Raw genomic sequence first — 56,836 nt, forward strand, 5'->3', positions numbered from 1 at the left:
GCACTACCGCCGCGGATGAACGCCTTGCGGCGGTCGATCAACCCACGTCCGGCCAGGTAATCTACCGCCGCGCAAGCATCGGCCACATCGCTTTCGCCCCAGCGCAGGTGCAGGGCCTGGCGGTATTCCCGGCCATAGCCGGTGCTGCCCCGGTAGTTGAGGTCGGCGACGGCGAAGCCGCGTTGGGTCCAGTACTGGATGCGCGGGTCGAGCACGGGATAACAGGCTGAGGTCGGGCCGCCATGGATGAACACCACCAGCGGTGCAGCCCCTTGCGAGCGGGCGGCCGGGTAGAAGAAACCATGGGCGCGGTGACCGTCACTGCCATAGTGGATCGACTGCGGCAGGCTGATATGCGTTGCCGGCAGCACGTCGGCACCACCGGCCAACACGCTGACCTCGTGGTTGCTGCGGGTAATGGCGATGACCGCTGGCGGGCTGATCGGCGAGGCGGCAATGGCGTACAGGTGTTCGCCATCCATGGCCAGGCTGCGAAAGCGCGTGTAGGCGCTGGCGAAGCGCTCCAGGCGGCCATCGGTAGTACGCAGCCCCAGTTGCCCGAAGCCGTCTTCGCACCAGCTGGCCAGATAGCTTTGCGGCCCCAGCGCCAGCCAGGTACTGGCGCCCAGTTGCCAGGGCGCCGCAGCGTGGTCCGCGGGCTCGGCAGGCAGGGCCTGCCAGCGGCCATCGATCTCACCCCAGGGCTGCCAGAAGCCTTTGCGGTCGGACAGGCAGTAGAGTCGGCCTGCGCTATCGAAGCGCGGCTGTTGCAGCGATTCGTCAGCGCCGGCCACACATTGCGCCGGCCCCCAGTGGCCACTTGCATCACGTGTGCGGCACATCAGCCGGGTGACGGTCCAGGGTTGTGCCGGGCGGTCCCATTCGACCCACGCCAGGCGCTGGCCGTCGGCACTCACCGTAGGCGAGGCATAGAAGTCGGCACCTTCGGCGAGCACCTCGCGGGTATGTTCACCCAGGGCGACCAGACGATGCTCGACCCGTTCGCCATGCTGTTCCTCGACCGCCAGCACCAGGCCGTCGTGCCATTGCACATCGCCGTAGCGACAGCTGGGATCATCGGTCAGGGCACGTGGTGCCATACCTTCCAGGGCCTGGGTATAGACCTGCTGGTCCTTTTCGTTGACGAACAGCAGCCCGTCACCACCCAGGCAAAAACTGCCGCCGCCGTATTCGTACACCCGGCTACGCGCGCTGAAACCATCGGGGGTCAGGCAGCGGGCCTGCTGGCGCTGCCAGTGCCAGATACGGCAGGCGCCATCGGCTGGGCGGAATTCATTCCAGAACAACCCCGCGGCGCTGACCTTGATTTCGGCAAAGTCGGTGCCGGCGGCAACCGCCTGGGCCGCGCTGAACTCAGCCGCGGGCGATGACACGGGAGTTTCGTTCATTGCGGAAGGTCATCTGTTCAATGGCGAGCTGGGCGCTTTCCGCCTCCTCGCGGGCTTTGAGGATGATGCCGTGGTCGGCCGACTTGGCGCACACCGGGTCGGCGTTGCTGGCATCGCCGGTGAGCATGAAGGCCTGGCAGCGGCAGCCGCCGAAGTCCTTTTCTTTCTCGTCGCAGGAGCGGCAGGGTTCGGGCATCCACTCATAGCCACGGAAGCGGTTGAAGCCGAACGAGTCGTACCAGATGTGGTGCAGGTCGTGGTCGCGCACGTTGGGGAACTGCACCGGCAGCTGGCGCGCGCCGTGGCAGGGCAAGGCGGTGCCGTCCGGGGTGATGGTCAGGAACAGACTGCCCCAGCCATTCATGCAGGCCTTGGGGCGCTCCTCGTAGTAGTCCGGGGTGACGAAGATCAGCTTGCACGGGTTGCCCTCGGCCTTGAGCTTGTCCCGGTATTCGTTGGTGATGCGTTCGGCCCGCTCAAGCTGTGCGCGGGTCGGCAGCAGGCCCAGGCGGTTGAGGTGGGCCCAGCCGTAGAACTGGCAGGTGGCGAGTTCGACGAAGTCGGCCTCCAGGGCGATGCACAGCTCGATGATGCGGTCGATCTTGTCGATGTTGTGCCGGTGGGTGACGAAGTTGAGCACCATCGGGTAGCCATGGGCCTTCACCGCACGGGCCATTTCCAGCTTCTGCGCAAAGGCCTTCTTCGAGCCGGCCAGCAGGTTGTTGACCTGTTCGTCGCTGGCCTGGAAGCTGATCTGGATATGGTCCAGGCCGGCCTTCTTGAAGTCGGCGATGCGCGCCTCGGTCAGGCCGATGCCCGAGGTGATCAGGTTGGTGTAGTAGCCCAGCCGGCGGGCCTCGCCGATCAGCTCGGCGAGGTCCTGGCGTACCAGCGGTTCGCCGCCGGAAAAGCCGATTTGCGCGGCACCCATTTCCCGGGCTTCGGCCATTACCTTGAACCACTGTGCGGTGCTCAGCTCCTGGCCCTGGGCGGCGAAGTCCAGCGGGTTGGAGCAGTACGGGCACTGCAGCGGGCAACGGTAGGTCAGCTCGGCCAACAGCCACAGTGGCAGGCCGACTGCGGGCGTGGGCGGTAACTCAGGCGAGGACGATCCAGTGTTCGGCACGGGCCACCTCCATGAACTGCTCGATGTCATCGGCCACTTCCGGGACACCGGGGAACTGTTGTTCGAGTTCGGTAATGATCGCGGCAACGTCACGTTGGCCGTCGATCAGGCCACCGATCAGGGCCGCGCTGTCGTTGAGCTTGATCATGCCCTCGGGGTACAGCAGCACATGGCCCTTTTGCGCCGGCTCGTACTGGAAGCGGTAGCCGGGGCGCCAGTTCGGCACTTGATTACGGTTGAAACTCATAGGGTGATCCCTTTGTGCCACACCTGTTCCTGGGTGACGGAGTGATAGGGCGGGCGGTTCAGCTCGTAGGCCATGCTCATGGCGTCGAGCATGCTCCAGAGAATATCCAGCTTGAACTGCAATATTTCCAGCATACGCTCCTGGCCCGCGCGGGTGGTGTAGTGCTGCAGGGTAATCGCCAGGCCGTGCTCCACGTCACGCCGGGCCTGGCCCAGGCGAGTGCGGAAGTACTCGTAGCCGGCCGGGTCGATCCACGGGTAGTGCTGCGGCCAGCTGTCCAGGCGCGACTGGTGGATTTGCGGGGCGAACAGCTCGGTCAGCGAACTGCTGGCCGCTTCCTGCCAGCTGGCGCGACGGGCGAAGTTGACGTAGGCGTCCACGGCAAAGCGCACACCGGGCAGTACCAGCTCCTGGGAGCGCAGTTGGTCCGGGTCCAGGCCCACGGCCTGGCCCAGGCGTAGCCAGGCTTCGATACCACCGTCCTCGCCGGGCGCGCCATCGTGGTCGAGCAGGCGCTGGATCCACTCGCGGCGCACTTCGCGGTCCGGGCAGTTGGCGAGGATCGCGGCATCCTTCATCGGGATGTTGACCTGGTAGTAGAAGCGGTTGGCCACCCAGCCCTGGATCTGTTCGCGGGTGGCGCGGCCCTGGTACATCGCCACGTGGTACGGGTGATGGATGTGGTAGTAGGCGCCCTTGGCGCGCAGGGCCTGCTCGAACTCGGCAGGGGACATTGGCAGTGCGTCGCTCATTCGGCTGGCTCCTGTAAAGCTGAGTCTCGGCTCAATCCCTGTGGGAGCGGGTTTACCCGCGAACACCGGCGAAGCCGGTGCCATACACTGTGTGGGATTCTTCGCGGGTGAACCCGCTCCCACAGGGGCTGTGTTGCTTGTGCGATCTGGCTGTTACAACTCGATACTCATGCCATCGAAGGCCACTTCCACGCCCCGGCGCAGCACTTCGGCACGCTCGGGCGAGTCTTCGTCGAGTATCGGGTTGGTGTTGTTGATGTGGATAAGTACCTTGCGCTGGCGCGGGAAGCCATCGAGCACTTCCAGCATGCCGCCGGGGCCGTTCTGCGCCAGGTGGCCCATCTCGCGACCGGTGCGGGTACCCACGCCACGGCGCTGCATTTCATCATCTTCCCACAGGGTACCGTCGACCAACAGGCAGTCGGCGCCATGCATCATCGTCAGCAGCTTCTCATCCACCTGGCCCAGGCCCGGGGCGTAGAACAGCTTGCCGCCGGTGCGGGTGTCCTCGACCAGCAGGCCAAGGTTGTCGCCCGGGTGCGGGTCGAAGCGGTGCGGCGAGTAGGGCGGCGCGGCGCTGCGCAGGGGGAACGGGGTGAAGCGCAGGTTGGGGCAGGCTTCGATGACGAAGCTGCCTTCCAGCTCGATGCGGTTCCATTGCAGGCCGCCGTTCCAGTGGCTGAGCATGTTGAACAGCGGGAAGCCGGTGGTCAGGTCCTGGTGGACCATGTCGGTGCACCACACCTGGTGCGGGCAGCCTTCGCGCAGGCTGAGCAGGCCGGTGGTGTGGTCGATCTGGCTGTCCAGCAGGATGATGGCGTTGATGCCGGTGTCGCGCAGGGCACGGGCCGGCTGCATCGGGGCAAAGGCCTGGAGTTGGGCGCGGATGTCGGGCGAGGCATTGCACAGCACCCAGTGCACGCCATCGTCGGACAGGGCGATGGAGGACTGGGTGCGCGGCGTGGCCCGCAAGGTGCCGTCACGCAAGCCCTTGCAGTTGACGCAGTTGCAGTTCCACTGGGGGAACCCGCCGCCGGCGGCGGAACCGAGAACCTGGATGTACATGGCCACTCTCTCTGCAGAAACCGTAGCGAAAAAACGAAAACGCCCCGGCAGGCCGAGGCGTTGAACCGTAAGCCGGGCTTAGCGGTTGGCGAAGTACATGGTGACTTCGAAGCCGATGCGCAGATCAGTGTATGCAGGTTTGGTCCACATGGAATTACTCCTTCCGGATGAGGGTTGGGTTTGTCAGCTAATACTAGGGTACCGCCATTGGCTGGAGGTTCCCATGATTCGGGATTGCGCTATCTTACAAGAAATAGGTGTACCGAAAGGTTAATTATTAGAAAAGTGCCCTTGCAGTTCGCGTAATAATCACTCGGTTGAGGTGATCCAGGAGCTATCTGGCGCGGCAGCGTTGGCCAGGCACAGCCACCTGGAGCCGGTATCGAGCAGGTGGATCAGCAGCTGGTCCAGGTCCGCCTGCCGCGTGGTCAGGATAGCCCTGCCTAGCGTTTCCAGCCCGCCAGGTTGTGTAGCCAGGCATGTCTGCCATGCCCATTCGGCGACTGCGTCGTTGGCCATCGCCGGCTCATCGAATTGCCCGGCCAGTGCCTGGCGAGCGCCTGGATCGAAGGTAATGCCCTGGCGTAGCAAGGTGAACAAGTGGTCGAGTATCTGCGCCTGGCTGGCGTGGGGCGACTGGACTCCGAACAGCAGGCCACCGACACCCTCGACCTGACGAAAGGTACTGAATACCGCATAGCCGAGTTGCAGTTCTACCCGCAGTCGTTGGTAGACCGGCCCTTGCAGCAATTGGGCGAGCAGGCGGCCAGCGGCTTCCATCGCCGCCGGCAAAGGGCAGAACAGCAGCAGGGCATGTTCACTGCCGGATACTTTGGCATGTTGCCAACGGTGGTTGGCCCAGGTAGGCAGAGGGCCAGGCGCCGAGCCTTGGCCAGGGCAGTGCTGCAACGCAGTGCCCAATGCGTTGAGGGCGTCATCGTCGAAGCCTGCAGCCAGGCCGTGCCAGCGTGTGTGCTGCCACAGGCTGTCGAGTTGCGTCTGTGTCAGGGGGCATTCCGGAACCGGTGCAGGCGTGGCGCCCAGCACGGCGTCGGGCAGTTGCTTGAGGAGGGCGCGGATGGGGATCAGAGCCGGTGGCTGCACCGAACAAGGCAGCCAGCTGCTTGCCGGGGGCTTGAGCATCAGTACCAAGGCCTGTTCCACAGTGCGCAAGACTGCTGCGGGCAGCCCGGCGCAGCGCAACTGCCAGTATTCGCCAGCGGCACTGAACTGCAGCTGCACCGATACGCGCTCGCAGCGCTCCTGCAGGGGGTGCAAGGCGCGTTCGAGCAGCGCATGCAGGCGCTGGCGCAAGGGTGAAGGGACATGCCAGCGCAGGTACAGCACCGCGTACTGACGGGCGCCAGGCAGCTGGTCGCTGACCTTCAGTGCCGCTGGCAGCGGCTGCTTCCTGACATCAGGTACATCCGCCAGTAGCAAGGGGTCGACAGTGGGCAGTTGCCAATGCCCATGCTCGCGGCCCGGCAGGCCATCCAGCAGGGCACGGAGGGCCTGCAAGCCTTGTGTATCCAGACCGGCGAACGGCTGGCCGGCGCTGTCCCGGCGGGCCAGCTCAAGCGCGCTGGCGCTGCGTTCGCGGCTTTGCTGCAGCAGTGCGAACTCGGCATTCAATTGCTCAGGTACGGCCTGGCGGATGAAGCCGAACCAACCTTGCAACAGGGCATCGGCTTCCTCTGGGCTGGCGTCTTCGCTGAGCTTCAGGTCGATGTGCCACAGCAACTGCCCGGCGAAGGCATACAGCACTTCGGCCTTGAAGCCTTGCAACCAGCCACGTTGGCGAAGCGCATCCAGCCAGGTGCCCGGGCGGTTATCGCTGAGGCAGGTGATCAGCAACTCAAGGGCCTGCTCGGCTCCTGCCGGGAGGTTTTCGTGGCTGAAGAGCAGGTGCGTGTCGGTCGCCGACAATGGCGGTGGCAGAGCTTGTGGAACCCGTTTACCCGTTGCGAACAGCTCGGCATGCTGCCGGCCCAGCAGTTCCAGTTCATCCAGCGATTGTGGGCCGCACAGGCTCAAGGTGACCTGGCCGCCTTGGTAGAAGCGCTGGTGAAAGCCATGGAGCGCTTGCTGGAAGGCGGGATCCTGCAAGGCCAGGGTGTGCCGGTTACCGGCATGAAAAGCGCTCAACGGATGGCCGGGCGCTGCGGATTGCAGCAAGGCGAACTGTTGCTGGGCCTGCGGATTGCGCGACCAGGCAATGAACTCGGCATGGATGACTTCGCGTTCGCGGCGTTGGCGCTCGATGCCCAGGTCTGGCTCGGCCAACATCTGGCACAGGCGCTCCAACCCCCCGGGCAGGGCGCGAGGTGGGACCTCGAAGAAAAAGTCGGTAGTGCGTTCGCGGGTGCTGGCATTGACCTGGCCGCCGAGGGCCTGCACGTAGCGCATCAGGCCGTCGTCCAGCGGGAAGCGCGGGGTGCCGAGGAAGAACAGGTGCTCCAGGAAGTGGGCCAGGCCGGGCCATTTGGTTGGCGCGTCGTGACTGCCTGCGTGCACCCGCAAGGCAGCGGCCGAGCGCTTCAGGCGTGGGGCGTGGCGCAGGGTCAGCTGCAGGCCGTTGGCGAGGGTGAGGTGGCGGGTGGCGTCAGGCATGGGGGCTCCGGTAACTGCTGTCCATGCTACCCCATTTGTTTGCAGGCCCGGCCTCTTCGCGGGCACGCCCGCTCCCACAGGTATGGCGCAGGTACGAAAGGCAGCGCAGACCCTGTGGGAGCGGGCGTGCCCGCGAAAGGGCCATCAGCCCTTACGCAGATGCAACTCCTGGCGCAAATCGGTGAGGTAAGGAAACGCCTCCCGCCCCTGCACCACCCGCTCATGCTCCAGCTCTGCCAGCAACTGGCACTCATCTCGTCCGGCCATGGCCAGCAGGCTGCCGTCCGGGCCGATGATGCTGCTCTGCCCGCAATACTGGATCTCGTCTTCCGAGCCACAATAGTTGGCATACACCAGGTAGCACTGGTTCTCCTGCGCCCGCGCCCTTACGGTCACCTGGCAGATGAAGTCGTAAGGGGTCATGTTCGCCGTCGGCACCAGGATCAGCTCGGCACCGTCCAGCGCCAGGCGTCGGGCGTTCTCCGGGAACTCGATGTCGTAGCAGATCAGCAGGCCGACCTTCCAGCCATCTAGCTCCACCACCGGGAAGTGATCGGAACCTGGACTGAACATCGAACGGTCCAGTTCACCGAACAGGTGGGTCTTGCGATAGTTGCTCAGGCTGCGGCCGTGCGCATCGATCAACTGCACACTGTTGTAGATCGCGCCATCATCGCCGCGCTCCGGGTAGCCGTAGACGATCGCGATGCGGTGCGCCTGGGCGATCTCCACCACCTCCATGGCCGCCGGGCCATCGTCGGCCTCGGCCAGGCGCTCGACCTGGGCCAGGCCGATGTTGTAGCCGGTCAGGAACATCTCCGGGCATACCAGCAAGCGGGCGCCGCGTTCGGCTGCCAGTTGCGCCTGGTGGCGCAACCGTTGCAGGTTGCCGGGCACGTCCAGTGGCTTTGGAGCGCCCTGGAACAGAGCGATGCGCATGTTGCCTCCTTGTCTCAGTCCGGCAGGGCGATCGGGCCGATTTCGTCGAACACGTCGCCTGGGCCGGGGTTGTCCGGGTGGGTGCGACCACCGAAGTGATTCATGATACCCCACACCGCATTCAGCGATGTCTGTACCGCGCCTTCCACCCAGGCCGGCGTCCACGACACGTCGTCACCGGCGATAAACATGCCGCGCTGCTCGGCAGGCATGTCCTGCTGCATGAAGTGCGCGTACATGCGCTGGTTGTAGCGGTAGTGGCCCGGCAGCGCGCCCTTGAAGGCGCCGAGGAAGTGCGGGTCGGCTTCCCAGGAAACAGTGATCGGGTCGCCGATGATGTGGCCGGCGATGTCGGTCTTCGGGTAGATCTTCTTCAGTGCGTCCAGGGCCAGCTGCACGCGTTTTTCCACCGGGTGCGGCAGCATTTTCAGCGCGTCGCTCATCCACGAGTACGACAGGCAGATCACCCCCGGCTTGTCGTTGCCGTTGTCGAACAGGTAGGTGCCGCGGGTGAGACGATCGGTGAGGGTCATGCTCATCAGATCGCGGCCGGTTTCCGGGTCCTTGTCCTTCCAGAACGGGCGGTCGACCATGACGAAGGTCTTCGACGACTGCATGTAGCGGGTGCGGTCCAGGGCCATCCACATCTTTTGCGAGAACAGCGATTCCTCACAGTCGATCTGGGTGGTCAGCAGCCAGGTCTGGCAGGTGGCGAGCACGGCGCTGTAGTGACGGGTGTCGCCCCAGTTGTCGGTGACTGCCAGGCGGCCATCGGCGGCGCGGGCGATGCGCTTGACCCCGGTGCGCGGCGCACCGCCATGCAGTGCGCTCAGGCTGGTGCCTTCCGGCCAATGCACGCAGCGCTCCGGTACATGGCGCCAGATGCCTTGCGGTACCTGCTCCACACCGCCGACCACCAGGTGCTGGTGGTCATCGCAGTTGGTCATCACCACGCGGAAGATTTCCAGCATCGAGTTGGGGAAGTCCGAGTCCCAGCCGCCGGTGCCGAAGCCGACCTGGCCGAACACTTCGCGGTGCTGGAAGCTCAGCTTGGCGAACGAGCGCGAGGTGGCGACGAAGTCGTAGAAGGTGCGGTCGTCCCACAGCGGTACCAGCTTGTTCCACAGCGCTTTCAGGCGCGGTACGTCACGGTCGCGGATGGCCTGCTGGATGTCGGCGAACTGAGCGCCGCTTTCCAGCGCGTCGGCCCAGGCATCGGCCACTTCGTGGAACAGCTTGGGCAGGTCGGTGGGTTTTTCGGCGTAATAGGTCTGGCCTTCCAGGTCGATCACCGTGCTGCCCGAGGCCGGGGTCAGCGGGTTGGGGAACGGCTTGGTCTCCAGGCCCAGCTTGTCCACGTAGTGGTAGAAGGCAGTGGACGACACCGGGAAGCGCATGCCACCCAGTTCGGCGATGATCCCGTCGGTGCCGTTGAAGGCTTGCGAGCGCAGCCGGCCACCCAGCTTGGAGGCTTCGTACACCACCGGCTTGAGGCCCAGCTTCATCAGCTCGTAGGCTGCCACCAGGCCGGCGATACCGGCGCCCACGATTGCCACTTCCTCACCATGGTGCTCGGGCGGGATGCTGCCCAGGCCTGCGGGGTGTTCCAGCCAGTCGTCGAAGGCGAAGGGGAAGTCCGGGCCGAAGATGGTGACGGGTTTTTTGCCGTCGGCGGGGTGGCGGTTTTTCTTGTTCATGGAGTGACCTTGCCAGAGAGGCTGCGCAGCGGGCGGAGCCTGAGTATAGGAGATGCCTGGTGGCCATTTTAGGGAGTGGGGTGTTCGTTATTAAGGTGCAGATTGTTGTCTGAATGTAGCTTGTGTCGTCGAAATGTATAAACCAGATAGCTTTATGACGAGCAGGAAGCCTACCAATCTCAAGCACAGCATCGGCCCCCTGTGGGAGCGGGCGAGCCCGCGAAGAAGCCCCCGCGGTGTATGGCACGGGCTGCGCCCGTGTTCGCGGGCACGCCCGCTCCCACAGGGTGTGATCAGACAGTTCCTACACCCATGCCATGAATTAAAGAATTACCCTACGCTCGCTATCGCCTCGGTCTGGCTGCGTGGGAAACGCCTCATCGTTAACTTCACTGGGTCGCCGCTGTTCGGGTGACTGGGTGTGAGAACCCATCCTCCAACTTCGCACCAAGGCTTATGTCATGGCAGCCGTGCGCGGGCAGGCTTTCGCCTGGCCGGATTTCCAAGTTGGCCGGTTCTCACCCCGTGCATGGCTGCCACCTATTTCCCGTGAGAAGGAGTTGGTAGGCGGTTTTCTCAAGACTCAATTTGGAAATTGCATCATGAAGAAGACAGATTCTGACCAACCCGAAAAACTGAAACCCACCGCAGAAAAACCCTTCTGCAACTGCGAAGCCAGCCACCCGCCGCTATTCGCCATACGCTCCGGCATCGACGCCGCAGACGCCCTGGTCCACGCCTGCCTGCTGGCCCGTGGTCTCAATCAGATCGCCACCGACTACGCCCAGCACCACGCCCCCGAGCGCAGCCGTGACATCGTCTGGTCGATGCAGCATTGCGCCGAAAGCCTTTCGGCAATTCTGGAAGGCCTGCTCGACGGCCAGGAAGCCTGACCGCCAGCCGAGTTCAGAGCGGCTGCCCGCGGTCCACCTTGCTGCTGAGAATGATCGACGTGGTGGTCTTCTCCACCCCGTCGACACTGCCGATCTGGTCGAGCAACTGGTCCAGTTGCTCGGGCGAATCCGTACGCAGCCAGGCCACATAGTCGAACTCGCCGCTCACTGCGCACAGTTGCTGCACCTGGCCCATGGCACTCAGGCGCCGCACCACTTCCTTGCCAGAGCGCGGCTGCACCTTGATCCCCACGTACGCCTGCAGCCCACCCCCCATCACCCGCTGGCCCAGGCGTACGCCATAGCCGGAGATGACCTTGTTCTTCTCCAGCCGCTCCAGGCGCGAGTTGACGGTGGTACGGGCGATGCCCAACTGGCGGGCGAGGGTGGCGACGCTTTCGCGGGCGTTGATCTGCAGCAGGGCGATCAGCTGGCGATCGATTTCATCCAGCGTGATGGAGCGGGAATCCGACATGGCGAGTCTCTACGGTTGGCCCGCTAGCCTAGCCAGCCAGTGCTGGCCAGGGCAAGGGCAGTCACAGCTGGCCGCTCCTACAGCTGCCGCGCCGGCATGTAAGCATCGGGCGCAATGGCAGAACTGCTCGATTGGTGCGGCAGGTCAAGGTGCGGTCCAGGGTGGAATAGGGGCTCACAAAATCTAACGATTTATCGCTGTCTGGATAGCCATGGCTGAGCAGAGAATGGCTCTCACGAACGTTGTGTTTCGGAGGACGAGGATGCCAGCCTACCACCTTGCATCAGCTCCCTCATTGCGCAATACTGCCGACAACAACTAACCCTCACGACCGGCGTGGCATGACCATCTGGTTGGAGGGGGAAAAAGCCGGCTTAAGCCGGTTTTTTCGTTTCTGGAGTGCAAAAGATGCAGAGAAAGCTTGATTCTGAGCCTCTGCGCACTCGTATCTATATCGACGGCTACAACTTCTACTACGGCTGCTTGCGCGGCACTCCGTACAAGTGGCTCGACCTGTTGCCTCTCTTTGAAAAGCACATCTTGCCTTCTGTACTGGTCACGGACAGCCATGGCCAGATCAGGGCATCGCGGCTCCTGGAATCCCCCTCGATCAAATATTTCACGGCAAAGATCATCGAGTCGGTCGCCCGTGCTGGCGATTCGGTATCGTCACAAGCTCGCTACCACACCGCTTTGCGCAAGCTGCATGACGGTCGAATAGAGCTCATCGAAGGTTATTACGCCGTCAATAAAATGAAGGTGAAGATCGTCGACCCTGAAGACCCGGACAAGGCTCCGCGTGAGTGCCAGGAAATCCAGGCCTGGAAGGTGGAGGAGAAACAGAGCGACGTGAATCTGGCCCTCCAGGCTTACCATGATTCGATCACGGGGCAGATTGACCATGCCGTCATCGTTACCAACGATACTGATATCGCGCCTGCACTTGAGATGATTCGTGCTCACACAGATGTGCGGATTGGCGTGGTTGTGCCGACGTCGGGGCAGAACCGCTCGGCGAATATCGACCTCATCAAGTTTGCGCACTGGAAGCGAGAGCACATCAATTCAGGCGAGCTTGCGGCCTGTCAGCTACCGAGAGTGATTCCAGGGAGGAAACCAACCATCAAGCCGGAGTCCTGGTATGGGCAACCTGAACTGCTACAGGAAATTCTGGACTTGGCCATTCCTGTACGCGGAAGCAGGGCGGCAGCGTTCAAGTGGATGGAGCAGCCCAATCAGTTCCTCTGTGGTGAGCGGCCGATAGAGCTGGTGGAAACTGCCGAAGGTGCGACACGGGTTCTTCAGTACATACACCGCTGGATAGCCCAGCAAGAGGAGTTGCCCGAGTCAGGAGAACATGACGACTGCTGACCCTGAAATGACAAAGGCCTACGTTCTGCAACGTAGGCCTTTGAGTTATCTGGTGGGCCCACACGGACTCGAACCGTGGACCAAAGGATTATGAGTCCTCTGCTCTAACCGACTGAGCTATAGGCCCTCAGTAAGTGGCCGGATTATAACGAGGGTTTCGCACCTGTGCCATCTGAAAGATCCGATAGTGCTATGCGAAGAAACGTCGCCGCGAACTCGTCCGGGGGCAGGGGCAGGCTGACGATGTAGCCCTGGATCTGCTCGCAGCCTTCAGCCGCCAGGAACCTTTGCTGAGCCTGGTTTTCCACGCCCTCGGCAATGATGGTCAGCTGCATGCTGCGGCCCAGGGCGATGATCGCGCGGGCGATGGCGGCGTCGTGGGGGTCGTCGGGCAGGCCGCGGATGAACGACTTGTCGATCTTGAGAATGTCCAGCGGCAGGCGCTTGAGGTAGCTCAGGGATGAATAACCGGTGCCGAAGTCATCGATGGCCAACTGCACGCCCAGTTTCTTCAGTTGGTACAGCACGGCCAGGGCTTCTTCTGCCTGGCTCATGATGAAGTTTTCGGTGATTTCCAGCTGCAGGTCGCCGGCCTTGAGTTGGTATTGCTTCAGCAGCTGTTCGATGCGCCGGGCCAGGTGCGGGTGACGCAGCTGGGCGCCGGCGAGGTTGATCGACAGCGGGCCGAAGGGTTGGTAGTGCTTCTTCCAGGCCTGCATCTGCCGGCAGGCCTGCTCCAGTACCCAGTCGCCGACCTGGAGGATGGTGCCGTTCTCTTCCGCCAAGTGGATGAAGTGTTCCGGCGGCACCTCACCAAAGGTCGGGTGGCTCCAGCGGATCAGCGCTTCGGCGCCGACCAGGCTCTGGGTCTTGAGGCTGAGCTTGGGCTGGAAGCACAGGCTCAGTTCGTTGCGTTCGATGGCGCGGCGCAGTTCGTGCTCCAGGGCAATGCGTTCGCTGGCCTGAGTGGTGAGGTCGAGGGTGTAGGCTTCGACGCGGTTGCGGCCCTTGGCCTTGGAGCGGTACATGGCGGCGTCGGCGTTGCGAATCAGTGTGGCAACGTCGGTGCCGTCTTGTGGATAAAGGCTGATGCCGATGCTGGCGCTGGTGAAGAACTCGTGCTCGCCGGCCTGGAACGGCGCGTTGAAGCAGGCCAGCAGCTTGTTGGCGATGGTGCTGGCGTCACTGGGCTTGTGCAGGCCGGGCAACAGGATGATGAACTCGTCGCCGCCCAGGCGGGCCACGGTGTCGACGTCGCGCACCTGCTCCTTCAGGCGCTGGGCGATGCCCTTGAGCAGCAGGTCGCCGACCGGGTGGCCGAGGCTGTCGTTGATGTGCTTGAAACGGTCAAGGTCCAGGAACAGTACCGCGCCCTTGCGGTTGGACACCTGCGAGCAGGTGAGCGCAGCCTGCAGGCGGTTCTCGAACAGGGCGCGATTGGGCAGGCCGGTCAGTGGGTCATGGTGGGCCTGGTAGTCGAGCTTGGCCTGGGCGTGCTTGAGGCTGGAGATGTCGGCAAACACGGCGACGAAGTGGGTAATTTCGCGCTCGCTGTTGCGCACGGCGCTGATGGTCAGCCAGCCGGGGTACAGCTCGCCATTCTTGCGCTTGTTGTAGATTTCGCCTTGCCAGTGGCCTTCATCGGTCAGCTGATGCCACATGGCGACATAGAACGCGCTGTCGTGCTGGCCGGAGGCGAGCAGGCGTGGGGTCTGGCCGAGGGCTTCGATCTCGCTGTAGCCGGTGATTTCGCTGAAGGCGCGGTTGACGGCACTGATGCGCTGGTCGATGTCGGTGATCAGCACGCCTTCGGCGGTGTTCTCGAATACGGTGGCGGCCAGCTGCAGCTTTTCCTGCATCAGGTGGCGTTCGGTGATGTCGCGGGCGATGGTCAGCATGCAGTCTTCGCCAGCAATTGGCAGCGGCCGTGCAGAGAGCTCGCAGAGGCGAATCTGCCCATCGCTGCGGCGCAAGTGGCACGTGAAGTCGCGCACGAAGCCATCGCGGTTGAGCTGTTCGACCAGGCGCTTGCGTTCGTTGAGGTCGACCCAGATGCCCAGGTCCAGCGAGGTCTGGTCGAGGGTCGGGCTGAGGTCATAGCCGGTGAGGCGGCAGAAGCCCTCGTTCACTTCGAGCAGCAAGCCGTCGCTCTGGCGCGACAGCAACAGGCCGTCGGGCGAGGCGTGGAAGGCCTTGGCGAATTTCTCTTCCGAGGTTTGCAGCTGCTCCTGGGTTTCCTTGAGCTGGCTGATGTCGCGTACCGCCACCACCAATGCGAGGTTGCCGTCGAGCTCGAAGGTTTCGGCCGAGGTCAGGCCGGTGAACAGCTGGCCGTTGCTGCGGCGGAAGCTCATTTCCAGGTTGCGGATACCGCCCTGATGCAGGCGTTCGAGCAGCCGCGGGCCGGTGCCTTCGACGCCCCACAGGTTGAGATCGGTGGCAGTGCGGCCGATGACCTGGCCCGGGGAGAGGCCGATCTGCTCTTCGAAGGCTTCGTTCACCTCCAGCAGGCAGCCGTCGCTGTGGCGGGCGATCAGCAGGATGTCGGGGCACTGCTGGAACACCGAGGCGAACTTCTGCTCGGACAGGCGCAGGGCGTCCTCGGTGCGCTTGGTCTCGCTGATGTCGATCATCAGCCCGCGCATCACTGGCTGGTGGCCATGCTCGATCATGCTGACGATGTTGCGCACCCACAATGGCTGGCCATCGGCCCGGATCACCCGGTAGTCGAGGCTGTGGTCGCGCCCGGCGGCAGTTTCGCTGTCGCAGTAGGCCTGGGCCCAGAGGGCATCCTCCGGGTGCAGGATGCTGCGCCAGAAGCCGGGCTTGAGCCAGTCGGCCAATGGGTAGCCGAGCAGGCCTTCGGCGTGGGGCGAGACGTAGCTGTAGGTGAAGTCGTTGGCGTCGGCCTCCCAGGCGATGGCGGACAGGCTCTCGACCAGGCTGCGATAGTGGTACTCGCTGCTGCGCAGCTCCTGTTCCAGGGCGATGCGCCGAGAAATTTCCGAACTGAGTCGGCGGTTGATGCGGATGACCACTGCCAGCACGGCCATCAATACCAGCACCGCGGGCAGGCCATACACCAGCAGGTCGGACCAGAACATCCGTTGGTCGACCACATAGCCCACCCAGCGTTGCTGGATCTGGCTGACTTCGCCACTGCTCATGTCGGCCATCACTTTGTCGAGAATGCCGACCAGTACCTTGTTGTCGCGCGGGGCGGCCATGGCCAGTTGGTAGCGGTAGGGCGTTTCGCCACTGACGTAGAGGCCGTCGAGCTTGAGCTGGCGCAGGCTCCAGATGCTTGAAGCGAGGTCACCGACCACCGCGTCCACTTCGTCGGTGGCCAGGGCCTGCAGGGTGGAGCTGACGTTGGGCAGGGCCACCAGGTTGAGGTCCGGGTGGTGGGTGCGCAGCAGTTCGTGCGGAGCGTAGTTTTCGACCACGGCAATCTTCAGGCCGTACAGGTCTTTCAGGTTGCGCGGCTGTGCGCCGCCTTTGTGGGCGAGGATGACGATGGGGAAGTCGAGGTACGGCCGGGTGAAGGCCAGGTAGCCTTGGCGTTCGGGGGTGGACATGATGCCGGGCAGCAGGTCGATGCGGCTTTCGCGGGCTTGCGCCAGTACCTCGGTCCAGCTGCTGGGTTCGACCGGTTTGAGCGTCACCCCCAGGCGTTGCTGGATCGTGGCGATGTAATCGGCGGCCAATCCCTGGTACCGGCCCTCCTGGTCGCGAAACTCGAACGGTGGCCAAGAGGCGTCTACACCCAGGCTCAGCTGCGGGTGGGCAGCCAACCAGGCTTTCTCCTCGTCTGTCAGGGTAAGGGCGCCGGCCGTTGTGTTCCACAAAATCAGGAGCAGCAACAGAATGGCCGGCATCGGGTGCATAGCGGCCTCGCATTCAGGGGGTCTGAAGTCGAGTGTAGACGGGCATTGCTGCCGGTGTGCGATGGATGGCGGGCTTTGTGTGGTTGCGGCCGGCAGGGGGAGGCGATGAGGCCAGAACAGGCAGTGGAAGGGGCGGAAAAGAAAAACCCCGGCCTGGGCCGGGGTTTTGTCATCACTCGTCGAGGAAGGAGCGCAGATGCTCGCTGCGAGTCGGGTGGCGCAGTTTGCGCAACGCCTTCGCTTCGATCTGACGGATCCGCTCACGGGTCACGTCGAACTGCTTGCCTACCTCTTCGAGGGTGTGGTCGGTGTTCATGTCGATACCGAAACGCATGCGCAGCACCTTGGCTTCGCGTGCGGTCAGGCCCGAGAGCACGTCACGGGTGGCTTCCTTGAGGCTTTCGACCGTGGCCACGTCGATCGGGGACTGCATGGTCGAGTCCTCGATGAAGTCGCCCAGGTGCGAATCTTCGTCGTCACCGATCGGGGTTTCCATGGAGATCGGCTCTTTGGCGATCTTCAGTACCTTGCGGATCTTGTCCTCAGGCATTTCCATGCGCTCGCCCAGCTCTTCCGGGGTCGGTTCGCGACCCATTTCCTGCAGCATCTGGCGGGAAATACGGTTGAGCTTGTTGATCGTCTCGATCATGTGCACCGGAATACGGATGGTGCGCGCCTGGTCGGCGATCGAACGGGTGATCGCCTGGCGAATCCACCAGGTAGCGTAGGTCGAGAACTTGTAACCGCGACGGTATTCGAACTTGTCCACCGCTTTCATCAAGCCGATGTTGCCTTCCTGAATCAGGTCGAGGAACTGCAGGCCACGGTTGGTGTACTTCTTGGCGATGGAGATCACCAGACGCAGGTTCGCCTCGACCATTTCTTTCTTGGCGCGGCGGGCCTTGGCTTCACCGATCGACATGCGACGGTTGATTTCCTTGATCTCGGCAACGGTCAGGCCGGTTTCGGTCTCAAGGTCGATCAGCTTCTGCTGGCAAGCGACGATGGCAGCGTCCTTTTCACCCAGGGCGGCAGCCCACTTGGTGTTGCGCTTGGCCAGGTCACCGCTCCAGGTCTGGTCGGTTTCGTTGCTCGGGAACATGCGCAGGAAGTCGGCACGCGGCATGCGGGCGTCACGCACGCACAGCTGCATGATGGCACGTTCCTGCTGGCGCAGACGGTTCAGGGAGTCACGAACACGCTCTACCAGTACCTCGAACTGCTTGGGTACCAGCTTGATCGGCATGAACAGGTCGGCCAGGGCCTGCAGGGCCTCGACGCTGTCCTTGTGGGTGCGACCGTTCTTCTTCAGGACCTTGTTGGTGGCCTGCAGCTGGTCGTTGACCGCACCGAAGCGCTGGCGGGCGACTTCCGGGTCCGGGCCGCTCTCGGCCTCTTCCTCGTCGTCACCGCTTTCGGACTCTTCCTCGTCGTCGTCGGACTCTTCCTTCGCGGCGGCGGCCTTGGTGCCCGGGATCGGCACTTCTTCGGTCGGCGCGGCGATATTGTCGTCAGGGTCGATGTAACCGCTGAGAACGTCCGACAGACGGCCACCTTCGGTGGTGACACGGTCATATTCGCCGAGAATGTAGTCGACAGTGCCCGGGAAGTGGGCGATGGCGCCCATGACTTCACGGATGCCTTCCTCGATACGCTTGGCGATTTCGATTTCGCCTTCGCGGGTCAGCAGCTCGACGGTACCCATTTCGCGCATGTACATGCGCACCGGGTCGGTCGTGCGGCCGATATCGGTTTCAACTGCCGCCAACGCAGCAGCGGCTTCTTCGGCCGCGGCTTCGTCGGTGTCGGCTTCCGCCAACAGAAGGGCATCCGCATCCGGAGCACTCTCGAATACGTTGATCCCCATGTCGTTGATCATGCGGATGATGTCTTCCACCTGTTCCGGATCTGAAATATCCTCAGGCAGGTGGTCGTTGACCTCCGCGTAAGTCAGGTAGCCCTGCTCACGACCGCGGGTGATCAACTCTTTGATACGAGACTGCTGTTGCGCTTTTCCGGACATAACACCCTATCCACTGAAGGTCTTGGCGGGCAAAAAACAAGCCGAGGATTATACCCGAGCATGGGCCTCACGCGCCAGATGAGGTCGGCGTTTGTGCGGGAACATTCCGGCTCAGCAGGGCGAGGAGCTGGGTTTTTTCCTCGCTGGTCAATTCGCTTTGACGTGATTTCCTGAGCAGTTGTTCCAGGCTGCGCTCGCGTTGGCGGGCGGACAAGCTAGTTATAGTGTCGAAAAACTGTTGTTCAAGGTTGTCGGCCACGATCAGCCATTCCTTTTCCGCCAGGGCTCGCAGCAGGCGCCCCTGTTCGGTGCCGTGCCAACGCGCGATCAACTGCATTGAGCTTAGCCCAGGATTTTTCTGCGCGGCTTCGATCAGTGCTACCAGCAGCTGGCTGTACAGGTGCTCTTCGTCGGCGAAGTGGCTGGCATCTTCCACCTTGCCGGCCAGCAGCGGGTGGTGCAGCAGGGTGCGCAGGGCGGCCAGGGTGGGCGGCTCGACCGGGGCCGGCACGCGGGGTGGCGCTTCGTCACGTTGCTGCCAGGGCTTGCCACCCTTGCGGTTCTTGTCCCAGGGCTTGTCGCTCCACTGCTTCTTGCCAGCGCCCTTGTTCGGCTTCCACTCCTGTTCCTGATGAACGGGGGCGTAGTCGTGCTGCGGCAAGTCGCCGTAGTCGGGGGTGTAGCTGGCCATGGCGTCGTAGTCGTAGCCAGGGTCGTAGTCCGGCACGCTGCTGGAGGCCGGGGCGTGTTGCGTCAGTTGCTCGACCTGCTGCGGGTCGAGGCCGGTGATTTCCTTCAGGCGGTTGCGCATCAGTTGGCGCAGGTTGGCGCCGGGGATCTTTTCGATCAGCGGTGCGGCCAGGGTCGCCATGTGCGCCTTGCCTTCCAGCGAGCGCGGGTCGGCTTCGACGCTCAGTTGCTCGAAGAAGTAATCGGCCAGCGGCTGGGCGTGCTGGTTGATGCGGGCCATGAAGGCATCGGTGCCTTCGGCGCGCACCAGGCTGTCCGGGTCTTCGCCTTCGGGCAGGAACAGGAAGCGCGCGCGGCGACCGTCCTGCAGGTTCGACAGGGTCGATTCCAGGGCGCGCCAGGCCGCCTTGCGCCCGGCCTGGTCGCCGTCGAAGCAGAACAGCACGCTGGGTACCACGCGGAACAGGCGCTTGAGGTGCTCTTCGCTGGTGGCTGTGCCAAGGGTGGCCACGGCGTTGCGCAGGCCTTGCTGGGCCAGGGCGATGACGTCCATGTAGCCTTCGACGACGATGATTTCGTCGAGGTTGCGGTTGTGCTTGCGCGCCTCGTAAAGGCCGTACAGTTCCTGGCCCTTGTGGAATACCGGGGTTTCCGGGGAGTTCAGGTACTTGGGCTTGTCGTCGCCGAGCACCCGGCCACCGAAGGCGATGATGCGTCCGCGGCTGTCGCGGATCGGGAACATCACCCGGTCGCGGAAACGGTCGTAGCGCTTGCCGCTTTCGGCGTTCTCGATCAGCAGGCCGGCATCGATCATCACCTTTTGCTGCAGGGTGTCGGCACCCAGGTGCTTGAGCAGGTTGTCCCAGCCTGGCGGGGCGAAGCCCAGGCCGAAGTCGCGGGCAATTTCCCCGGACAGGCCGCGGCCCTTGAGGTACTCCACCGCCGCTTTGCGGGTCGGGTGGCTGCGCAGGGCCTGGCGGTAGAACTCCGAGGCGGCGTCCAGTAGCGGGTACAGCGGCGAATCGGTTGGCTGGCGCGGCTTGTGGTCGCGGCGGCCTTGCTCGCGGGGCACTTCCATGCCGGCGGCGCGGGCCAACTCCTCGACGGCCTGGGGGAAGTCCAGGTTGTCGTGGTCCATGACGAAGCCCAGGGCGTTGCCGCCGGCACCGCAGCCGAAGCAGTAGTAGAACTGCTTGTCGGGGCTGACCGTGAAGGAAGGGGTCTTTTCCTTGTGGAACGGGCAGCAGGCGGAGTAGTTCTTGCCGGTTTTTTTCAGCTGGACGCGCGAACTCACCACGTCGACGATGTCGAGGCGGTTGATAAGGTCGTCAATGAAACTCTGGGGAATCAGCCCGGCCATGGCAGTCTCGTCATCTGGCAACTGGCAAGTCTAATCGCTCACGCGCCGAATGGGGCGAGTGCCGCTTGGGGAAGTGCGAGGGAATGTGTGCTCGTCGCCAGCCCCTGAGGGCCCGTCAGTCGGACGTGCACGTCTGGTCATACAACAAGGAGGACCAGCTCTGACGTTTCAGGCAGGTTGCCCATGTACAGTTCGCATGAAGCTTGTGCAGGGCCTTGAGCTAGCTGCTCAAGTTTGAAGCGACCACTGCCATCGCCCGGCGGTTAGCCGGGCAGGCAGAAGCTTTGCGTAGAACGTCTGTATTAGTACAGACGAACGGCGCGGCGCTGTTCGCGCTGAACTTTCTTGGCGTGACGCTTAACAGCAGCAGCTGCTTTGCGCTTACGCTCGGCGGTCGGCTTCTCGTAAAACTCGCGGCTACGAACTTCAGCCAGTACACCGGCTTTTTCGCAGGAGCGCTTGAAACGACGCAGAGCTACGTCGAAGGGTTCGTTCTCTTTAACTTTGACGGCTGGCATCCAGGGCTACCTTAATTCATTACCGGGGTAGACGTGCTCCTGGCAAAACAAAGGTGTGCTGGAGAACGTCGGTTTTCAAGGGTTGCGGATGTTAACCCTTAGCAAGCCGGAATGCAAAGCCTCTGATCGAAAACCGCTGGTCGGCATCCGACACGGGGACTATCATGCGCGGCTTCGAATTCAGCCCCCACAAGGGACGAACCCATGCTAGTACTGGGATTGGAAACATCCTGCGACGAAACTGGCGTCGCATTATACGACAGCGAGCGCGGTTTGTTGGCCGACGCGCTGTTCAGCCAGATCGACCTGCACCGCGTGTTCGGCGGTGTGGTGCCAGAGCTTGCCTCGCGTGACCACGTCAAGCGCATGCTGCCGCTCATCCGCCAGGTGCTGGACGAGGCCGGCTGCGTCGCCACCGAGATCGACGCCATCGCCTACACCGCGGGCCCGGGCCTGGTCGGTGCATTGCTGGTGGGGGCCTCCTGCGCCCAGGCGCTGGCATTTGCCTGGGATATCCCGGCGATTGGCGTGCACCACATGGAGGGCCACCTGCTGGCGCCCATGCTGGAAGAAAACCCGCCGCAGTTTCCGTTCGTCGCTTTGTTGGTTTCCGGTGGCCATACCCAGCTGGTGCGGGTCGATGGCATCGGCCAATACGAGCTGCTGGGCGAGAGCCTGGACGACGCCGCCGGCGAAGCGTTCGACAAGACTGCCAAGCTGATCGGCCTGAACTACCCCGGTGGCCCGGAAATCGCCCGCCTGGCCGAGCGCGGCGTGCCTGGCCGCTTCGTGTTCCCGCGGCCGATGACCGACCGCCCGGGCCTGGAGTTCAGCTTCAGCGGCCTGAAAACCTTTGCCCTGAACACCTGGCAGCAGTGCCGCGATGCCGGCGACGACAGTGAGCAAACCCGTTGCGACCTGTCCCTGGCATTCCAGCAGGCGGTGGTGGAGACTTTGACCATCAAGTGCAAGCGGGCGCTCAAGCAGACCGGCCTCAAGCGCCTGGTGATTGCCGGTGGCGTCAGCGCCAACAAGGCCCTGCGCGCGTCCCTCGAGGACATGCTCGGCAGCATCAAGGGCAACGTGTACTACGCGCGCCCGCAGTTCTGCACCGACAACGGCGCGATGATCGCCTACGCTGGCTGCCAGCGGTTGTTGGCCGGGCAGCAGCAGGACCTGGCAATCAGCGTGCAGGCACGCTGGCCGATGGAGCAGTTGCCGCCGGTTTAAGCGTCAGAAGTGCCGTTCGCGCCCGGCAAACAGGTCGCGCAGGTTGCTGCGGTGGCGCCACACGATCATCGCCGTCAGCACGGTGATTGGCAGCAGGGCCTCGGGCTCGCGCCAGGCCAGCAATGGCAAGGTCAGTGGTGTGGCGATCAGCGCCGCCAGCGAGCTGGTGCGGGTAAGGTAGAAGGTCAGCAGCCAGGCGCCGATGGCCAGCAGTGCGGCCGGGAAGTAAAGGGCCATGAGCATGCCGGCGGCGGTCGCCACGCCCTTGCCGCCCTGGAAGCGGAAGTACAGCGGGAACAGGTGGCCCAGCACCGCGCACACGCCGACCCAGGCCTGTGCGTGCAGGTCCAGCCCGGCAAGGCGGGCGAGCAATACTGGCAACAGGCCCTTGCACAGGTCGCCAAGCAGGGTCAGGATCGCCAGTTTGCGGCCTGCCAGGCGTAGCATGTTGGTGGCGCCGGCATTGCCTGAGCCGCTGGAACGCGGGTCCGGGCTGCCCGTGAGGCGGCTGAGGACGATGGCGAAGGACAGCGAGCCGAGCAGGTAGGCGAGCAACGCCAGTAACCAAAACATGCTAACTATTCCGGGCGAGGACGCCCTGATTCTAACGGCGCCAGTCGCCCTTGTCGTGCTGTGGAGAGAAGTGCTTGGACAGAGTGTTCATCGAAGGCCTGGAAGTCGATACCGTCATCGGTGCCTATGACTGGGAGCGGGATATTCGCCAGTGCTTGCGCCTGGACCTGAGCTTTGCCTGGGACAACCGCCCGGCAGCGGCCGGTGACGACCTGAACCTGGCCCTGGACTATGCCAGCGTGTCGGCGCGCATCCAGGCGTTTGCCGAACAGGCCCGTTTCGAGTTGGTGGAAACCTTCGCCGAGCGCCTGGTGGCGGCATTGATGGAAGAGTTCCACATCCCGTGGGTGCGGTTGAAACTGACCAAGCCGGGTGCGGTGCCTGCGGCCCGTGGTGGTGTTGGCGTGGAGATCGAGCGCGGATGTCTCTGAGCACGGTTTACCTTGGCCTTGGCAGCAACATCGAGCGCGAGGCGCACTTGTGCGCCGGGCTCGATGCGTTGGCCGGCATCCTGACCGATATACGCTGTTCGCCGGCGTTCGAAAGCCAGGCGGTGGGGATCAAGAGCGGGCCGTTCATCAACTTCGTGGTGACCGGGCAGACTGCGTTGCCGTTGATCGAACTGGACCGCCGGCTGAAGTTCATCGAGGCCGACAACGGCCGCTATGCGCCGGACCGCAAAGGGCTGCCGCTGGATATCGACGTGCTGATGTATGACGATTTGCACGGCACGTTCGATGGGCTGGTGTTGCCTCGGGCCGAGATCCTGAAGAATGCCTTCGTCCTGTGGCCGCTGTCGCTGCTGGCGCCGGAGCTGGTGCATCCGGGGGTAGGCAAGACGATGGCGCAGTTGTGGCAGGAGGCGCGGATCGATCAGGTGTTGGCGCCGGTTGCCTTTGAGTGGCGTGGGTTGCAGCTGACTCCGGCATAAGCCTGTACCGGCCCTTTCGCGGCTAAAGCCGCTCCCACAGGGATCGCATGATGCCAAATGTTGTGCGATCCCTGTGGGAGCGGCTTTAGCCGCGAAGGGGCCGGTATGCTCAACCGAGCTTGTAAGCCTCGAGGGCTTTCAGCCGCTCACCTTTGAGCGCTTCGCCCAAGGCCTGGCCAGTCAGCCCTGCCTGCACCAACGGCTTCACATCCACCGCCCGCGCCGCCGCCGCTGCCCCGCGCAGGTAATCGGCCTGTGGATAACCCGATTTGCCCTCGCCTAGCGCGGTCATCTCGCAAGCGATCAGGAAGTCCTCGAACCGCTGCGGTCGCCGGTACACATCGAACTTCTGCAACAGCTCCAGCAATGCCGTGGCAGGCAGCTCCAGCGCCTGGTTGCCTTGCGCCAGGCACTCACCCGTCAGTAACGCCAGCTCCTGGCACTCTCGCGGCGCCTTGAGGCGCTGGTTGACGGCTTTGATCGCGGCTGGGGCCAGCGCCCGCAACAAGCAGGCCCAGCGTACATGCAGGGGCTGTTCGTGCAATGCCGCCTGTTCCAGCGCTGCCAGGGCCTGGGGAGCGTCATCAAGCTCAGGCAACAGCTGCTGCAGGGCGCCACAAGCATGCAACACCTGGAAGAACACCTGCGGCTGCGCCTCCATCAGCGCCCGCTCGATTTCCTTCCAGCTGCGCTCGGCAGTCAGCGCCTGCAATTCGCCAGAGGCGCTGATCTGGCGCATCAGCTCAAGTGTCTCATCGGCAACCCGGAAACCCAGCGGTGCATAACGGGCAGCAAAGCGTGCTACGCGCAGCACGCGCAAGGGATCTTCGGCGAATGCCGGGGAAACATGGCGTAAAAGGCGCTGATCGAGATCGTCCTGGCCATGATAAGGGTCGTACACCGTACCCGCCTCGTCCTCGGCCATCGCATTGATGGTCAGGTCACGGCGGATCAAGTCCTCTTCCAGGGTTACATCGGGGCTGGCGTGGAAGGTGAACCCGCCATAGCCACGCCCGCTCTTGCGTTCGGTGCGCGCCAAGGCGTATTCCTCGCCGGTTTTCGGGTGCAGGAACACCGGGAAATCAGCGCCGACCGGTCGAAAGCCCTTGGCGTGCATTTCCTCGACCGTGGCGCCGACCACCAGCCAGTCGATATCGCTGACAGGGCGGCCGAGCAAGCGGTCGCGCACGGCGCCGCCGACTTTGTAGATGTGCATGTGCAACTCTCCATAACTGCCGACAGGATACCCTGTCGGCAGTCGTGGCGTGGCACTAGAGGTGGTGGATCACAGCCAGGTCCATGCGGCCGTAGTCGCCGTTTTCGCCGTGTTCGCCGCGTGGTGGCATGTGGTGGGTCTTCATTACCTGCTCGCCCTGTACGGTCTCCAGATGGATGTCGAAGCCCCACAGGCGGTGCAGGTGCTTGAGCACTTCATCGGTCGAGTCGCCCAGCGGTTTGCGGTTGTGTTGCTGGTGGCGCAAGGTCAGCGAGCGGTCGCCGCGGCGGTCGACGCTCCAGATCTGCACGTTCGGTTCGCGGTTGCCCAGGTTGTACTGCGCCGCCAGCAGTTCGCGAATGGTCCGGTAGCCAGCCTCGTCGTGGATGGCAGGTACATACAGGTCGTCGCGCTGGTCGTCATCGAGGATGCTGAACAGCTTGAGATCGCGCATGACCTTGGGCGAAAGATACTGCAGGATGAAGCTCTCGTCCTTGAAGCTGCTCATGGCGAACTTGATGGTAGAAAGCCAGTCACTGCCGGCAATGTCGGGGAACCAGCGGCGATCTTCCTCGGTCGGGTTTTCGCACATGCGGCGGATGTCGGTGTACATCGCAAAGCCCAGTGCGTAGGGGTTGATGCCGTTGTAGTAGGGGCTGTCGAAGCCGGGCTGGAACACCACGCTGGTGTGCGACTGCAGGAACTCCATCATGAAGCCTTCGGTGATCAGCCCTTCGTCGTACAGGTCGTTCATCAGCGTGTAGTGCCAGAACGTCGCCCAGCCCTCGTTCATCACCTGGGTCTGACGTTGCGGGTAGAAATACTGGGCGATCTTGCGCACGATGCGCACCACCTCGCGCTGCCACGGTTCCAGCAACGGGGCGTTCTTCTCGATGAAATACAGGATGTTTTCCTGCGGTTCGGCGGGGAAGCGCGCATCATCGCGATCATTGCCCTTGTCGGCGCTTTTCGGAATGGTCCGCCACAGGTCATTGATCTGCCGCTGCAGGTGCTCCTCGCGCTCCTTCTGCCGGCGCCGCTCCTCTTCGGCGGAAATCGGGTAAGGCCGCTTGTAACGGTCGACGCCATAGTTCATCAGGGCATGGCAGGAGTCGATCAGGTCTTCCACGGCATCGATGCCATGGCGCTCTTCGCACTGGGCGATGTACTGCTTGGCGAACACCAGGTAGTCGATGATCGAGCTGGCGTCGGTCCAGGTGCGGAACAGGTAGTTGCCCTTGAAGAAGCTGTTATGGCCGTAGCAGGCATGGGCGATCACCAGTGCCTGCATGCACATGGTGTTTTCTTCCATCAGGTAGGCGATGCACGGGTCGGAGTTGATCACGATCTCGTAGGCCAGGCCCATCTGGCCGCGGCTGTAGGACTTTTCCGTGCTGAGGAACTGCTTGCCGTAGGACCAGTGGTGATAACCCAGCGGCATGCCGACCGAGGCATAGGCGTCCATCATCTGCTCGGCGGTAATCACCTCGATCTGGTTGGGGTAGGTGTCCAGGGCGTAACGCTCGGCCAGGCGGCTGATTTCCCGGTCGTAGGTCTGGATCAGTTCGAACGTCCACTCGGACCCGGTGGAAATGGGTTGGCGTCTCTGTGCTCTGGCGGTCATGTGGCTAACCTGCGCTGGAAGAGTTCACGGAAGACCGGGTAGATGTCGCCGGCCGATACCAACTGCTGCTGGGCGAACGTGTCGGGGAAGGCTTCGCCGATGCGCTCGTATTCGTACCACAGCGCCTGGTGCTCTCGCGGGGTGATTTCAACGTAAGTGTAGTACTGCACATGCGGCATGATCTGCTTGGCCAGGATGTCGCGGCAGATCGGCGAGTCGTCATTCCAGTTGTCGCCGTCGGAGGCCTGGGCGGCGTAGATGTTCCAGTCGCTGGCCGGGTAGCGTTCGGCCATGACCTCCTGCATCAGTTTGAGTGCGCTGGAAACGATGGTGCCGCCGGTTTCCCGCGAATAGAAGAATTCTTCCTCGTCGACCTCACGAGCGCTGGTGTGGTGGCGGATGAAGACCACTTCGATGCGCTCGTAGTTACGCTTGAGGAACAGGTACAGCAGGATGAAGAAGCGCTTGGCGATGTCCTTGGTGGCCTGGGTCATCGAGCCGGACACGTCCATCAGGCAGAACATCACCGCCTTGGAGCTGGGGTTGGGCTGCTTGACCAGCAGGTTGTACTTGAGGTCGAAGGTGTCGAGGAAGGGCAGGCGATTGATGCGTGCCTTCAGACGTTCGATCTCATGTTCGACTTCCTGGATATCGGTGAAGTTGTCTGGTTCCTCGACCTTCAGGCGGGCGAGTTCCTTCTGTGCTTCGCGCAGCAGGGCGCGGCTGCTGCCGGTCAGGGCGATGCGCCGGGCATGGGCCGAACGCAGGGTGCGCACGATGTTGATGCGTGACGGGTTGCCTTCGTTGGCGATACCGGCGCGCACGGTCTTGAAGGTGTCGGCCCCGGTCAGGTGACGTTTGACCAGGTTGGGCAGCTCGAGGTCCTCGAACATGAACTCGAGGAATTCTTCCTGGGTGATCTGGAAGACGAAGTCGTCCATGCCCTCGCCGGAGTTGCCGGCCTTGCCACGGCCGCTGCCACCACCGCCGCCGCCTTGCGGCCTGGGGATGTGTTCACCGGCGGTGAACTCCTTGTTGCCTGGGTGCACGATGGTCTGTTTGCCCCCGCGACCATGGTGCAGCACCGGTTCGTCGATGTCGCGCCCCGGAATGCTGATCTGCTCGCCATGTTCCATGTCCATGATGGAACGGCGGCTCACCGCCTCTTCGACGGCTTTCTTGATGTGCTCGCGGTACCGCCGCAAGAAGCGCTGGCGGTTCACCGTGCTCTTGTTCTTGCCGTTCAGGCGTCGATCTATAACGTAGCTCATGGTCCCTCCGGTAGCTGGGAACAGCTGCACGCTTCAAGCTACGAGCCGCTTCACGTAAAGGCAGCAAAGCAGCTGCCGCCGCCCAAGGCTGGTGTAGCAGCCTTGGGCGCGCGGTGGGTAGCTTGTCGCTTTATTGCGATTTCCTGACCCGCAGGTACCATTCCGACAGCAGACGAACCTGTTTGTCGGTATAACCACGCTCCACCATGCGCGTGACGAAGTCGTTGTGTTTCTGTTGGTCCTCCTTGCTGGCCTTGGCGTTGAAGCTGATGACCGGCAGCAGGTCCTCGGTGTTGGAGAACATTTTCTTCTCGATCACCACCCGCAGCTTTTCGTAGCTCAGCCAGCTCGGGTTCTTGCCATTGTTGTTGGCTCGGGCACGCAGCACGAAGTTGACGATTTCGTTGCGGAAATCTTTCGGGTTGCTGATGCCGGCCGGCTTCTCGATCTTCTCCAGTTCTTCGTTGAGGGCGATACGGTTGAGGATTTCGCCGGTTTCCGGGTCGCGGTATTCCTGGTCCTGGATCCAGAAGTCGGCGTACAGCACGTAGCGGTCGAAGATGTTCTGGCCGTATTCGCTGTAGGACTCCAGGTAGGCGGTCTGGATTTCCTTGCCGATGAACTCGATGTAGCGCGGGGCCAGGTACTCCTTCAGGTAGCGCAGGTAGCGTTCGCGCACTTCGGCAGGGAACTGTTCCTGCTCGATCTGCTGTTCCAGCACATACAGCAGGTGCACCGGGTTTGCGGCCACTTCATGCGGGTCGAAGTTGAACACCTTGGAGAGGATCTTGAAGGCAAAGCGGGTCGACAGGCCGTTCATGCCTTCGTCGACGCCGGCGGCGTCCCGGTATTCCTGGATCGACTTGGCCTTCGGATCGGTGTCCTTGAGGTTTTCTCCATCGTACACCCGCATCTTCGAGTAGATGTTGGAGTTTTCCGGCTCTTTCAGGCGCGACAGCACGGTGAACTGGGCGAGCATCTTCAGCGTGTCGGGTGCGCAGTGGGCCTTGGCCAGCGAACTGTTGATCAGCAGCTTGTCGTAGATCTTGATTTCGTCGCTGACGCGCAGGCAGTACGGCACCTTGACGATGTAGATCCGGTCGATGAACGCCTCGTTGTTCTTGTTGTTGCGGAAGGTATGCCATTCCGATTCGTTGGAGTGGGCCAGCAAAATCCCGGAGTAGGGGATGGCGCCGAGGCCTTCGGTACTGTTGTAGTTGCCTTCCTGGGTGGCGGTGAGCAACGGGTGCAGGACCTTGATCGGGGCCTTGAACATCTCGACGAATTCCATCAGACCCTGGTTGGCCCGGCACAGCGCGCCCGAATAGGCGTAGGCGTCAGCGTCGTTCTGCGGGAATTCCTCGAGCTTGCGGATATCCACCTTGCCGACCAGGGCCGAGATGTCCTGGTTGTTCTCGTCGCCGGGTTCGGTCTTGGCGATGGCGATCTGGTTGAGGATCGACGGGTACAGCTTGACCACCTTGAACTTGCTGATGTCGCCGCCGAACTCCTGCAGGCGCTTGGTGGCCCAGGGCGACATGATGGTGTTCAGGTAGCGCCGCGGGATGCCGAACTCTTCCTCGAGAATGGCCCCGTCTTCGGTGGCGTTGAACAGCCCCAGGGGCGACTCGAATACAGGCGAGCCCTTGATGGCGTAGAACGGTACCTTTTCCATCAGCTGCTTGAGTTTTTCGGCAAGCGACGATTTACCACCGCCAACCGGGCCCAGCAGATAGAGGATCTGTTTCTTTTCTTCCAGGCCTTGGGCGGCGTGGCGGAAGTAGGACACGATCTGGTCGATGCACTCTTCCATGCCATGGAAGTCGGCAAAGGCCGGATAGCGGCGGATAACCTTGTTGGAGAAGATTCGCGACAGTCTGGAGTTGGTTGAGGTGTCGATCAGCTCCGGCTCACCGATGGCCAGCAACAGCCGTTCGGCCGCCGATGCGTAGGCACTGCGATCCTCTTTGCACAGCTCGAGGTACTCCTGCAGCGAGAGTTCTTCCTGGCGCGTTGACTCGAAACGTTGTTGGAAGTGGCTAAAAATACTCATGACGTCACCTCGCTCGATACGTGGAGACGACGCCGGATCAGTCAGCTGATGCTGGCATGCAACCGGGTCCGCCGGCTGCTGTATACCCCCCAGAACACCCTGTAACGCTACCGATGACCCGCACGCCGGTGTACCGGCTCTCCCCTTTTTCTGGATGGCCTGCGCTTAAGAATAGTTGGTTATCCGCAAGGTCAAGGGCGAGGGGCGGAGAAGTTGCGAACGACCGTTCGTCAGATAAGCCGCAAGCCCGCACGGGGCGCGGGCTGCAGTAAAAATGAAAAAATTATTCGGCAGTGCCCTGGGCGGTCTCGGCCGGGTAGGTGGCGCGCCACAGCTCAAAGCCGCCGTCCACGCTGTACACGTCGGAGAAGCCCTGGTTCACCAGGTAGGCGGCAGCGCTCTGGCTGGAATTGCCGTGGTAGCACACCACCAAGGTCGGGGCATCGAGGTCGGCATTGCGGATGAACTCGGCGACCGAATGGTTATCCAGATGCCTGGCGCCGGTGATGTGGCCGGCGGCAAAGGCCTGCGGGTCGCGAATGTCGACGACTACCGCACCTTGCGCGCGCAGGGCCAGGGCCTGTTCGGGAGGGATGCGCTTGAATTCGCTCATGGGTACGGCTTCCTTCAGGGTTGATCGTTCAGTGTAGGCGTTTGGGTGGGGAGGCGTAAGTTGCCGTCGTCGCTGCAGTCACAGCGGTGGTATTCGCCGCTGTCGACGTTGTACAGGGTCATGGCGCCGCCCCACACGCAACCGGTGTCCAGGGCGATGATGCCGGGCTCGTTCACCTGCCCCTGCAGGGCGGCCCAGTGGCCGAAGATGATCTTCACATGGCGTGAGCGGCGGTCCTTGTGCGCGTACCAGGGCTTGTAGCCTTTGGGCGCGGTATCCAGGCCTTCCTTGCTCTTGAAGTCGAGCTTGCCCTCGGGGGTGCAGAAGCGCATGCGCGTGAGGCAGTTGGTGATGACCCGCAGGCGTTCGATGCCGCTGAGGTTCTTGTTCCACTTGTTCGGCTCGTTGCCGTACATGCCGTCCAGGTACAGCTTCAGGCGCTCATCGTCGCGCAGCACTTCCTCGACCTCGGCGGCCAGCGCCAGGGCTTTGCCCAAGGTCCATTGCGGCGGAATGCCGGCGTGTACCAGGGCGATGCCACGGGGCTCGTCGTAATGCAGCAGCTTTTGCTGGCGCAGCCAGTCGAACAGCTGGTCGGCGTCCGGCGCTTCGATGATCTCGCGCAGGGTGTCGCTTTTCTTCAGGCGTTCGACGTTGTGCCAGGCGGCCAGCAGGTGCAGGTCATGGTTGCCCAGCACGCACACCAGCGACTGGCGGATGGAATAAAGGAAGCGCAGGGTTTCCAGTGACTCGGGGCCGCGGTTGACCAGGTCGCCGACCAGCCACAGGCGGTCGACGGCGGGGTTGAAGTTGACCCGTTCGAGCAGGCATTTGAGTGGCTGCAGGCAGCCCTGCAGGTCACCGACGGCGTAGGTAGCCATCAGTGCAGCGCTCCGGGCACCGCCAGGCGGAAGGGGGCGATCTCGGCATCGAAACGTTTGCCGTCCTCGGCGAACATCTGGTAGCTGCCCTGCATGGTGCCCACGCGGGTGCTGATGACCGCGCCGCTGCTGTAGGTGTGGCTCTGGCCCGGGTCGATATCGGGCTGTTGGCCAACGACACCGGCACCGCGCACTTCCTCGACCTCGCCGTCACCGTTGGTGATCAGCCAGTGACGAGACAGCAGCTTGGCCTTGAGCGAGCCATTGTTCTGCACGGTAATGGTGTAGGCGAAAGCGAAGCGACTGTTTTCGGGGTCGGATTGTTCTTTGAGGTAGCGGGTCACGACGCTGACGTCGATCTGATAGCGGGGGTCGGACATGCAAGGGCCTTGGGCGAGCTGACGCAATAATGCAGTCTAGGCCATTGAGAGGGGGGAGGGCCAGCGGTGCAGGGGCTTGAGGTCTTTGTTGCCAGTACCGGCCCTTTCGCGGGTAAACCCGCTCCCACAGGGATCACACAGATTTCAAGGGTTGTGCAATTCCTGTGGGAGCGGGTTTACCCGCGAAAGGGCCGATACAGGCGATATCAGGCTTGCTGATCGGCCAACTGGTCAGCCAGGCGCACGAAGGCGGCCAGGTCCAGCTGTTCGGGGCGCAGGCTGCCGTCCACGCCAGCCGCTTCGATGGCCGCGCTGTCGAGCAGGCCTTTCATGGTGTTGCGCAGGGTCTTGCGGCGCTGGTTGAAGGCTTCGCGTACCACCTGCTCCAGCAGCTTTGCATCCTTGGCCGGGTACGGCAGCACTTCGTGCGGCACCAGGCGGACGATGGCCGAGTCCACTTTCGGTGGTGGGTTGAAGGCGCCAGGGCCAACGTTGAACAGGTGTTCGACCCGGCAGTGGTACTGCACCATGATCGACAAACGCCCCCAGTCACCACCGCCGGGGCCGGCGGCCATGCGCTCGACCACTTCCTTCTGCAGCATGAAGTGCATGTCGCGGATCAGCCCGGCATGGCTGAGCAGGTGGAAGATCAGTGGGGTGGAGATGTTGTAGGGCAGGTTGCCCACCACCTTGAGGCTGCGCGCTGGCACGCCCAGCTGGTTGAAGTCGAACTTCAGGGCGTCGCCCTGGTGCAGGCGGAAATTGCTGCGGCCGGCGAACTTGTGCTGCAGGATCGGCACCAGGTCCTTGTCCAGTTCCACCACGTCCAGCTGTGCGCCGCTACCCAGCAGGCCTTCGGTCAGGGCGCCCTGGCCCGGGCCGATTTCCAGCAGATGTTCGCCAGCCTTGGCGTTGATGGCACGCAGGATGCGGTCGATGATGCCGGCGTCATGCAGGAAGTTCTGGCCGAAGCGCTTGCGCGCCCGGTGTTGGTATTGCTCGTTCATGGTCGGTTCTCGGCCATCTGGTAGGCGGTTTCCAGCGCGACGCGCAGGCTGCCGGTGTCGACCTTGCCAGTGCCGGCCAGGTCCAGGGCGGTGCCGTGGTCGACCGACGTGCGGATGATCGGCAGGCCCAGGGTCACGTTGACCGCAGCACCGAAGCCTTTGTACTTGAGTACGGGCAGGCCCTGGTCGTGGTACATCGCCAGCACTGCATCGCAGTGCTCCAGATATTTGGGGGTAAACAGGGTATCGGCCGGCAGCGGCCCGCGCAGGTCCATGCCTTCGGTGCGCAGGCGGGCCAGGGTCGGCTCGATGATGTCGATTTCCTCGCGGCCCAGGTGGCCGCCCTCACCCGCGTGCGGGTTGAGGCCGCACACCAGGATGCGCGGGTTGGCAATGCCGAACTTGTCGCGCATGTCGGCATGCAGGATACGGGTTACACGCTCGACGCGCTCGGCAGTGATGGCGTCGGCAATGTCGCGCAGCGGCAGGTGCGTGGTCACCAGGGCCACGCGCAGGCCCCGGGTAGCCAGCATCATCACCACTTGCGCGGTGTGGGTGAGTTCGGCGAGGAATTCGGTATGCCCGGAGAAGGCGATACCGCTTTCGTTGATCACGCCCTTGTGCACAGGGGCGGTGATCATCCCGGCGAAATGCCCGTCCAGGCAGCCTTGCCCGGCTCGGGTCAGGGTATCCAGCACGAACGCCGCATTGGCCTTGTCGAGCTGGCCCGGCACTACCGGGGCTGCCAGGGGGGTATCCCAGACGTACAGGCTACCCGCTGGCGCCGGCTGCTCGGGCCATTGGCCCGCTGCTACCGGCAGCAGGTTGACGGCCAGCCCCAGCTGCGTGGCCCGCTCGGCGAGCAGGTCACGGCTGGTGATGGCGATCAGGGGGTGGGGCTGGGCGCCTGCGGCGAGCAGCAGGCACAGGTCGGGGCCTATGCCGGCCGGCTCGCCGGGGGTGACGGCGAAGCGCAGGGGCTTCACTGGGTGGCCTGGTCAGCGCCAGGCAGCTTGATTTCAACGTAGGCCTCGTCGCGGATCTGGCGCAGCCAGGTCTGCAGCTCTTCGTCGTACTTGCGGTTGCGCAGAACGTTCATGGCCTGCTGTTCCCGAGCCTGCTCGGTGCTGTCGGTAGCGCGGCGGCCGAGCACTTCCAGGACATGCCAGCCGTACTGGGTCTTGAACGGACGGGTGACTTCGCCCTGGGCGGCGTTGGCCATCTGCTCGCGGAACTCCGGTACCAGGCTGTTCGGGTCAACCCAGTTGAGGTCGCCGCCGTTGAGCGCCGAACCCGGGTCTTCCGAGAAGCTCTTCGCCAGTTCGCCGAAGTCTTCGCCGTTCTTGATGCGATCGTACAGGCGCTCGGCCAGTTGCTCGGTGGCCGCATCGCTGCGGATTTCGCTTGGCTTGATCAGGATGTGGCGCACATGCACTTCGTCACGCAGCACGTTCTCGCTGCCACCGCGCTTCTCCTCGAGCTTGAGGATGATGAAGCCGTTGGGGATGCGAATGGGCTGGGTGATGTCGCCCACCGCCATGCTGCTGAGCATCTTGGCGAAGTCTGGCGGCAGCTGGCCGGCTTTACGCCAGCCCATCTCGCCGCCTTCCAGGGCGTTTTCGCTGGCGGAGCGGGCAATGGCCATCTGGCCGAAGTCCGCGCCCTGCTTGAGCTGCTGGTACACATCGCCAACCTGGCGCGCGGCGGCCTGGATGGCCTCCGAGTTGGCTGCTTCCGGGGTCGGGATCAGGATGTTGGCCAGGCGGTACTCTTCCGACATCTGCATCTTGCCAAGGTCGGAGTTGAGGAAGTTCTTCACTTCCTGCTCGGACACCTGGATACGCTCGGCCACGCGGCGCTGGCGTACGCGGCTGATGATCATCTCGCGCTTGACCTGTTCGCGGGCGTCGTCGAATGACATGCCGTCACGGGCCAGGGCGGCGTGGAACTGCTCCAGCGACATGCCGTTGCGCTGGGCAATGGTGCCCATGGCCTGGTTCAGTTCCTCGTCGGTGATGCGGATGCCGGAGCGCTCGCCGATCTGCAGCTGCAGGTTCTCGACGATCAGGCGCTCCAGTACCTGCTGGTCCAGCGCGCCGGCAGGCGGCATGCCGCCGCCGCGCTTGGCGATGGTTTGCTGGACCTCGCGGACACGCTGGTCCAGCTGGCTTTGCATGACCACGTCGTTGTCGACGATGGCCACCACGCGATCAAGAGGTTGCACCGCGGCATGCACCGCGCCACTCAGCAATGCAACGCCCAGCAACGCTGGGCGCAGTCGATCAATAAGCTTGGTCTTCACGTTCACGGTAACCTTGAATGCCTTGGTCGAGGAAAGATTCGACCTTGTTGCCGACTACACCACCGAGGCCTTTCAGGACGATCTGAAGGAAGATGCCGTGGTCGCCTTTTTCGTTTGTCGGAAGGGCTTGGCTGAAGTCGTCGTAATCGATCCAGTAGCGGTTGATCAGGCGCAGCTTCCAGCAGCAGTTGTCGTACTCGAAACCACCCATGGCTTCCAGGGTGCGGTTGCGGTTGTAGTCATGCTGCCAGCGAGCGATGACGCTCCACTGCGGAACGACCGGCCAGATGACCGAGAAATCATGCTGCTGGATCTTGTAGTAGTCCTTCACGTAGTTAGGACTGCCCGGGGTGCCATAGTCGCCGCCGCCCACTTTCCAGGTACCGGTCGCGGAGTCGTAGGCAATGGTGTCGTTACGGTAGCGATAACCGAGGTTGACCACCTTGTTCGGGTTGTCCTCAGGCTGGTAGTGGAACATCGCGCTGCCCGAGCGGGTGCTGCGGCTGTCCGGGTCCCAGTTGAAGTCCGAATTGAAGCGCCAGTCGCGGTTGAAGTAATAGTTGTATACCAAGGCGTACGGCGATACATCGGACTGGGAGTCGCTGCGGTCGCGGTAGTCAATACCAGGCAACTGGACCTTGCGGTCCTTGAAGTAGTAGGCCTGGCCGATGCTGAAGTTCTGACGCTCGAAACCGTTTTCCTCGATCCAGCGGGTGGTTACGCCCAACGACAGCTTGTTTTCGTCGCCGATGCGGTCGGTGCCGCTGAAGCGGTTGTCGCGGAACAGCGAGTCGTAGCTGAACAGGGTTTCGCCCGAGTCGAATAGCGGGATGTCCACCTGATCCTTGTACGGAACGTAGAGATAGAACAGGCGCGGTTCGAGGGTCTGCTTGTAGTTCGTGCCGAACAAGGAAGTGTTGCGGTCGAAGTACAGGCCACTGTCGACGCTGAAGATCGGAACGTCGCGGTTCTGATTACTTTTGAAATCGCCGTACAGGGGAATCTTATTTGGCTGTGTAACGAGATCGTTCTTGCCCTTGCTGTCCAGATCAAGGTCATAGTGCGTGTACATGTACTTCAGCTTCGGCGTGATATAGCCGTAGCTGGCTTCCATCGGCAGGCTGATGGATGGGGCAACGTTCAGGCGCGTGCCGTTGGAGCGGGCAACACCGAAGATGTTCTGATCGAGCCGTCGACCAGGGATGCCTGTGCTTGTGTCAGGTAGGCCATCCTCGTTGGTAACGAAATCGTTTTTCAGGTCACGATCGAAGCGAACGGCCTCAGTCTCATACGCAAGGTTCAGCCCGCCCGGCTCATACGGCAGCTTACCGTTGAAGGTAATCTGCGGCAGGCGATCATACGGCGTGATCTTCGAGATGGTCGCCATCTCGTAGGCATGCACATTCAACCGCGCGGTGTAGTTGTCACCACGGTAGGTCAGTGCACCCTGCTGGTTCAGCAAGTCCTGGGTTTCAACACCGATCTGGTCGGATTCCAGGTCCTGGAAGTAGAACGGGTCGCTGATGTCGGTGTAGTCCACCTCGGCCATCAGGCGCTCGTCCAGCCCGCCCTTGTGCTGCCAGTTGACCATCCAGCGCTGCTCTTTGTAGTCAGTCTGGTCTTTGCGGTCGTCGTTCTTGTCGTTGAGGTACGCGCCACCGAACTGGCCTTCGCTGGAAGGCGTCAGGTAGCGGAACTCGCCTTCCATCAGCAGGCCGCGCTTGGTCATGTAACGCGGGTACAACGTGGCGTCGTAGTTCGGCGCCAGGTTGAAGTAGTACGGCGTGACCAGCATGAAGCCGGTGTCGCTGGTGCTGCTGAACGATGGCGGCAGGAAACCGGACTGGCGACGGTCGTCGATCGGGAAGTAGATGTACGGTGTGTAGAACACCGGGAAATCCTTGACCCGCAGCGTAACGTTGGTCGCGGTACCGAAACCGGTGGCCGGGTTCAGGGTGATGTTGTTGCCCTTCAGCTGCCAGGCGTTGCTGCCCGGTTCGCAGGTGGTGTACGTACCGTCCTTGAGACGGATGATGGCGTTTTCGCCACGCTTGGCGTACAGGGCACTGCCGCGGATGTGCGACTTGTGCATCACGTATTCGGCGTTGTCGACCTGGGCTTCGCCCGTGTCGAGCTGGATCTGTGCCTCGTCACCGACTACCAGCGAACCGTTGTCACGGATCTTGACGTTGCCCTTGAGCTCGCCACGGTTTTCGGTCTGGTAGAGGTTGGCCTCGTCGGCTTCGGCCTGCATGCTGCCCTGGCGCATCACCACGTCACCGGCGAGGGTAGCGATCTGCTGCTCTTGCTGGTACTTGGACACCTTGGCGTTGATGTAGGTCGGCGACTCGTCCTTCGGCGTGGTGTCGGCCATGCCTGGACGGGTTGGCTCGATGTACGCGCCACCGCAGTACGGGCCGGTTTCGGCCAGTTGCGCGGCGGTGAGCTTTTCACGCGGAACCCAGTCCAGGTGGCTGTAGTCTTCGCTGCGCGACTTCAGGGCGCGGCCCTTGGCTTCGGTGACCAGCACCGGCCGGTCCGCCGTTTCGCCTTCGCTCGCGGCTTCGGTGCCGGTGCTGACGGCAGCACCCTCGTGCACCGGGCGCGGCGGCAGGTTGTTGACTGGGGTCTTGGGCTTGCAGTCCCAACCACCGGAGGCGGACACTTGGCAGTCGAACTGTTCGGCTGCCACCACGTAAGACGTGGCCAGAGGTTGCAGGGCCAGCAGACCGCCGGTTACCAGCAACGGAAACTTTCTACGAAACGCGGGGGATTTCAATGCCATCTTATTAGTCCGGGCTTCCTGCGTGCCATCTGCCCGCGTGTGGGGCCGCACGCCTCTCGATGGTCTGAAAAAGATGCTGGATAATAAAGCATGACCCGCTTGACGGCTAGGGCCGTCGGAGACCCTTGTAATGCCTGAACACGATGTACGCCTGCAACAACTGACGGTCTGGCTCGATGAGCAGCTCAATGATCTTTTCCGGAAAAACGCCTGGGGCGATGTGCCCGCAGGCAGCCTGACCGCGGCCAGCAGCGACGCCAGCTTCCGCCGTTATTTCCGCTGGCAGGGCGCCGGCCACAGCTTCGTGATCATGGATGCGCCTCCGCCGCAGGAAAACTGCCGACCGTTCGTCGCCATCGACCACCTGCTGGCCAGCGCCGACGTGCATGTACCGCTGATCCACGCCCAGGACCTGGAGCGCGGCTTCCTGCTGCTGGGTGACCTGGGCCACCAGACATACCTCGACATCATTGATGCCGACAACGCCGACGGCCTGTTCGCCGATGCCATCGACGCGCTGCTGGCGTTCCAGCGCCTGCCGATGGACGCGCCGCTGCCCAGCTACGACGATGCGCTGCTGCGCCGTGAAGTCGAACTGTTCCCCGAGTGGTACGTGGGGCGTGAACTTGGCGTTACCCTCAGCGAAGCCCAGAAAGCCACCTGGCAGCGTATCAGCCAGATGCTGATCGACAGCGCCCTGGCCCAGCCCAAGGTGCTGGTGCACCGCGACTACATGCCGCGCAACCTGATGCAGAGCACGCCCAACCCCGGCGTGCTGGACTTCCAGGATGCGGTGTACGGCCCGGTCACCTACGACATCACCTGCCTGTTCAAGGACGCCTTCCTCAGCTGGCCGCAGGCGCGGGTCGAAGGCTGGCTGCGCGACTACTGGCAGAAGGCGCAGGCCGCCGGCATTCCGGTGCAGGCCGAGTTCGAAGCGTTCCAGCGTGCCAGCGACCTGATGGGGGTGCAGCGCCACCTGAAGGTGATCGGCATCTTCGCCCGTATCTGCCACCGTGACGGCAAACCCCGTTACCTGGGCGACGTGCCGCGCTTCTTCGCCTATATAGAAGAAGTGATCAGCCGCCGGCCCGAATTGGCGGATCTGGGTGAGCTGATTGCCGAGTTGCAGGCCGGAGCGCGTGCATGAAGGCAATGATCCTGGCAGCGGGTAAAGGCGAGCGCATGCGCCCGCTGACCCTGCACACCCCCAAACCGCTGGTCCCGGTCGCCGGCCAGCCACTGATCGAGTACCACCTGCGGGCCCTGGCTGCGGCGGGCGTCACCGAGGTGGTGATCAACCATGCCTGGCTCGGCCAGCAGATCGAGGACCACCTGGGCGACGGCAGCCGTTTCGGCCTGAGCATTCGCTATTCGCCCGAAGGCGAGCCGCTGGAAACCGGCGGCGGCATCTTCAAGGCCCTGCCATTGCTAGGGGATACGCCGTTCCTGCTGGTGAACGGCGATGTCTGGACCGACTACGACTTCGCGCGCCTGCAGGCCCCCCTGCAAGGCCTGGCTCACCTGGTGCTGGTCGATAACCCTGGCCATCACGGCCGCGGCGACTTCCGCCTGGTGGGCGAGCGGGTGGTCGATGGTGACGATGCGCCCGGCACGCTGACTTTCAGCGGCCTTTCGGTACTGCACCCGGCACTGTTCGAAGGCTGTCAGCCCGGTGCCTTCAAGCTGGCGCCGTTGCTGCGCCAGGCCATGGCGGCGGGCCAGGTCAGTGGTGAGCACTACCGCGGGCACTGGGTGGATGTCGGTACGCTAGAACGCCTGGCCGAGGCCGAGCGCCTGATCGGCGAGCGCGCCTGACATGTGGTGGCCAAGCACGGTGATTGCTGCCGGTGCCGGCTTTGCCGTTGCCAGCATCCCCGGCGCCCTGCTCGGCGCTTTGCTCGGGCAGGCCATTGACCGCCGCCTGCGTTTGCAAGGCTGGGAGGACATGCGCGAACGCCTGGGCGGGCGGCCGGCCTTGCAGGATGACGAGTTGCTGTTCGTGATGCTCGGGCGCCTGGCCAAGTGCGATGGCCGGGTGGGTGAGCAGCATATCCAGCAGGCGCGTCAGGAAATGGTGCGCCTGGACCTGGCCGAAGCGGCCCGGCTGCGCGCGATTGCCGCGTTCAACCGTGGCAAGGCGGGCAAGGACCGGCTGGGCGGGCACCTGCGGCGCATTCGCCAGCAGCCACATGCGGCCGAGGGCACCCTGCGTGCCTGCTGGCGCATGGTCTGGGCCGACGGCAAGATGGGCAACAAGGAGCGTGAGCTTTTGCTGGACTGGGGGCAGAAGCTGGGCCTGAGCCGACGGCAGGTGCAGGCCATGTCGCTGGAGTACGAGCCGCGCAAGGCGGGGCCAGAAGGGGTGGCCATGACCTATGCGGCGGCGTTGCGCTTGCTGGCAGTCGAGGCGGACACCGATGGCGACAAGATCAAGCAGGCGTATCGTCGGCTGGTCAGCCGGCACCATCCGGACAAGCTGGCGGGCACTGGCGCCAGTGAGGCACAGGTGCGGGAAGCGACCGAGCGGACCCGGGAGTTGCATCAGGCCTATGCCATGATCCGCAAGCGGCGGGGCCTTTAAAGGGTACCTGGCTTGAGTTTTGAGGTGATGCGTAAGTCGAGCGCCGCGCGGGCGGCGCTCGATCTCACTGGCGCCACACAACCCACGACAAGCATAAAAAAGCGCCCCCGGCGATTTCAGATCAACCCTACAGGCTCATCCACCCCCGCACCCGGCGGAACAGTTGTTCCTGCTCGGCCGCCTTGTTCCCCGGCATGCCAATCAGCGACAACTGCCGGTACTGGCTGTCCTTCTGCCGCTTGCTGGCCTGCAGGCGCTGCGCGGCCGCATTGCGGTCACCGCTGCGGGTGGCGTAGTAGATGTCGGCAGTCGGCACTCTCAAGGTCGGGGCCAGGCTTGTCAGGTCATGCTCCACCCGCGCCGGTGTCTGCGCGGCGACCATTACCAGTTTCTGCACCTGCGGCGGCTGTTTCTCGCTCAGGTAACGGGCCGCCCAGTACGCGCCGCTGCCATGGCCGATCAGCACGATGCTGCGGGCATTGTGTTGCTGGGCAAAGGCCACCGCGGCATCCAGGCGGGCGAAAACGCGCTCGGCATCGGCCGGGTCGGTTTGCTCGCTGGCCTGTTTGGCGTCAGTGCTTTCTGCGGTGTCGGCATCGGCCGCCGTGGCCTGGGCAACGTTGGCATTGGCATCGGCCGGCACGTCCTTGGCCGGCGCGCTTTCGCCCTTGTCTTGCTCCGGCTCGGCAGCCGGCCTGGCTTCGACCCGCGCCTGCGGGCTGTCGGCGAGCAGGTCGGGCAGGCTGATGCTCAGGCTGTGCCAGCCGATATCGGGGAATTTCTGCCGCAATGGGCCGACTGCATTTGGCCAGTCGGCCGTTTCGCCGGCACCGGGGACGATGATGACCGCCCCTTGCGGGTCGCTGTCGTTGGCCGGTTTCCACAGGGCCAGGAAGCTGTCGGCACCGGCCTGCAGGGTCTGCTGCTCGGCCTTGGGCACCAGCCGTTCGAGCGCCTGGGCATCCTCCTGGCTGCGTTCCAGCAGCGGCGGGCGCTGGGCTTGGGCCGCGGGTGCCTCGGTGGTGGTGGATGGTTTTTCGGCATCGGCGGCAAGGGCGCCGAGAGGAAGGATCGAGGCCAGGCAGCACATTGCCAGCGTCGTGCGATAAAGTGTGGACATGAGTCAACCCGGGGCCAGAATGATACCGGCAGCCTAATAGTATTTGCCCGTGACGGCCATGCTGCATGGCCGCCTTTGCCAAGACGAGCGTATAGATGAAGCGAGTGCGTCGCCTGTTGGTTATCGGCTGCTTGTGGCTGCCCTTGATTGCATTGGCCAGGCCCGAGACGGTGCCCACGGTTTCCCTGGAACCGGCCCAGCAGCAATGGCTGGATACGCATCGCAGCCTGCGCGTCGGCCTGGTGTTGCAGGCGCCCTACGCTCAGTTCGACCGGCGCCTGCAGCAACTGTACGGGGCCAACGTGGAATTGGTGAGCAGCCTGGCGCAGGTGCTGCGCCTGGACCTGACCTGGCGCAACTTCACCGACCAGGCCAGCCTTGAGCATGCCCTGCAGGCCGGCGAAATCGACTTTGCCCCAGGCCTTACCCAGACCCCCGCCAGCCTGCGCCTGTGGTTGTTCAGCGACCCTTACATGCGCGTGCCGCAACTGGTGGTGGGGCCGCGCACCGGGACCATGGCCGTGGAACTGGAAACGCTCGGGGCCGAGCAGCGGGTGGCTGTGCGCATGCCCAGCCAACTGGCGGACTACCTGCGCGGCAACTACAGCAACCTCAACCTGCAAGGGGTGCCCAGCGAGCGCGAGGCCCTGCAATTGGTGGTAGGCGGCCAGGCCAGTTTCGCCGTGCTGGATGAAGCCCAGCTCAGCCGCCTGTCGCGCGAAAGCGAGTTCGGCGAGCTGGCGGTGGTCGGCGATATCGGCCTGCCGCAACTGTTGCGCATCGGTTCGCGGCGCGACTGGCCGCTGCTGGCCGATGTGCTCGAGCGTGGGCTGCAGGCGCTGCCGGCCAAGGAGCTGGAACAACTGCACCAGCGTTGGCTGCAGCCAAAGTACCCACGTCTGAGTGAGTCGACTGGTTTCTGGCAGAACCTGGCCTTGCTGTCCGGCCTGCTGCTGTTGTGCGCGCTGGCCACCCTGGTGTGGCAGCGTCGGCAGCAGCGCCAACTGGAGCGCAGCCTGCTGGCCACGCGAGAAAGCCTGGTGGAGCGGCAAGTGCGTGAAGAAGCGTTGCGTCTGAGCCAGTTCGCCATCGACCAGAGCACGGTGGGCATCCTCTGGGTCAACTGGGACAGCCACGTACGGTACGCCAACCATGCCGCCGAGCGCATGCTGGGCTACGGTGAAGGCGCGCTGCTGGAGCGGCCGCTGAGCGACTTTGAACCCAGCTTGAGCATGGACCGCTGGCTGGAGCTGTGGAAGGGCGCGCGCACCGGGTCGGGCGGTGTCGGCCAGTTCGAGACGCAGTGCCGTCGGGCTGATCAGAGCCTGCTGCCGGTCGAGCTGTCGCTGAGTTTTCTGCGCTTTCGTGATTCCGAGTACCTGGTGGTCTACCTCGCCGATGTCACCGAGCGCCACCGCGCCCTGGCGGCCCTGCGCGAAAGCGAGGCGCGGCTCAAGGGCATTGCCGGCAACGTGCCGGGGCTGGTGTTTCGCCTGGAGCGCGACCCGGCCGAGGGCGACCTGGAGTTCCCCTACATCAGCGAGGGCAGCGAGGCCCTGGTGGGTTATGCGCCCAGCGAGATCCAGCACCCGCAGATGGGCCTGCGCAACCTGGTGCATCCCGAGGACCGCGCCGATTACCACCGGGTGCAGGACCTGGCCCTGGCCAGCGACCAGGACTGGTCCTGGCAGGGGCGTATCCTCACCCGCCAGGGTGAACAGCGCTGGGCCGACATCAAGGCCAGTACCCGGCGCCTGGGCAACGGCCAGGTGGTGTGGGACGGCGTGGTGTGGGACATCACCCAAGGCAAGCGGGCCGAGCTGGCGCTGGCCAGGTCCCAGGAGCAGCTGCGCGAACTGTCGGCCCACCTGGAAAGCGTGCGCGAGGAAGAAAAGGCCCGCATCGCCCGGGAAGTGCACGATGAACTGGGGCAGATGCTGACTGTGCTCAAGCTGGAGGTGTCGATGTGCGAGCTGGCCTTTGCCGAACTGGACCCGGGCCTGAACGAGCGCCTGGCCAGCATGAAGCGCCTGATCGCCCAACTGTTCCAGCTGGTGCGCGATGTGGCCACCGCCTTGCGCCCGCCGATTCTCGATGCCGGCATCGCCTCGGCCATCGAATGGCAGGCGCGGCGCTTTGAAGCACGCACGCAAATCCCCTGCCTGGTACAAGTACCGGATAATCTGCCAGCATTGAGCGATGCCAAGGCCATCGGGCTGTTCCGTATCCTCCAGGAGGCGCTGACCAACGTGATGCGCCACGCCCAGGCGCACAGCGTGGAGATCGAACTGGTGCGTGAGCACGGGCAATTGCGCATGACCGTCAGCGATGACGGCCAGGGCTTTTGCCGCGACCAGCCCCGGCCCACCTCGTTTGGCCTGGTGGGGGTGCGTGAGCGGGTGCTGATGCTGGGCGGCAGCATGGTGCTGGACAGTGAACCGGGCGAAGGCACCAGCCTGAGCGTGGCCATACCCTTGGAGTAGGAGAGCGATCGTGATTCGAGTGCTGGTGGCCGAAGACCACACCATTGTCCGTGAGGGCATCAAGCAGTTGATTGGCCTGGCCAAGGACATGCAGGTGGCGGGGGAGGCCGGTAATGGCGAGCAGTTGCTGGAAACCCTGCGCCACACACCGTGCGAAGTGGTGTTGCTGGATATCTCGATGCCGGGCGTGAATGGCCTGGAGGCAATCCCGCGTATCCGCGCGTTGCACGACGCCCCGGCGATCCTGATGCTGTCGATGCACGATGAAGCGCAGATGGCGGCGCGGGCGCTGAAGGCCGGGGCGGCGGGCTATGCCACCAAGGACAGCGACCCGGCGCTGTTGCTGACCGCGATTCGCCGGGTTGCCGCTGGCGGGCGCTATATCGACCCGGCGTTGGCCGACCGCATGGTCTTCGAAGTAGGCCTGACCGAGTCGCGGCCGTTGCACACGCTGCTGTCGGAGCGGGAGTTTTCGGTGTTCGAGCGCCTGGCCCAGGGCGCCAACGTCAACGACATCGCCCAGCAGCTGGCACTGTCGAGCAAAACCATCAGCACCCACAAGGCGCGCCTGATGCAGAAGCTGAAAGTGAACTCGCTGGCGGAGCTGGTGAAGTACGCCATGGAGCACAAGCTGGTCTGATTGCGACATGCACTTCCTGCAGTCTGTAGCGAGTCCCTGTGGGAGCGGGTTTACCCGCGAAAGGGCCTGACCTGCCATCTGCGGTGCCTGGGCCGGCCTCTTCGCGGGTGAACCCGCTCCCACAGCGGGCGCCGGAGGGCTGAGGGGAGCATTCCAAAACCGCCATCTTTGTAGGGGAATCCCTACAAAAAATCTTCCATCCGGATGATGGCATTCTCTCAGCACCCCCGATTTTCCGGCGCTTGCCGCTTGTCTAGTCTTTGCCTACGCAGTCATCCAACAAGAAGGTGCAGGCATGAGCGAGGCGAAGTCGAACGCTGCAACCAGCGAAACGCTGGTCAGCTTCCGTGGTGTGCAGAAGAGCTACGACGGCGAGTCGCTGATCGTCAAAGACCTCAACCTGGATATTCGCAAGGGCGAGTTCCTTACCCTGCTTGGCCCGTCCGGGTCGGGCAAGACCACCAGCCTGATGATGCTGGCCGGCTTCGAAACCCCCACCGCCGGTGAGATCCAGCTGGCCGGGCGCTCGATCAACAACGTGCCGCCGCACAAGCGCGACATCGGCATGGTGTTCCAGAACTACGCGCTGTTCCCGCACATGACCGTGGCCGAGAACCTGGCCTTCCCGCTGACCGTGCGCAACCTGAGCAAGACCGACATCAGCGAGCGGGTCAAGCGGGTACTGAACATGGTCCAGCTCGACGCCTTCGCCAAGCGCTACCCCGGCCAGTTGTCCGGCGGCCAGCAGCAGCGTGTGGCCCTGGCCCGGGCACTGGTGTTCGAGCCGCAGCTGGTGCTGATGGACGAACCGCTGGGCGCCCTCGACAAGCAGCTGCGTGAACACATGCAGATGGAGATCAAGCACATCCACCAGCGCCTGGGCGTGACCGTGGTGTACGTGACCCACGACCAGGGCGAGGCGCTGACCATGTCCGACCGCGTGGCGGTGTTCCACCAGGGCGAGATCCAGCAGATCGCCGACCCGCGCACGCTGTACGAAGAGCCCTGCAACACCTTCGTCGCCAACTTCATCGGCGAGAACAACCGCATCAACGGCACCCTGCTGGGCAGCGATGGCAAGCGCTGCCAGGTGCAGTTGCCGCGTGGCGAGCGGGTCGAGGCGCTGGCGGTGAATGTCGGCCAGGCCGGCGAGCCGGTGACCCTGTCGATTCGTCCGGAGCGCGTGCGCCTGAACGGCCACAGCGAAAGCTGCGTGAACCGTTTCTCGGGCCGGGTGGCCGAATTCATTTACCTGGGCGACCACGTGCGGGTGCGCCTGGAGGTTTGCGGCAAGGGCGACTTCTTCGTGAAGCAGCCGATTGCCGAGCTCGACCCGGCCCTGGCCGTGGGCGATGTGGTACCGCTGGGCTGGGAGGTGGAGCACGCCCGCGCGCTCGATCCGATTGCCGAAGCCCATTGATGGATTGCTTCACCAACCCTGTACTGTGGAGAGAATAATAATGCGCAAGCAGTTGAAACTGACCGCCCTGGCCCTGGGGCTGTTCGCCGCTGGCCAGGCCATGGCCGCAGACCTCACTGTGGTCTCGTTCGGCGGTGCCAACAAGGCGGCCCAGGTCAAGGCGTTCTACGAGCCCTGGGAGAAGGCCGGCAAGGGCAAGATCGTCGCTGGCGAGTACAACGGCGAAATGGCCAAGGTCAAAGCCATGGTCGACACCAAGAGCGTGTCATGGAACCTGGTGGAAGTGGAGTCACCGGAGCTGGCCCGCGGTTGTGACGAGGGCATGTTCGAAGAGCTCGACCCGGCGCTGTTCGGCAACGAGGGTGACTACGTGCCGGGCGCCATCCAGCCTTGCGGTGTGGGCTTCTTCGTATGGTCCACGGTGCTGGCCTACAACGCCGACAAGCTGAAGACCGCACCGACCAGCTGGGCCGATTTCTGGGACACCAAGAAATTCCCCGGCAAGCGCGGCCTGCGCAAGGGCGCCAAGTACACCCTGGAATTCGCCCTGATGGCCGACGGTGTGGCGCCGAAGGACGTGTACCAGGTGCTGGGCACCAAAGAGGGCGTGGACCGCGCCTTCAAGAAGCTCGACGAACTCAAGCCCAGCATCCAGTGGTGGGAAGCCGGCGCCCAGCCGCCGCAGTACCTGGCCTCGGGTGACGTGGTCATGAGCTCGGCCTACAACGGCCGCATCGCTGCCGTGCAGAAAGAGAGCAACCTGAAGGTGGTGTGGAACGGCGGCATCTACGACTTCGACGCCTGGGCCATCCCGAAAGGTGCCAAGGATGCCGACGAAGCGAAGAAATTCATCGCCTTCAGCGTGCAGCCCGAGCAGCAGAAGACCTACTCCGAGAACATCGCCTACGGCCCGGCCAATTCCAAGGCCGTGAGCCTGCTGTCGGACGCGGTGAAGAAGGACATGCCGACCACGCCTGAAAACATCGCCAACCAGGTGCAGATCGATGTGGCCTTCTGGGCTGACAACAGCGAGCAGCTGGAGCAACGCTTCAACGCCTGGGCGGCGAAGAAGTAAACGACCAGTGTGTGGGGCTGCATTGCAGCCCCCATTTCAGCCTGTATCGCGGAGTTCGCCATGGCCATTGCAGTGCCCCTCAAAGAAGGCGCAGGTCCAAGTCTCAAGCAGCGCCTCAAGCACGCCGAGCGGGTCAACCGCTGGAAGGCGCAGGCGTTGATCGCGCCGCTGGCGCTGTTTCTCCTGCTGGTGTTCCTGGTGCCGATCGCGGCGCTGCTGTACAAGAGCGTCGGCAACCCGGAAGTGGTTGGCGGCCTGCCGCGCACCGTGGGCGTCATCACCCAGTGGGATGGCAAGAGCCTGCCGGGCGAGGACGTGTACAAGGCGTTGAGCCAGGACCTGGCCGAATCGCGCAAGAACCAGACCCTGGGCGACCTGTCCAAGCGCCTGAACATGGAGCTGGCCGGCTACCGCAGCCTGTTGGCCAAGACCGCGCGGGCGCTGCCGTTCAAGAGCGAACCCGCTTCCTATAAAGATGCCTTGCAGGCCCTCGACGAGCGTTGGGGCGACCCGGCCTACTGGCAGGCGATCCGCCGCAACACCAGCACGGTCACCCCGTTCTACCTGCTGGCTTCGCTCGACCACCGTATCGATGACCTTGGCGAACTGGCCAAGGCCACCCCGGACCAGGCCATCTACCTGGACATCTTCGCCCGCACCCTGTGGATGGGTGTGGTGATTACCGCCATCTGCCTGGTGCTGGCCTACCCGCTGGCCTACCTGCTGGCCAACCTGCCGACCCGGCAGAGCAACCTGCTGATGATCCTGGTGCTGCTGCCATTCTGGACCTCGATCCTGGTGCGGGTGGCGGCGTGGATCGTGCTGCTGCAGTCGGGTGGCCTGATCAACAGCGCGCTGATGGCCATGGGCATCATCGACCAGCCGCTGGAACTGGTGTTCAACCGTACCGGCGTGTACATCTCGATGGTGCACATCCTGCTGCCGTTCATGATCCTGCCGCTGTACAGCGTGATGAAGGGCATTTCACCCAGCTACATGCGTGCGGCGATCTCGCTGGGCTGCCACCCGTTCGCCAGCTTCTGGCGGGTCTACTTCCCGCAGACCTACGCCGGCGTTGGCGCCGGTTGCCTGCTGGTGTTCATCCTGGCCATCGGCTACTACATCACCCCGGCACTGCTGGGCAGCCCGAACGACCAGATGGTCAGCTACTTCGTGGCCTTCTATACCAACACCAGCATCAACTGGGGCATGGCCACCGCGCTGGGCGGGCTGTTGCTGCTGGCGACCGTGCTGTTGTACCTGATCTATAGCTGGCTGGTCGGCGCCAGCCGCCTGCGCCTGAGCTGAGGAGCCTTGTCATGCTGAGCCCTTACATGTCGCCCGTGGAGCGGGTGTGGTTCTACAGCCTGCGCATTCTTTGCGGCCTGATCCTGCTGTTCCTCATTCTGCCGGTTCTGGTGATCGTGCCGCTGTCGTTCAACAGTGGCAGTTTCCTGGTCTACCCGCTGCAGGGCTTCTCGCTGCAGTGGTACCAGGACTTCTTCGGCTCGGCCGAATGGATGCGGGCCTTGAAGAACAGCATCATCGTCGCCCCGGCGGCCACGGTGCTGGCCATGGTGTTCGGCACCCTGGCAGCCATCGGCCTGACCCGTGGCGACTTCCCGGGCAAGTCGCTGGTGATGGCGCTGGTGATTTCGCCGATGGTGGTGCCGGTGGTGATCATCGGTGTGGCCAGCTACCTGTTCTTCGCCCCGCTGGGCATGGGCAACAGCTTCACCTCGCTGATCCTGGTGCATGCTGTACTGGGCGTGCCGTTCGTCATCATTACCGTTTCGGCGACCTTGCAGGGCTTCAACTATAACCTGGTGCGCGCTGCGGCCAGCCTGGGCGCCTCGCCACTGCTCACGTTCCGCCGGGTGACCCTGCCGTTGATCGCGCCCGGGGTGATTTCGGGGGCGTTGTTCGCCTTTGCCACGTCGTTTGACGAAGTAGTGGTGACCCTGTTCCTGGCCGGGCCGGAGCAGGCGACCCTGCCGCGGCAGATGTTCAGTGGTATTCGCGAAAACCTGAGCCCGACCATTGCCGCGGCGGCGACCTTGCTGATTGCCTTCTCGGTGGTGTTGCTGCTGACCCTGGAGTGGTTGCGCGGGCGTAGCGAGAAGTTGAGAACCCAGCAGCCCGGTTGAAGGTATGTTGCCTGTGCTGGCCTCTTCGCGGCTAAAGCCGCTCCCACAGGGTTTGTGCACCTGTGGGAGCGGCTTTAGCCGCGAAGAGGCCAGTACAGGTTGATGCTAATCAGCCTTCATCCGCTTCCCTGGGTTACAATGCGCGCCACCGTGATTCTGCCAACAGGTGCGCCATGCAGCCCTACGCTATTGCCCCCTCCATTCTCTCCGCCGATTTCGCCCGCCTGGGCGAGGATGTCGACAAGGTATTGGCCGCGGGTGCCGACATCGTCCACTTCGATGTCATGGACAACCACTACGTCCCCAACCTGACCATCGGCCCGATGGTCTGCACCGCCCTGCGCAAGTACGGCGTCACCGCCCCCATCGACGTGCACCTGATGGTCAGCCCGGTCGACCGCATCATTGGTGACTTCATCGAAGCTGGCGCTACCTACATCACCTTCCACCCGGAAGCCTCGCAGCACATCGACCGTTCGCTGCAGCTGATCAAGGACGGTGGCTGCAAGGCCGGCCTGGTGTTCAACCCGGCCACCAGCCTGGATGCCCTGAAGTACGTGATGGACAAGGTCGACATGGTGCTGCTGATGAGCGTCAACCCAGGTTTCGGCGGGCAGAAGTTCATCCCTGGTACCCTCGACAAGCTGCGCGAGGCGCGTGCGCTGATCGATGCCAGTGGCCGTGATATCCGCCTGGAAATCGACGGTGGCGTCAACGTCAACAACATCCGCGAGATCGCTGCCGCTGGCGCCGACACCTTCGTGGCCGGCTCGGCGATCTTCAACGCCCCGGACTACCAGGAAGTCATCGCCAGGATGCGCGCCGAACTGGCTCAGGCCCGCCCATGAGCGGCTTCGAGCAGCTGTTCCCGGGGACGCTGCCCAGGCTGGTGATGTTCGATCTGGACGGTACCCTGATCGATTCCGTGCCAGACCTGGCCGCCGCCGTGGACCGCATGCTGCTCGAACTGGGGCGCCCGCCCGCCGGCCTTGAGGCGGTGCGCCACTGGGTGGGCAACGGCGCCCAGGTGCTGGTGCGTCGGGCGCTGGCCGGTGGCATCGACCATGCCGCCGTGGACGATGCGCTGGCCGACCAGGCGCTGGCGCTGTTCATGGACGCCTATGCCGAGAGCCACGAACTGACCGTGGTCTACCCCGGTGTGCAGGACACCCTGCGCTGGCTGCGCAAGCAGGGCGTGGAGATGGCGCTGATCACCAACAAGCCCGAGCGCTTCGTCGGCCCGTTGCTGGACCAGATGAAGATCGGCAACTACTTCCGCTGGATCATCGGCGGCGACACCCTGCCACAGAAAAAGCCCGACCCGGCGGCGCTGCTGTTCGTCATGCAGATGGCCGGCGTTACCCCGCAACAGTCGCTGTTCGTCGGCGATTCGCGCAGTGACGTGCTGGCGGCCAAGGCGGCTGGCGTGCAGTGCGTGGGCCTGACCTACGGCTACAACCACGGGCGGCCGATCCACGACGAATCCCCCAGCCTGGTGATCGACGACCTGCGCGCATTGCTGCCCGGTTGCGCAGACCCGGCCACTGGGATAACGTTGGCGGACCTTCAAGCCTCACAAGACAGAGAGTCCACCGTGGCGGTTACTGGCAAATTCTGGATGAAAGTCATTAAGGCCCTGGCCCGTTGGCGTTGGCGCGCCTGACTTTAGCCTGCCGGCGCGTGCCGGCCCGTCCGTTTGCCTGACCTATTGCTGCTTGCCACGAGGCTACCCATGACCCGCGAAGAATTCCTGCGCCTGGCCGCTGCCGGCTACAACCGCATTCCCCTGGCCTGCGAAACCCTGGCCGACTTCGACACGCCGCTGTCGATCTACCTGAAACTGGCCGACCAGCCCAACTCGTACCTGCTCGAATCGGTGCAGGGCGGCGAGAAATGGGGCCGTTATTCGATGATCGGCCTGCCGTCGCGCACCGTGCTGCGTGTGCACGGTTACCATGTCAGCATCCTGCAGGATGGCGTGGAGGTGGAAAGCTTTGAGGTCGAAGACCCGCTGGCCTTCGTCGAAACCTTCAAGGACCGTTACAAGGTTGCTGATATCCCCGGCCTGCCGCGCTTCAACGGCGGCCTGGTCGGCTACTTCGGCTACGACTGCGTGCGCTATGTGGAAAAGCGCCTGGGCGCCAGCCCCAACCCGGACCCGCTGGGCGTGCCGGATATCCTGCTGATGGTGTCCGATGCGGTGGTGGTGTTCGATAACCTGGCGGGCAAGATGCACGCGATCGTGCTGGTCGACCCGGCTCAAGAGCAGGCATTCGAACAGGGTCAGGCACGCCTGCAAGGCTTGCTGGAAACCCTGCGTCAGCCGATCACCCCACGCCGTGGTCTGGACCTGAGTGGCCCGCAGGCTGCCGAACCGGAATTCCGCTCCAGCTACACACGTGAGGATTACGAGAACGCCGTCGGCCGTATCAAGGAATACATCCTGGCCGGTGACTGCATGCAGGTGGTGCCGTCGCAGCGCATGTCGATCGACTTCAAGGCCGCGCCTATCGACCTGTACCGTGCGCTGCGCTGCTTCAACCCGACGCCTTACATGTACTTCTTCAACTTTGGCGACTTCCATGTGGTCGGCAGCTCGCCCGAGGTGCTGGTGCGCGTCGAGGACAACCTGGTCACCGTGCGCCCGATTGCCGGTACCCGCCCGCGTGGTGCTACCGAAGAGGCCGACCGCGCGCTGGAAGACGACCTGCTGTCGGACGACAAGGAAATTGCCGAGCACCTGATGCTGATCGACCTGGGCCGTAACGACGTGGGCCGTGTGTCCTCGACCGGCAGCGTGCGCCTGACCGAGAAGATGGTGATCGAGCGTTACTCCAACGTGATGCACATCGTGTCGAACGTCACTGGCCAGCTGCGTGAAGGGCTGACGGCAATGGACGCGCTGCGGGCAATCCTGCCGGCCGGTACGCTTTCGGGGGCGCCGAAGATTCGTGCGATGGAGATCATCGACGAACTGGAGCCGGTCAAGCGTGGGGTTTACGGTGGGGCGGTCGGTTACTTCGCGTGGAACGGCAACATGGATACCGCGATTGCCATCCGTACTGCCGTGATCAAAGACGGTGAGCTGCATGTGCAGGCTGGTGGCGGCATCGTTGCCGACTCGGTGCCGGCGCTGGAGTGGGAAGAAACCATCAACAAGCGCCGGGCGATGTTCCGTGCGGTCGCGCTGGCCGAGCAGACTTCCGCCAAATAAATTGATTGGGGCTGCTTTGCAGCCCTTCGCGGGCACGCCCGCTCCCACAAGGCCTGTGCAATACCTGTGGGAGCGGGCGAGCCCGCGAAGGGCCGCAGAGCGACCCCATCAGTTCAGAAGTCGACGCTGACATCCAAACTCACTCCCTGCTGCGTCAACTCATCACTCTTGCGCCAGTTGTAGGACCCGCGCAAATGCACCCCCGCCACCACTTCATGGCTCACCCCCAGGCTCGCCCGGGTCAGGTCGCTGTGCGGCGTATACCCGGTCAGGGTGAAGTCGTTCGCCGGCAGGCTGGTCAGGTGCATCGTCACATCCTGCTGGTCATCCTCGAACTCATGCTCCTGCGCCACCTCGGCGAACAGCCGGGTACTCGGCAGCACCTGCACACTGCCCAGCAACCCCACACCCAAACGGCGTGATGTACGTTCCTGGTCATCGAAGCCCAGTGCCGTCGAGCGCCCGCTCTTCTCGTCATAGCCATCCACCTTCACCCGCGCATAGTCGGCGCCGATGAACGGCGCCAGCTGCCAGCTGCTGCCCTCGACCGCCAGGTTGTAGCCCAGCCGAGCTGACATCGCCCAGGCCTCGCCATTGGTGTCGCCCTTTTCGCTGCGGTCGTTCACGCCAAGGGCGAAGGTGCGCTTGAGGTCGCTGTAGTCCAGGTGCCCGGCGGTGAGCGCTGCATCGGCCCACCAATGGTCCTCGCGGTACTGGGCGAAGGCGCTGGCCAGGTAGCTGTCCAGCTTGTAGTTCGAGTCCTCTGCGCCGGCTTCCAGCTTCTGCCGGTACACGCCGCCGGCCAGGCCCAGGCGCCAGGCATCGTTCAGGCGGTAGCTGCCGCCCAGGGTAAGGTTGTAGCCGCGGCCATCGCCGCTGGCAGCGCTGCGCTGGCCGTCGAAGTCCAGGTCTTGGGCGCCGCTGGCGACGAAGGACTGCCACTGGCCAACTGCCTGCCAGGGTGTCTGCCATTGGTTGCGTAATTCGTCCTGGTGGGCGCGCAAGCTGGCGTGGGCCATCTCTGGCAACAGGGTCAGTTCCCACGGGGCGGAAAGGATCGAGTAGCCGTAGTCGGCAATCAGTTGCTGGCCGGCAATGGTCGGGTGCACCGAGTCGTTGAACAGCAGCTTGGTCGGGTCCGGCGTGGTGCCGTTGATGCCATACACCGGGTTTTCCACGCAGCCTTCGCCGCTGTAGCAGGTGCCGACCAGGTTCTGGCCACTGGCCAGGCCGAACTGCTCGGGGCTGGCCAGCGCTTCGCTCAGCAGCATGGGGATGTTCAGTGGAATGATCTCGGCATCGATCTGCCGCAGTTGGCCGAGCAGTGACTGGTTGAAGGCACCGGACAGCAGCGACAGCGGGTTCTGCTGCGGCGTACCGCTGAAGTTCGGCGTCTGGCCGAGATCGGGCAGCAGCCAGACCATGATATAGCGGGCACCGCCTTGCTGCAGGGCCTGGGCGCTGGCGGCCAGGCGGGCGCCAGCGGCCACGGCATCTGCCGGGCTGCTGACCAGGCCTTGCAGGAAGTCGTTGCCGCCACCGGTCAGGTAGTACAACGCGTTGGGGTCGGCGCGCAGGCCGTTGGCCAGGTAGCCCGGTTTTTCTCGCAGTACCTGCCCGGCGCCGGGGCGCCCGGGTGGGATGACCGTCTTGGACGTAGTGGTGATCGAATCCAGGATCTGCTGGGTGGTATAGCCGCCAACGGCCCAGTTGTTGCCGTCGGGAATCCCCAGTGCCGGGTTGATGGGGGATGTGGAAGGGCCCAGCGCTGTCGGGTCTACCCCGAGCTTCCCACCAAGGATCATCGGCGACACCGGCGCATAATTGCCATCGGCATCGCGGTTGGTAAAGCGCACGCCGCCAAACTGTCCCGCGTCGCTGAGGCTGTCGCCAAACACGATCATGCTGGAGTAGGGAGAGGGGGCGGCGAAGGCTTGGCTGCAGGCTAAGCCCAAGGAGGCGAGGGTAAAGCGCAATAACGGTGCTTTTCGCATCTGGGAATATCCTTTTCTTTGTTTTTTTATGAAGGACAACCCGATCGACCTTAGCAAATCGCAGTGCATCCCTCCCAAGTCCATTCGTTTCCCCGTGTTTACGGGCATATTGCGCCCGCCGCCCCGGTAGGCTACTGTGCCGTGACGTATGAGCGAGACCTATCCTGTGTTGATCGTCAGCAAACTCTTGATGCGCGTAATCAAGGCCCATGCCCGTTGGCGTTGGCGCGCCTGACTTTATCTCCTGCCGGCCCGTCCGGCCCGCCCCCGTTTGCCTTCCTGTCTACCGCCCCTTGTGGCAAAGCCGCGCCTGTTGGCGGGTGCAGAAAGGTTCGAATTCTGAAGTCAGTAGATTCAAGAGGTTTAACCCGATGTTACTGATGATCGACAATTACGACTCATTCACTTACAACGTCGTTCAGTACCTTGGCGAGCTGGGTGCCGAGGTCAAGGTCATTCGCAATGACGAAATGACCATCGCCCAGATCGAAGCCCTCAACCCCGAGCGCATCGTCGTATCTCCAGGCCCGTGCACGCCGAGCGAGGCGGGCGTGTCGATCGAGGCCATCCTGCATTTTGCCGGCAAGCTGCCAATCCTCGGCGTGTGCCTGGGCCACCAGTCCATCGGCCAGGCCTTTGGCGGTGACGTAGTGCGTGCCCGCCAGGTGATGCACGGCAAGACCAGCCCGGTCCACCACCGCGACCTGGGCGTGTTCGCCAGCCTCAACAACCCGTTGACCGTGACCCGTTACCACTCGCTGGTGGTAAAGCGCGAAACCTTGCCCGAGTGCCTGGAAGTGACTGCCTGGACCGCCCATGCTGACGGTTCGGTCGACGAGATCATGGGCCTGCGTCACAAAACGCTGAATATCGAAGGGGTGCAGTTCCACCCCGAGTCGATCCTGACCGAACAGGGCCACGAACTGTTCGCCAACTTCCTCAAGCAGACCGGCGGCCGCCGCTAAGGATCGAACATGGATATCAAGAGTGCGTTGAGCCGTATCGTCGGCCAGCTGGACCTTTCCACCGAAGAAATGCGTGACGTCATGCGCCAGATCATGACCGGCCAGTGCAGCGAAGCGCAGATCGGCGCCTTCCTGATGGGCATGCGCATGAAGAGCGAAAGCATCGACGAGATCGTCGGTGCGGTGTCGGTGATGCGCGAGCTGGCCGACAAGGTCGAACTGCAAAGTCTCGATGGCGTGGTCGATATCGTCGGCACCGGCGGTGATGGTGCCAACATCTTCAACGTATCCACCGCCTCGTCGTTCGTCCTGGCGGCGGCGGGTTGCACCGTGGCCAAGCATGGCAACCGCGCGGTATCGGGCAAGAGCGGCAGTGCCGACCTGCTGGAGGCCGCCGGCATCTACCTGAACCTGACGCCCACCCAGGTGGCCCGCTGCATCGACAGCCTGGGCATCGGCTTCATGTTCGCGCAAAGCCATCACTCGGCCATGAAGCATGCTGCCGGCCCGCGTCGCGACCTGGGGCTGCGTACCCTGTTCAACATGCTCGGCCCGCTTACGAATCCGGCCGGAGTGAAGCATCAGGTGGTCGGTGTATTCGCCCAGACCCTGTGCCGCCCGTTGGCTGAAGTATTGCAGCGCCTGGGCAGCAAGCACGTGCTGGTGGTGCACTCCAAGGACGGCCTGGACGAGTTCAGCCTGGCCGCGCCGACTTTCGTCGCCGAACTGAAGAATGGCGAAATCACCGAATACTGGGTCGAGCCGGAAGACCTCGGCATGAAGAGCCAGAGCCTGCACGGCCTGGCCGTCGAGAACCCCCAGGCATCGCTGGAGCTGATCCGCGATGCGCTGGGCCGACGCAAGACCGAGAACGGCCAGAAGGCCGCCGAGATGATCGTGCTCAATGCGGGCGCGGCGCTGTATGCCGCTGACCATGCCATGAGCCTGAAAGCCGGTGTGGAACTGGCCCACGACGTACTGCACACCGGGCTGGCCTGGGAGAAGCTGCAGGAGCTGGGTGCCTTTACTGCAGTATTCAAGGTGGAGAACGAAGCATGAGTGTGCCGACGGTGCTGGAAAGGATCATTGCCCGCAAGTTCCAGGAAGTGGCCGAGCGCAGTGCGCGCGTCAGCCTCGCCGAACTGGAGGGCCTGGCCAAGGCTGCCGATGCCCCGCGTGGCTTTGCCAAGGCCCTGATCGAGCAAGCCGGGCGCAAGCAGCCGGCGGTAATTGCCGAAATCAAGAAGGCTTCGCCGAGCAAGGGCG

48 protein-coding genes and 1 tRNA gene (2 of these 49 only partly in view) are annotated in these 56,836 nt (G+C 63.5%); 20 read left to right on the plus strand and 29 right to left on the minus strand.

Annotated features, from left to right (window positions below; genetic code table 11):
* The 9 genes from J5M71_RS16700 to J5M71_RS16740 all read right to left on the minus strand — a co-directional run.
* A protein-coding gene (locus J5M71_RS16700) for a S9 family peptidase (RefSeq protein WP_207834078.1) crosses the window boundary here: on the minus strand, positions 1–1,409 show its 5' portion. It extends 415 nt beyond the left edge of the window; 1,409 of the gene's 1,824 nt are visible here — the first part of the coding sequence; it begins with the start codon at positions 1,407–1,409; its stop codon lies off the left edge, out of view.
* Complete coding sequence (gene pqqE / locus J5M71_RS16705; RefSeq protein ID WP_207834087.1) at positions 1,375–2,535, minus strand: pyrroloquinoline quinone biosynthesis protein PqqE; 1,161 nt, start codon at positions 2,533–2,535, stop codon at positions 1,375–1,377. Before pqqE ends, J5M71_RS16700 begins: the two co-directional genes overlap by 35 nt.
* Complete coding sequence (gene pqqD, locus J5M71_RS16710) at positions 2,507–2,782, minus strand: pyrroloquinoline quinone biosynthesis peptide chaperone PqqD (protein ID WP_207834089.1); 276 nt, start codon at positions 2,780–2,782, stop codon at positions 2,507–2,509. The genes pqqE and pqqD overlap by 29 nt, the downstream gene beginning before the upstream one ends.
* On the minus strand, positions 2,779–3,534 hold the full coding sequence (gene pqqC, locus J5M71_RS16715) for a pyrroloquinoline-quinone synthase PqqC (protein ID WP_207834098.1): 756 nt from the start codon (positions 3,532–3,534) through the stop codon (positions 2,779–2,781). Before pqqC ends, pqqD begins: the two co-directional genes overlap by 4 nt.
* Before the next feature lie 153 nt (positions 3,535–3,687).
* Positions 3,688–4,599 carry a pyrroloquinoline quinone biosynthesis protein PqqB gene (gene pqqB, locus J5M71_RS16720; RefSeq protein ID WP_207834107.1) on the minus strand — a complete coding sequence of 304 codons (912 nt, stop codon included), beginning with the start codon at positions 4,597–4,599 and terminating at the stop codon, positions 3,688–3,690.
* A 78-nt stretch (positions 4,600–4,677) separates the two neighbouring features.
* Entirely contained in the window at positions 4,678–4,749 is a 72-nt protein-coding gene (gene pqqA / locus J5M71_RS16725; protein ID WP_003243383.1) for a pyrroloquinoline quinone precursor peptide PqqA, read from the minus strand.
* Positions 4,750–4,908: 159 nt separating this feature from the next.
* Positions 4,909–7,209: a pyrroloquinoline quinone biosynthesis protein PqqF gene (gene pqqF / locus J5M71_RS16730; protein ID WP_207834116.1), complete on the minus strand. Its 2,301-nt coding sequence runs from the start codon at positions 7,207–7,209 to the stop codon at positions 4,909–4,911.
* 144 nt (positions 7,210–7,353) lie between these two features.
* Entirely contained in the window at positions 7,354–8,148 is a 795-nt protein-coding gene (locus tag J5M71_RS16735) for a carbon-nitrogen hydrolase family protein (RefSeq protein WP_207834118.1), read from the minus strand.
* A gap of 14 nt (positions 8,149–8,162) precedes the next feature.
* Positions 8,163–9,845, minus strand: coding sequence for an NAD(P)/FAD-dependent oxidoreductase (locus J5M71_RS16740; protein ID WP_063914568.1), 1,683 nt, complete (start codon positions 9,843–9,845; stop codon positions 8,163–8,165).
* A gap of 602 nt (positions 9,846–10,447) precedes the next feature.
* Here J5M71_RS16740 and J5M71_RS16745 point away from each other — a divergent pair.
* On the plus strand, positions 10,448–10,738 hold the full coding sequence (locus tag J5M71_RS16745; RefSeq protein WP_207834121.1) for a hypothetical protein: 291 nt from the start codon (positions 10,448–10,450) through the stop codon (positions 10,736–10,738).
* 13 nt (positions 10,739–10,751) lie between these two features.
* Here J5M71_RS16745 and J5M71_RS16750 read toward each other — a convergent pair whose 3' ends face one another.
* Positions 10,752–11,213 (minus strand): Lrp/AsnC family transcriptional regulator, encoded by a 462-nt coding sequence (locus J5M71_RS16750; RefSeq protein ID WP_015268712.1) that lies wholly within the window; start codon positions 11,211–11,213, stop codon positions 10,752–10,754.
* Positions 11,214–11,621: 408 nt separating this feature from the next.
* Between J5M71_RS16750 and nicB the strand changes: the two genes are divergently transcribed.
* Positions 11,622–12,584, plus strand: coding sequence for a 6-hydroxy-3-succinoylpyridine 3-monooxygenase (gene nicB / locus J5M71_RS16755; protein ID WP_207834129.1), 963 nt, complete (start codon positions 11,622–11,624; stop codon positions 12,582–12,584).
* Between the two features lie 50 nt (positions 12,585–12,634).
* Here the strand turns inward: nicB and J5M71_RS16760 are convergent.
* The 5 genes from J5M71_RS16760 to rpsU all read right to left on the minus strand — a co-directional run bounded on the left by J5M71_RS16760 (position 12,635) and on the right by rpsU (position 21,062).
* Positions 12,635–12,711, minus strand: a tRNA-Ile gene (locus J5M71_RS16760).
* A 16-nt stretch (positions 12,712–12,727) separates the two neighbouring features.
* Positions 12,728–16,471 (minus strand): EAL domain-containing protein, encoded by a 3,744-nt coding sequence (locus J5M71_RS16765; RefSeq protein ID WP_207834138.1) that lies wholly within the window; start codon positions 16,469–16,471, stop codon positions 12,728–12,730.
* A 172-nt stretch (positions 16,472–16,643) separates the two neighbouring features.
* Positions 16,644–18,494, minus strand: coding sequence for an RNA polymerase sigma factor RpoD (gene rpoD, locus J5M71_RS16770; RefSeq protein ID WP_207834148.1), 1,851 nt, complete (start codon positions 18,492–18,494; stop codon positions 16,644–16,646).
* Between the two features lie 67 nt (positions 18,495–18,561).
* Complete coding sequence (gene dnaG, locus J5M71_RS16775; RefSeq protein ID WP_207834157.1) at positions 18,562–20,544, minus strand: DNA primase; 1,983 nt, start codon at positions 20,542–20,544, stop codon at positions 18,562–18,564.
* Positions 20,545–20,846: 302 nt separating this feature from the next.
* The gene (gene rpsU, locus J5M71_RS16780; RefSeq protein WP_003255575.1) at positions 20,847–21,062 is read right to left on the minus strand and encodes a 30S ribosomal protein S21; all 216 of its coding nucleotides are present in this window, start codon (positions 21,060–21,062) and stop codon (positions 20,847–20,849) included.
* 204 nt (positions 21,063–21,266) lie between these two features.
* Between rpsU and tsaD the strand changes: the two genes are divergently transcribed.
* Positions 21,267–22,292: a tRNA (adenosine(37)-N6)-threonylcarbamoyltransferase complex transferase subunit TsaD gene (tsaD, locus tag J5M71_RS16785; RefSeq protein ID WP_063914574.1), complete on the plus strand. Its 1,026-nt coding sequence runs from the start codon at positions 21,267–21,269 to the stop codon at positions 22,290–22,292.
* Between the two features lie 3 nt (positions 22,293–22,295).
* On the opposite strand, the gene plsY is transcribed toward tsaD, so the two are convergent.
* Positions 22,296–22,865: a glycerol-3-phosphate 1-O-acyltransferase PlsY gene (gene plsY / locus J5M71_RS16790; protein WP_063914575.1), complete on the minus strand. Its 570-nt coding sequence runs from the start codon at positions 22,863–22,865 to the stop codon at positions 22,296–22,298.
* A 74-nt stretch (positions 22,866–22,939) separates the two neighbouring features.
* Between plsY and folB the strand changes: the two genes are divergently transcribed.
* Together folB and folK are read left to right on the plus strand one after the other, a co-directional pair.
* The gene (gene folB / locus J5M71_RS16795; RefSeq protein WP_009682799.1) at positions 22,940–23,296 is read left to right on the plus strand and encodes a dihydroneopterin aldolase; all 357 of its coding nucleotides are present in this window, start codon (positions 22,940–22,942) and stop codon (positions 23,294–23,296) included.
* Positions 23,287–23,796, plus strand: a complete 510-nt coding sequence (gene folK / locus J5M71_RS16800) for a 2-amino-4-hydroxy-6-hydroxymethyldihydropteridine diphosphokinase (protein ID WP_207834159.1) — start codon at positions 23,287–23,289, stop codon at positions 23,794–23,796. The genes folB and folK overlap by 10 nt, the downstream gene beginning before the upstream one ends.
* Positions 23,797–23,905: 109 nt before the next feature.
* Here folK and J5M71_RS16805 read toward each other — a convergent pair whose 3' ends face one another.
* From J5M71_RS16805 to J5M71_RS16855, 11 genes are all read right to left on the minus strand, one after another.
* A complete protein-coding gene (locus J5M71_RS16805; protein ID WP_207834168.1) occupies positions 23,906–25,012 on the minus strand; it encodes a multifunctional CCA addition/repair protein in 1,107 nt (368 codons plus the stop codon).
* Positions 25,013–25,067: 55 nt separating this feature from the next.
* On the minus strand, positions 25,068–26,636 hold the full coding sequence (locus J5M71_RS16810; RefSeq protein ID WP_063914578.1) for a SpoVR family protein: 1,569 nt from the start codon (positions 26,634–26,636) through the stop codon (positions 25,068–25,070).
* The gene (locus tag J5M71_RS16815; protein WP_046614422.1) at positions 26,633–27,907 is read right to left on the minus strand and encodes a YeaH/YhbH family protein; all 1,275 of its coding nucleotides are present in this window, start codon (positions 27,905–27,907) and stop codon (positions 26,633–26,635) included. The genes J5M71_RS16810 and J5M71_RS16815 overlap by 4 nt, the downstream gene beginning before the upstream one ends.
* Positions 27,908–28,037: 130 nt before the next feature.
* Positions 28,038–29,960 (minus strand): PrkA family serine protein kinase, encoded by a 1,923-nt coding sequence (locus J5M71_RS16820; protein WP_015268718.1) that lies wholly within the window; start codon positions 29,958–29,960, stop codon positions 28,038–28,040.
* 283 nt (positions 29,961–30,243) lie between these two features.
* Positions 30,244–30,573, minus strand: a complete 330-nt coding sequence (gene glpE, locus J5M71_RS16825; protein WP_063914579.1) for a thiosulfate sulfurtransferase GlpE — start codon at positions 30,571–30,573, stop codon at positions 30,244–30,246.
* 14 nt (positions 30,574–30,587) lie between these two features.
* Positions 30,588–31,454: a symmetrical bis(5'-nucleosyl)-tetraphosphatase gene (locus J5M71_RS16830; RefSeq protein WP_207834176.1), complete on the minus strand. Its 867-nt coding sequence runs from the start codon at positions 31,452–31,454 to the stop codon at positions 30,588–30,590.
* Complete coding sequence (apaG, locus tag J5M71_RS16835) at positions 31,454–31,834, minus strand: Co2+/Mg2+ efflux protein ApaG (protein ID WP_207834185.1); 381 nt, start codon at positions 31,832–31,834, stop codon at positions 31,454–31,456. Before apaG ends, J5M71_RS16830 begins: the two co-directional genes overlap by 1 nt.
* A gap of 206 nt (positions 31,835–32,040) precedes the next feature.
* Entirely contained in the window at positions 32,041–32,841 is an 801-nt protein-coding gene (gene rsmA, locus J5M71_RS16840; protein ID WP_196179102.1) for a 16S rRNA (adenine(1518)-N(6)/adenine(1519)-N(6))-dimethyltransferase RsmA, read from the minus strand.
* Positions 32,838–33,827, minus strand: coding sequence for a 4-hydroxythreonine-4-phosphate dehydrogenase PdxA (pdxA, locus tag J5M71_RS16845; RefSeq protein ID WP_207834187.1), 990 nt, complete (start codon positions 33,825–33,827; stop codon positions 32,838–32,840). Before pdxA ends, rsmA begins: the two co-directional genes overlap by 4 nt.
* Positions 33,824–35,143: a peptidylprolyl isomerase gene (locus J5M71_RS16850; protein WP_207834189.1), complete on the minus strand. Its 1,320-nt coding sequence runs from the start codon at positions 35,141–35,143 to the stop codon at positions 33,824–33,826. The genes pdxA and J5M71_RS16850 overlap by 4 nt, the downstream gene beginning before the upstream one ends.
* The gene (locus J5M71_RS16855; RefSeq protein WP_207834191.1) at positions 35,124–37,928 is read right to left on the minus strand and encodes an LPS-assembly protein LptD; all 2,805 of its coding nucleotides are present in this window, start codon (positions 37,926–37,928) and stop codon (positions 35,124–35,126) included. Before J5M71_RS16855 ends, J5M71_RS16850 begins: the two co-directional genes overlap by 20 nt.
* A 130-nt stretch (positions 37,929–38,058) precedes the next feature.
* On the opposite strand from J5M71_RS16855, the gene J5M71_RS16860 reads away from it, so the two are divergent.
* Genes J5M71_RS16860 through J5M71_RS16870 form a run of 3 tightly spaced genes read left to right on the plus strand, consistent with a single transcriptional unit; the run spans position 38,059 to position 40,512 of the window.
* On the plus strand, positions 38,059–39,078 hold the full coding sequence (locus J5M71_RS16860) for a phosphotransferase (RefSeq protein WP_207834201.1): 1,020 nt from the start codon (positions 38,059–38,061) through the stop codon (positions 39,076–39,078).
* A complete protein-coding gene (gene murU, locus J5M71_RS16865) occupies positions 39,075–39,746 on the plus strand; it encodes an N-acetylmuramate alpha-1-phosphate uridylyltransferase MurU (protein ID WP_207834203.1) in 672 nt (223 codons plus the stop codon). Before J5M71_RS16860 ends, murU begins: the two co-directional genes overlap by 4 nt.
* 1 nt (position 39,747) lies before the next feature.
* A complete protein-coding gene (locus tag J5M71_RS16870; protein ID WP_207834212.1) occupies positions 39,748–40,512 on the plus strand; it encodes a TerB family tellurite resistance protein in 765 nt (254 codons plus the stop codon).
* A gap of 127 nt (positions 40,513–40,639) precedes the next feature.
* On the opposite strand, the gene J5M71_RS16875 is transcribed toward J5M71_RS16870, so the two are convergent.
* Entirely contained in the window at positions 40,640–41,632 is a 993-nt protein-coding gene (locus J5M71_RS16875; protein WP_207834214.1) for an alpha/beta hydrolase family protein, read from the minus strand.
* Between the two features lie 95 nt (positions 41,633–41,727).
* Between J5M71_RS16875 and J5M71_RS16880 the strand changes: the two genes are divergently transcribed.
* From J5M71_RS16880 to trpE, 9 genes are all read left to right on the plus strand, one after another.
* A complete protein-coding gene (locus J5M71_RS16880; protein ID WP_207834216.1) occupies positions 41,728–44,115 on the plus strand; it encodes a sensor histidine kinase in 2,388 nt (795 codons plus the stop codon).
* A 7-nt stretch (positions 44,116–44,122) separates the two neighbouring features.
* Entirely contained in the window at positions 44,123–44,755 is a 633-nt protein-coding gene (locus J5M71_RS16885; protein WP_170929296.1) for a response regulator transcription factor, read from the plus strand.
* Positions 44,756–45,050: 295 nt separating this feature from the next.
* Positions 45,051–46,175 carry an ABC transporter ATP-binding protein gene (locus J5M71_RS16890; protein WP_063914589.1) on the plus strand — a complete coding sequence of 375 codons (1,125 nt, stop codon included), beginning with the start codon at positions 45,051–45,053 and terminating at the stop codon, positions 46,173–46,175.
* 40 nt (positions 46,176–46,215) lie between these two features.
* On the plus strand, positions 46,216–47,250 hold the full coding sequence (locus J5M71_RS16895) for an ABC transporter substrate-binding protein (protein ID WP_207834218.1): 1,035 nt from the start codon (positions 46,216–46,218) through the stop codon (positions 47,248–47,250).
* Between the two features lie 60 nt (positions 47,251–47,310).
* The gene (locus tag J5M71_RS16900; protein WP_207834220.1) at positions 47,311–48,558 is read left to right on the plus strand and encodes an ABC transporter permease; all 1,248 of its coding nucleotides are present in this window, start codon (positions 47,311–47,313) and stop codon (positions 48,556–48,558) included.
* An 11-nt stretch (positions 48,559–48,569) separates the two neighbouring features.
* Positions 48,570–49,397, plus strand: coding sequence for an ABC transporter permease (locus J5M71_RS16905; RefSeq protein WP_013970603.1), 828 nt, complete (start codon positions 48,570–48,572; stop codon positions 49,395–49,397).
* A gap of 173 nt (positions 49,398–49,570) precedes the next feature.
* Positions 49,571–50,245, plus strand: coding sequence for a ribulose-phosphate 3-epimerase (gene rpe / locus J5M71_RS16910; RefSeq protein WP_038408593.1), 675 nt, complete (start codon positions 49,571–49,573; stop codon positions 50,243–50,245).
* Entirely contained in the window at positions 50,242–51,060 is an 819-nt protein-coding gene (locus tag J5M71_RS16915) for a phosphoglycolate phosphatase (RefSeq protein WP_207834230.1), read from the plus strand. Before rpe ends, J5M71_RS16915 begins: the two co-directional genes overlap by 4 nt.
* A gap of 69 nt (positions 51,061–51,129) precedes the next feature.
* Positions 51,130–52,611 carry an anthranilate synthase component I gene (gene trpE, locus J5M71_RS16920; protein ID WP_207834232.1) on the plus strand — a complete coding sequence of 494 codons (1,482 nt, stop codon included), beginning with the start codon at positions 51,130–51,132 and terminating at the stop codon, positions 52,609–52,611.
* Positions 52,612–52,724: 113 nt separating this feature from the next.
* Here trpE and estP read toward each other — a convergent pair whose 3' ends face one another.
* Entirely contained in the window at positions 52,725–54,605 is a 1,881-nt protein-coding gene (gene estP / locus J5M71_RS16925) for an esterase EstP (RefSeq protein WP_207834240.1), read from the minus strand.
* A gap of 371 nt (positions 54,606–54,976) precedes the next feature.
* Between estP and J5M71_RS16930 the strand changes: the two genes are divergently transcribed.
* The 3 genes in view from J5M71_RS16930 to trpC are tightly spaced (at most 9 nt apart) and all read left to right on the plus strand, a layout consistent with a single transcriptional unit that may run on beyond the window.
* Positions 54,977–55,570 carry an aminodeoxychorismate/anthranilate synthase component II gene (locus J5M71_RS16930; RefSeq protein ID WP_207834242.1) on the plus strand — a complete coding sequence of 198 codons (594 nt, stop codon included), beginning with the start codon at positions 54,977–54,979 and terminating at the stop codon, positions 55,568–55,570.
* Positions 55,571–55,579: 9 nt separating this feature from the next.
* Entirely contained in the window at positions 55,580–56,629 is a 1,050-nt protein-coding gene (gene trpD, locus J5M71_RS16935; protein ID WP_013970609.1) for an anthranilate phosphoribosyltransferase, read from the plus strand.
* Positions 56,626–56,836, plus strand: the beginning of a protein-coding gene (gene trpC, locus J5M71_RS16940; protein WP_063914595.1) for an indole-3-glycerol phosphate synthase TrpC. It continues 623 nt past the right edge of the window; the window shows 211 of its 834 coding nt (coding positions 1–211); it begins with the start codon at positions 56,626–56,628; its stop codon lies beyond the right edge, outside the window. The genes trpD and trpC overlap by 4 nt, the downstream gene beginning before the upstream one ends.

The sequence above is a fragment of the Pseudomonas sp. 43(2021) genome (genome assembly GCF_017490805.1).
Taxonomy (GTDB): Bacteria; Pseudomonadota; Gammaproteobacteria; order Pseudomonadales; family Pseudomonadaceae; genus Aquipseudomonas.

What these genes read in the sequence shown, in the direction of transcription:
- J5M71_RS16750 (WP_015268712.1), bottom strand. Translation starts at nt 11,213, where the DNA reads ATGTCGGATTCCCGCTCCATCACGCTGGATGAAATCGATCGCCAGCTG.
- J5M71_RS16745 (WP_207834121.1), top strand. Translation starts at nt 10,448, where the DNA reads ATGAAGAAGACAGATTCTGACCAACCCGAAAAACTGAAACCCACCGCA.
- rsmA (WP_196179102.1), bottom strand. Translation starts at nt 32,841, where the DNA reads ATGAACGAGCAATACCAACACCGGGCGCGCAAGCGCTTCGGCCAGAAC.
- trpE (WP_207834232.1), top strand. Translation starts at nt 51,130, where the DNA reads ATGACCCGCGAAGAATTCCTGCGCCTGGCCGCTGCCGGCTACAACCGC.
- nicB (WP_207834129.1), top strand. Translation starts at nt 11,622, where the DNA reads ATGCAGAGAAAGCTTGATTCTGAGCCTCTGCGCACTCGTATCTATATC.
- rpe (WP_038408593.1), top strand. Translation starts at nt 49,571, where the DNA reads ATGCAGCCCTACGCTATTGCCCCCTCCATTCTCTCCGCCGATTTCGCC.
- J5M71_RS16905 (WP_013970603.1), top strand. Translation starts at nt 48,570, where the DNA reads ATGCTGAGCCCTTACATGTCGCCCGTGGAGCGGGTGTGGTTCTACAGC.
- J5M71_RS16855 (WP_207834191.1), bottom strand. Translation starts at nt 37,928, where the DNA reads ATGGCATTGAAATCCCCCGCGTTTCGTAGAAAGTTTCCGTTGCTGGTA.
- J5M71_RS16890 (WP_063914589.1), top strand. Translation starts at nt 45,051, where the DNA reads ATGAGCGAGGCGAAGTCGAACGCTGCAACCAGCGAAACGCTGGTCAGC.
- rpsU (WP_003255575.1), bottom strand. Translation starts at nt 21,062, where the DNA reads ATGCCAGCCGTCAAAGTTAAAGAGAACGAACCCTTCGACGTAGCTCTG.
- pqqF (WP_207834116.1), bottom strand. Translation starts at nt 7,209, where the DNA reads ATGCCTGACGCCACCCGCCACCTCACCCTCGCCAACGGCCTGCAGCTG.
- murU (WP_207834203.1), top strand. Translation starts at nt 39,075, where the DNA reads ATGAAGGCAATGATCCTGGCAGCGGGTAAAGGCGAGCGCATGCGCCCG.
- folK (WP_207834159.1), top strand. Translation starts at nt 23,287, where the DNA reads ATGTCTCTGAGCACGGTTTACCTTGGCCTTGGCAGCAACATCGAGCGC.
- J5M71_RS16915 (WP_207834230.1), top strand. Translation starts at nt 50,242, where the DNA reads ATGAGCGGCTTCGAGCAGCTGTTCCCGGGGACGCTGCCCAGGCTGGTG.
- pqqD (WP_207834089.1), bottom strand. Translation starts at nt 2,782, where the DNA reads ATGAGTTTCAACCGTAATCAAGTGCCGAACTGGCGCCCCGGCTACCGC.
- apaG (WP_207834185.1), bottom strand. Translation starts at nt 31,834, where the DNA reads ATGTCCGACCCCCGCTATCAGATCGACGTCAGCGTCGTGACCCGCTAC.
- rpoD (WP_207834148.1), bottom strand. Translation starts at nt 18,494, where the DNA reads ATGTCCGGAAAAGCGCAACAGCAGTCTCGTATCAAAGAGTTGATCACC.
- J5M71_RS16830 (WP_207834176.1), bottom strand. Translation starts at nt 31,454, where the DNA reads ATGGCTACCTACGCCGTCGGTGACCTGCAGGGCTGCCTGCAGCCACTC.
- J5M71_RS16815 (WP_046614422.1), bottom strand. Translation starts at nt 27,907, where the DNA reads ATGAGCTACGTTATAGATCGACGCCTGAACGGCAAGAACAAGAGCACG.
- J5M71_RS16735 (WP_207834118.1), bottom strand. Translation starts at nt 8,148, where the DNA reads ATGCGCATCGCTCTGTTCCAGGGCGCTCCAAAGCCACTGGACGTGCCC.
- J5M71_RS16895 (WP_207834218.1), top strand. Translation starts at nt 46,216, where the DNA reads ATGCGCAAGCAGTTGAAACTGACCGCCCTGGCCCTGGGGCTGTTCGCC.
- J5M71_RS16880 (WP_207834216.1), top strand. Translation starts at nt 41,728, where the DNA reads ATGAAGCGAGTGCGTCGCCTGTTGGTTATCGGCTGCTTGTGGCTGCCC.
- trpD (WP_013970609.1), top strand. Translation starts at nt 55,580, where the DNA reads ATGGATATCAAGAGTGCGTTGAGCCGTATCGTCGGCCAGCTGGACCTT.
- J5M71_RS16820 (WP_015268718.1), bottom strand. Translation starts at nt 29,960, where the DNA reads ATGAGTATTTTTAGCCACTTCCAACAACGTTTCGAGTCAACGCGCCAG.
- dnaG (WP_207834157.1), bottom strand. Translation starts at nt 20,544, where the DNA reads ATGGCCGGGCTGATTCCCCAGAGTTTCATTGACGACCTTATCAACCGC.
- J5M71_RS16860 (WP_207834201.1), top strand. Translation starts at nt 38,059, where the DNA reads ATGCCTGAACACGATGTACGCCTGCAACAACTGACGGTCTGGCTCGAT.
- glpE (WP_063914579.1), bottom strand. Translation starts at nt 30,573, where the DNA reads ATGAGCGAATTCAAGCGCATCCCTCCCGAACAGGCCCTGGCCCTGCGC.
- J5M71_RS16810 (WP_063914578.1), bottom strand. Translation starts at nt 26,636, where the DNA reads ATGACCGCCAGAGCACAGAGACGCCAACCCATTTCCACCGGGTCCGAG.
- J5M71_RS16930 (WP_207834242.1), top strand. Translation starts at nt 54,977, where the DNA reads ATGTTACTGATGATCGACAATTACGACTCATTCACTTACAACGTCGTT.
- J5M71_RS16900 (WP_207834220.1), top strand. Translation starts at nt 47,311, where the DNA reads ATGGCCATTGCAGTGCCCCTCAAAGAAGGCGCAGGTCCAAGTCTCAAG.
- tsaD (WP_063914574.1), top strand. Translation starts at nt 21,267, where the DNA reads ATGCTAGTACTGGGATTGGAAACATCCTGCGACGAAACTGGCGTCGCA.
- J5M71_RS16875 (WP_207834214.1), bottom strand. Translation starts at nt 41,632, where the DNA reads ATGTCCACACTTTATCGCACGACGCTGGCAATGTGCTGCCTGGCCTCG.
- estP (WP_207834240.1), bottom strand. Translation starts at nt 54,605, where the DNA reads ATGCGAAAAGCACCGTTATTGCGCTTTACCCTCGCCTCCTTGGGCTTA.
- pqqC (WP_207834098.1), bottom strand. Translation starts at nt 3,534, where the DNA reads ATGAGCGACGCACTGCCAATGTCCCCTGCCGAGTTCGAGCAGGCCCTG.
- J5M71_RS16805 (WP_207834168.1), bottom strand. Translation starts at nt 25,012, where the DNA reads ATGCACATCTACAAAGTCGGCGGCGCCGTGCGCGACCGCTTGCTCGGC.
- J5M71_RS16870 (WP_207834212.1), top strand. Translation starts at nt 39,748, where the DNA reads ATGTGGTGGCCAAGCACGGTGATTGCTGCCGGTGCCGGCTTTGCCGTT.
- pqqB (WP_207834107.1), bottom strand. Translation starts at nt 4,599, where the DNA reads ATGTACATCCAGGTTCTCGGTTCCGCCGCCGGCGGCGGGTTCCCCCAG.
- J5M71_RS16740 (WP_063914568.1), bottom strand. Translation starts at nt 9,845, where the DNA reads ATGAACAAGAAAAACCGCCACCCCGCCGACGGCAAAAAACCCGTCACC.
- J5M71_RS16765 (WP_207834138.1), bottom strand. Translation starts at nt 16,471, where the DNA reads ATGCACCCGATGCCGGCCATTCTGTTGCTGCTCCTGATTTTGTGGAAC.
- plsY (WP_063914575.1), bottom strand. Translation starts at nt 22,865, where the DNA reads ATGTTTTGGTTACTGGCGTTGCTCGCCTACCTGCTCGGCTCGCTGTCC.